The organism is Aminobacter ciceronei (assembly GCF_014138625.1).
Lineage (GTDB): Bacteria > Pseudomonadota > Alphaproteobacteria > Rhizobiales > Rhizobiaceae > Aminobacter > Aminobacter ciceronei.
In genome coordinates this window covers 112,227-157,074 of sequence record NZ_JACJHY010000015.1, presented here as the reverse complement: position 1 = coordinate 157,074, position 44,848 = coordinate 112,227, and the positions used below count along the sequence as shown (strand labels likewise).

Below are 44,848 nucleotides of genomic sequence, written 5' to 3'. Positions count from 1 at the left end.
TGATCTCGTCCATCTTCTTCAACTGCCGAAACTCGTCGAGCAGGAAGTAGACCGGCAGCGAGTTCGGATCGTGCTCAAGGGTAAGAATGTCCATTATCTGTTGCACGAACAGCGTCAGGAGCGGCTTGAGCAGCGTGATATCCGTGATGTTGGGCGCGAGGTAGACGGAGATCGGCCGACGCTTCATCGCACGGAGACCCATGTCGGTGACGTTCGTCGCGGCGACGACACGCTCGTTCTTGAATGGCCGCATCGCCTTCTGAATATCGAGCAAGGCTGAAGCGGCCGCGCGCTCGGAAAGGGCTAGGTAGGCGTTGAAGCTTTCCAACGTGAATTTGGACAGGTACGGCTCTTTTGCCTTGATGAATTTCATCAACGCCTGCAGGTCGACGCCGCTGTTGAAGAACGAGTTGACCTCACCGAGATTGCGCCGGCCGTTATAAAACGGGCTTTCCAGCACATAGCTGATAGCGCCCGCCATGACCTGTTGAGCGGTCGCCTGCCACACCGAGTTTTCGGATTCGGTGTTTTCGGGAACGAGAATACTCGCCGTGTTCTGGATATCGGTCGTGCGATTTCCGCGTTCCTGGCGAATGAAGTCGAGAGGGTTGTAGCGGTTCGTCCGCTCCGCGCCTGGCGCGAAAAGGAAGACCTGGCTGCCGTTGCGCCGGCGATAGCCGGCCGTCGCCTTGAAAACCTCTCCCTTGAGGTCGGTAACAATCATCGACCCCTCATGCAGCAACGCATTCGGAATGACATAGCCTGCGCCTTTGCCCGATCTTGTCGGCCCGATGATCAGATGGTGACGATCATCCTTGGTGCGCAGGATTTTGTGGCCGACGCGACCGAAGACATGGCCGGCTTTGCGAAACCACTTGCCGCGGCGCAGAGAGGTGATGTCCTGAAAGGCCGCGTCACCGAGTGGGCTGCCTTGCGGCTGAAGGCCGATGTAAGCGACGAAGCCGCCGGCGAGGAGGGCCGGGACGAGCGCCCCGATCGCGACCATCTGCAATGTGGTGTTGCTCTTGTAGAGCCAGAATTGTTGCAAGGGGGCGAATGGATTGGTGGTGATCGTCGCTTCGAGAATGCGGCCATCACGGAAAAAAATCTGGAGGGCGAGGCCATAGCCGAGAATCCAGACTGCAAAGACGATTCCGGTGCAGAAGAGCAGGTAGAAGGCCTTATAGCCCTGGCTCATGATTCATCCCGGGCAAAGAAGATTTCCGACACGCCGCGCTTGCCGCCGTCGCGGCGGAGCTGGATGACGATCGGGATGACCATCTGAATGTAGGACATCAGATCGGCCTTGGAATAACCTGACGACATGCCAGCCTGTTGCATCATCATTGCCAGTTGCTCGTAGGCACCCATCGGCGTGTCGGCATGGACAGTAGACATGCTGCCGGGGTGGCCGGTGTTGATTGCGCGGAGGAACGAGAAAGCTTCGGCGCCGCGGATTTCGCCGACAAACAGGCGGTCGGGACGCATGCGAAGCGATGCTTCGAGCAGGCTTTGAATCGTCACGTCAGCAGTGCCCTGATCGCCCTTTGAGGCGACGAGGTGCACCTTGTTGGCCTGGGGCGGGAACAGTTCGCGTGTATCTTCCAACGTCAGAATGCGCTCATGGGCATCGATGCTTTTCAAGCATGCGTTGAGAAACGTCGTTTTGCCGGAGGAAGTGCCGCCGCTGATCAGGATCGATACCCGTTTCGTGATGGCCGTATGGATGAAGTCATAGATTCGGCCGGTGCGCAGATGGGCAATCAAGTCGCGATCGATGTCACTTAGGCCGCCGACGGCGACCGATACTCTGTCTAGCGAGCCGCTGTCGCGATACTCCTCGAGCGTGAAGTTGTTGACCACCTGCTTGCGGATCGAGATTGAGCCGCCTTCAGGAGCGGCCGGCGGCAGGACGACCTGAATGCGTTCGCCTGTCGGCAGCGCGGCGCTGAGAATGGGCTTGGAGCAGCTGATAAACTGACTTGTCGCGCCGGCGACGCGCTCACCGATGTTCTGGATTTCGGCGGCAGTCAGCTCATGAATCTCGTGGTACTCCATATGATCGGAGCCGAGACGTTCGACATAGACGTGGCCCGGCTTGTTGATCGAAATTTCGACGACGCTCGGGTCTTCCAGGAATGGTTTCAGCGGAGCCAGCGCGCGATCAAGAAAGTGATAAGGGTTCGGGACTCTACCTATGGCGACGTTCACGTTGAATTTCCTTCATCGCTTCGATGACGGGATCGTCGTACATGGCGCTGAAATCGAGATCCTGTCGGACATAAACAAAGATGCGCTCGCCTTGGGCGACGCTGATCGTCGGGGGGATGCGGAGATTTTCGCTTAAAGCCTGGTTGGCCATGTCGCTGAAGGTTTGAGCGATCGTGTCGCGCGCCAGCTCCTCGCCGCGTTTGGCATCGTCGTTGTTTTTGCCGGACGCTTGGTCGCTTCCGAAGCCGGTCAGGTAGCTGGCGCCGGCGCCGACGATGGAAAGGACGATGGCCGACCCGAAACGTTCGCGCCATTTGTTGTCGACATGACCGGTGAGACCGGAACGGCCGAGACTGTCGCTTCCGATCGAGTTCAGGCGGACACTCACGCCATCGTCACGGATAAGCCGCGTCCAGATGACGAAGATGCGTTTTTGTCCCCTGGTCACATCGGACTGATACTCACCGATCAGTCGCGTTCCCGTCGGGATGAGGATACGGCGGCCATCGAACGAATAAACATCCTGAGACGTGATCGCCCGAATCTGCCCCGGTAAGTCGCTGTTGATCGCCGTTTCCAGGATGCCGGGAATGAGAGTGCCTTCCGGGATCAAAGCATCAATGCGCTTGAGTTGGGTGGCTTTTGCACCACGGTCGGCCAGGCTCGATGCGGCAGCAAGGTACTTGCTGTTGCGGTCTTCGCCAGCGACTGTAGGGCCGCTGCCATTGGCGCCGCCGAGCCCGCCGGCGCCGTCCTCAGCCTTGGCCTGGTCAAGCGAGATCAGCCCTGATTTGTAGCGTTGCGGAAATTCTTCTGGTGGCGGTTCGTTCGCGGTGGGTGGCGCGACGGCCGGCTCAGCAACCGGGGGAGGCGGCGGTGGTACGTTGAATCCCGTCGTGTCGACCTTTGGTTCAACCGGTTCGGGCGGTGGCGGAATATTGATGATCGCCGGGTCGGGTTGCGGCTCCGGCTTATCCTGCTCGCGCACGAATGACGGGGGACGGAACGTTGTGGTCCGAAACTCCTCGTCGCCCTGGGTGATGTCATGAGAGGTTTCCTTGGCGGGCGAGAGGACGAAATAGGCGGCGACAACGCCACCGACTAGCAGCGCAGCACCGCCGAGCAGCTGATTGCGTTTGGCATTCTTGTTGGCGATGGCCGTATCGTCGCCGGCAAGCATGGCCTCTAGTTCTGGAGATTGCTTCATCAGTTACCGCTCCTCCAGCGCTTCTTAGCCTGGCGATCGGGAGCCGGGCCGAGGATGTCGGGGTCTGGGGTCCCGAAGTCGGGCTTTCGAAGGTTGAAAATGCACGTCCACCGATCGCCGTCGCGCAGCGTGTATTGAGTGGCGACGCCATCGACGATGAGATATTCGCCCTCCTTGCGGAAATTGCGCAGCGTCTCGGAAAAATCCGATTGAACGGCAAAGATCGCCGGCACGCGGCCGTTGAATTTGAAGAAGGTCTTCTTGCCGTCATCGAAGACCATCGACGGTTTCAGGGTCGCGTCGCCCGAAAATGAGTAGTCAATGTTGACGTTGGCCTTGTCGATGTTCGAAACGTTGGGGTTTGCCGCCCTATATTCCGCCTCCTTGCGCAAGGCGGCGTTCAGATCCTTCTCCGGATAGACGAAGCGCACGCCGAAGACCTTGTGGCCTGCCTCTGGCGCATAGTCGTGCAGTTCGATGAAATAGATTCGTTTCGTCGTCACCACGTTCATATTGGTGGTGACGTTCTTGGCGACCGGTTTGACGAACAGGATGTTGCCCTTCTCGGAAGGCGCAACCTGCCAGCTTTCCGTGTCGCCGAGCGAGATCGTTTCGAATTTCTCGTCTTCGTCGAAAATGATCATGGTCGAAATGCCATAGGTGGCATTGACCGTGACCACGTTGTTCGGCTGATAGACGACACTGGTAACGCGCCCGTCGAGGTTGCCCGGACGAGGCGTTTGCGCACCATGGGCGTGAGTGAGGACGGCGACGGAAAACGCCGTCGAAAACAGCAGGCGTTTCATCATCCCTCATCCCCCGGCGTGACCGTTTCCTGGTCGCGGCGGTAGTTGTAGACTTGGAATCCGAGGGGGTTTTCAAACCGCCATTCATTCGTTTCCGGCGTCTCCGTATACCGGTAGCGCACAACCGAAATGTAGTGCCGGACGATCGAATCCGTGTCGGTCTTTTCCGTTGTCGAGAACCGGACCAGTGCTGTGCTGGCATTCGAGAACGTCACGGACTTGACGTCGACCAGCACGCGCTTGTTTTTGCCGTAGGCTTTGGTCGGATTGTTCGGGTTGGCTGCGCTGTACTGCTCTGCCAACTCGCGTGCCGCATCCCCGGTCGATAGAAGAGCGGCAACGCCGAAAGTTTCTTCGATGGCGAAAGGGTCATAGCCCTCGCGGTGGCGGATATAGCGCACCACGTTGGCTTGCGTGATGGCTTGCGTCTCTGTCAGGGTCAACGGCTTGGTCAGGCCTGTCTTGACCTCGATATAGCCGGTGTTCTTGTCGACCTCGACGATATATGGCTCGAAGCTTTTCAGCGGGACCAAGAGAACGAGGGCTGCGAGCGCCAGCAATGTGATCGCGCCGAAAAGCAGCGCCACGAACCATGCAAGCGACCGGGAGCGCTTCGCCTTCTTGACGATCTCGTTTTCCCATCGATCGCCGTCCTGAAAATAGCTCCTCATCGCACCTTCGTTGTCTGCCATATTGATCCAGCCCTTACTTTGCCTGCCAGCGAGCCGCCTCAGCGAGGCATGCTGTTGTTGGAGATTCTGTCCTGCATGGCAGTGCGCTCATTGGCCGTGCGAATGTTGGCAATCATGCCGGAATGGATACGATCGCGTGCGCGCATACCGGCATTGCCGACCACCCCTGCCGCACCGCGCGTAACGTCGAGTGCCTTCGTTGGAGCCGTCATGCCGGAGTATTGCGCGACAGCTCTGGCGACGTTGCCGATGCCCGCTGAGACGCCGCCGACAATGCTTTGCGCCAACACCTGGATATGGAAAAGAACGAACGCCCCTGCGCAACACAGCAGCAGGAAAGCCGACACGTCGCTGAGCTGCAACCGGCGTTGGTTCGCTGCATTCGTCACCTTGGTTAGTTCGGGGTCCATGGCGGCGATGAGGAAGGCGGCAACCACATAGATGAACAGCGGTATCAGCGCGTAGAGAAGAACCTGTTGGAACCACGACACGCCGAGGCGTCGCGTCTGCTCGAACAGCATGCAGGCTATGAAGATCGGGGCCGTTCCGATCAGCACCCACATCATCACCTTCGCCAGCAACAGGATCGCCAGCGCGACGGCGATAAACACTGCCACGCTAAGCATGATGAGAAAGCCGATCATCGACGGCAGAATGGCGAAGTAGCCCGACTGTTCCGCAAACGCCGCCGCCGCTTCATTGGCGGTCTTCCAGATCATCGACAGACCGTTAGTCGGTTCGGTTATGCCGGTTCCCGTGGCCGTCAGGATCGCCCGCCCGACATCCTCTGGCGTGTTGTTCAGCCAGCTGTAAAACAGCGTATCGAAATTGCTCCATTCTCTGACGATCAGTAAAATGACCACCATCCGGGCAACACGGCCGATCACTTCGGCAACGCTGATCCTGGACGTTCCCATGAAGAGTTGCAGGCCGTAATAGGCGACATAGGCCAGGAAAAGGACATTGAGCAGCGGCGTGATTTCGCTGCCGACAATCCCATATGCCCTTTCCGAGAAGGTTCTGCCTGTGTCTTCAATCCGGTCGAGGAGGTCGCCTAAGAAATCTTCCATTGCCGCCGATCGCCCTTACTGAGTTGCCATCGCCTTTATCGCCGCCATGGCCGTGGCCGGGTCACCGTTGACGTACGACATCGGGCCGCATTCCTGGCGAGGATCGGCAGCGTAGGACGTCAGATTTGCGGGTCGCTTGCAGGGGGCCGTTTTCTCTTTGACCGTACCGCAGCCGGCAACGCCGGCCGCGATCACGACCACGAACAAGGCCTTGACTATGTGAGCAGGCTTAGTTGCCACCGTAGGTCAATGCCTTCTTCGAGTTGGAAATGTCGGTGAGCCGGCGCTGGTTATCGGCCTGCAGGGAGCCGACAGCACCATTCATCACGCCGATCAGCTCGTTGATGGTGAGGCCGGCCTGGACTTGCAATTGGGTGTTTTGATCGATCGACCCCTTGATGTCCTGAGCCTGGCCGATGCTCTGTCCCGCTTGCTCAAGGGCGCTCCGGCGCGTTGTCACGGCCTGCTGCGATCCGGTCACAAGGGCCGAGACGCCAAGGACCGTGTTCATCAGCTCTTCATAGGACTTGTCGCTGGAAAAGCCGCTGTTTGACTTGCCAGAAAGGCTTTTTACGAGCTGCAGACCATTGATGAAGGTGGTAGCGATCTTGCTGATGTCGCCACCCATGCCACCGAAGTTTGGCACACCGCCTGACATGATGCTGTCGAAGGACGGCATAGAGGACACGCTGAAACCGTTGCCAACAGCCAGATTCTGCATCTGGTTGGCATCACTGCCGCGATCGCCGGTGACGGCCTTCAACGTGTCTTCGACAGTCGACAGGATGTCTTTGTTCGTGTTCAGGATCTTGTCGGTGGTCATGGCCGTTTCCTTGGCCACCTTGAGATTGGCGCCGTCGATGACCGGCACGCCTGATGCCCATGCCGCGGAAGCAAAGAGAGCCGAGCACGCAGTGAGAATAGAGCGCTTCATGGAAGGTCTCCTTATTGAAGCTTGAGTTGCAGGTTGAGGGTGGATTCACGCTCGCGCTTCTGGACACAGGCCTTGTCCGCCGGGCTCCATTCGAACCCTTCGCGCGGGTCGCACAGACCAGTGGTTTCGCGCGGCATTTCGCCTTTGTTTTTGTATCCGGACGACTGCGATGAGCCGGACGTCTCGGTCAGCTGCATCGTGTTTCTTGAATTGAACAGGCCTGCCATTGTCGACCCGAGCAGGATGACCTGGTTCATCATTTCGAGATTGGCGTTTCGCGCACCGGAATTGTGGTCCCAACTGTCCTGAATAGTTCCAGTGGTCAGGCCGCCGAGTTGCTGCAGCCATGAGGCGACGTTGGCGCCGCTCTCCTGCGTGGCTTGCGACGTCGCCATGGCGTTGATAGTCGAATCCCGCATGCCAGTGTACGATGTGCTGCCGCCGCCATAATTGATCGGGATGTTCGCCCCATTCGCCCCACCGAGTGCTGGCAGCCACTGTTGCGTGATCTTTTTGACGTAACCCTGTGTTTCCTTGAACGGCGGGATGCCGCCGTATTTCTGGACGTTGCCGTGACCAGAATTGTAGGCGGCAAGTGCCAGATTCATGTTGCCGCCGAACCGCCTGAGCTGCTGTTTCAGATAGCGGGCGCCGCCACGCAAATTGGACTCGATATTGTAGCGATTGACCCCGAGATCGCTTGCGGTCCCCGGCATCAGCTGTGTGAGGCCATATGCGCCGGCGCCGGATTGGGCGCATGGATTGAAACGGCTTTCCTGGTAGACGAGAGCCATAAAAAGGTTCTCGTCGACGCCTTCTTCCCTCGCGACCCTTTTGACCAGGCCGACGATTTCAGGGTTGGCTTGCGCGGCCGCGACCGGATCGTCCTTGCGACCTCCCCTGTAGACAGAGCAGGTCACGCCCTTGTTGATCGAAAACCGGTCCTTGTCGGTCTCTTCGATTTCGCCGTTCTTGTCCTTCCGATCCGTTTTTGTACCGAGGTTCGCTCCGTCGATGACGGGAACACCGGACGCCATCGCCGGAACGGGGGTGGCGAGTGTTGTCACCAGCAAGCCAAGGGCCAGACGATTTCTCATTGAGCCTTCTCCCATCCGCAAAATTCAGCCAGCCACTTTTCCGGCTCGTCGCCGTATTGTTCCCGAAGTGCTGCGCACTCCTCGATCGTCTTCTTTCGGCCCGACAGGACCTTGACCATGTCGGGCATCGACGACAGATCGAGCCGGGCAATGACCGAGTCATTCCCGTGCTTGACGAGAAAGGTGCGCTTCTCAGGCGGGGTGTTTTTGATGAAGTTGAATTCTTTGACCGTCAGGCCAAAGCGGGTGATGTAGCTTTCCTCGTCCGCGCGCGGATTAGGGAAGTGGATGTTCGTTGCCGACTGCTCGATCAGCGTGTGTGATGCGCGGGCCTTGGCGATGTCGGCCGCCGACTGCGTTCCGAAACCGACAATGCCGTTGAGCTTGCGGATGGTTTTCATCTTGTCGACGATGAACGCCGAAAAGGTCTCGTCCTGGAGCAGCTGCCAGCCTTCATCCATGAAGAACATGACAGGATCGCCGTTCAGCAGCTCATCCAGCCGATGGTAGAGGTACATCAGCGCCGGTGTGCGCAGCTCCTCATTTGCGAGGATGTTGGTCATGTCGAAGCCAAAGACACGATGTCCTGAGAACGACAGAACGTCGTGCTGAGCGTTGAACAGCCATGCCTTTTCGCCGTCGATCCATGGCCGCAGCCGCGCATGAAGGTCGTTGGCGTCTGCGCGAGAGCGACCGACGAGCAGGGTCGAAAGGTTCACCAAGTTACGCTCAGCCGCGGGCTCTTGCATGAGCCGAGCCAAGGCCTTTTCGAGTGTATCTTCGTCTTCCTGGCTAAAGTCGCGACGATCGTTGGCGCGAAGCATTGCCTTTAGCAGCCGCAGGAGAAATTCCCGGTTCGATCCGGTGTTCTCGAGCTGCAGAGGGTTGAAGCCGGTGGGTGTTTCCGGGGACAGTACCTCGTAGGTGCCGCCAACCGCCCGAATGAAGATCTCCGCACCGCGATCTTTGTCAAAGAAAACTGCCTTGGGCGCGGGATTGATACGCATAGCCTGGGCAAGCAAGAACGTCAGGCCGACGGTTTTGCCCGAGCCGGTTGGACCGGTGACGAGGAAATGGCCAATGTCGCGTTGATGAAAGTTGAACCAGTACGGCGTTTGCGACGTCGTTTCGAGGATCGTGATCGGCAAGCCCCAATGCGCGCCGTCAGATTGTCCCGTCGCGAAATTGTGCATTGACGACAAACCGGCGAAATTGCCGCTCGACAGCAACGCCTTGCGGGCGATGTAACTGTGATTTCCCGGCAATTGCGCCCAAAAGGCTGCTTCGAGGTTCATATCCTCGCGCAGCCAGTTGATGTTCATGTCGGTGAGGCATGCCCCAAGCTCGGAGACCGCCTTGCTCACGCCCTCCAGATCGCGCGACAGGCACAACAGTGTCAGATGGTGGAAGCCGAAAACGGCTTCCTGGTTCATCAGGCTGTCAACTGCGAAATCGATGTCGTGTTCGACCGAGCTGCCCGCTTCATCCGAGGCCTGGATTTGACGCTGCAGGCGCGTAATTCGCTCTTGAGCAATAGGCTTGTCCGCAATCGTGAACGATTGCGTCAGAATGAACTCGTGATTGACTTGCAAAAGGCCGTCGAGCATTCCCGGCCCTGTGAAGGGGGGATATTCCTTTACCGACAGAAGCGCGCCGAAACGGCTGTCCTCGTCGACAGCGGCTTGTGCCTGCATGGTCCGCTTGCTGAAATGTAGGCGAGACGTGCCGACATAGTTGCTGATCCCCATGCGCGGGAGCCGCATCTTGCGTGGCACGCCGCAGGTCAGGATTGTGTTGAAGAACTCGCAGGGTTCGGAATATGGCTCGCCGTCGCGGCGAGCGATGCCGAGCGCGCGCGCGCCGTATTTCTCGAGCTCGCGCGTGATGTTGGTGACAAGCTCCTCCAGTTCCGTCACGTCCTCGCGAGACTGCTGAGAGCGGCCGTCGCGGCTGGCGTTGTTGAGTATCCGCTTAAGGGTGTCACCGATGCCGAGCGCACCCCTCATGCCTGACCTGACGATGGTCAGGTAGATCTCGTTCGTGAACATGCGCTTGTGGCGTAACTGTTCCATGTAACGCTTGTTGAGCAGGTCGCAGAACGGATCATCAAAAGCGCCTCCGATCTCGGTCTCAACCGCGCGGCGAATGACCGTCGACCACAGCGAAAACCGGCTGGAACCGAGCGCACGGATCATCGTGTTCTGCACGACGGAGCGCATGTTTAGCGTGGCCTGATCCTCAGTCTGGAAGAACAGGCCATCGAGCTTGATGACGCTGATCAAGGCGCCGTTTTCCAAGCCGATCACTGTATCGGAGACATGGCGCAAATACGGGATATGAGTCGACATAGGCCGCTCGTTTTGAGCGACCTTCCCAAACCCAAGCTCTTCTGTGACGACTTTCAGCATCGGCTATGGTCCGTATGAATTGGCGCCCCAAAAGCTCTTGTTGCGCGTGCGGGGCGTCTTGCGCGACGCAACCTGCATCACGTCGAGGATCTTGCTGTCCCAGGTGCACAGCGTGAAAAGGACGAGGTAGGCGACTGGTGCGGTCAGCAGCGCCCACAGGGAGTTGGAGCCCAGCCACCCTATGATCGTACAACCGACGACGATAACGACGGCCATGTACGGCACGCCCCAGAGCGTCGGTGAACGGGTCAAGCCGATCACCAACGGCGTGAGCGCAGGCTTTTCGTCCTCGAACTCAGCCATCGCTATTTGCCGACAGCCGCAATCATTTCATCAACAATGGTCGGTGCGCCGAAGACCAGGCCAATGCCGACGATGACGGCGCCTGCCGTGAACCACGACAGCCGACCGGCGAAGGCGAGGAAACCGAGGCCGATCACTGCAATGATCGCTAGCAGCCGGCCGAACGGGCCGGTGATGAAATCCACGATCATTTGAACGGCCGTCTGCAGTGGCGCGAAGGCGCCGCCGCCACCACCACTTTGCGCCAAGGCTAGATCGACGCCGGCCATGTGCATGGCCGCAGCCAATCCAAGAACGGCTGCCAGCTTCCATGCGCCGACCTTCGGTCCCTCAATTGCATTGCACTTCATGCGTTCTCTCCTTCAAAAGTGCATCACTCCACCGACAAACTTGCCGGTCTTCTTCACGGCGATGACACCGACGTTGCCGTCCTCATCACCGCCTGCGATTGTTGTGGTCCCGGATGCATTGGGCTTTGCCCTCGCCGCCGGCATGGGCAAACCGAGCTGGTAATTGACCACCTTGGCGACGTAGCCGACGGTCTCCCGGAACGGCGGGATGCCGCCGTACGCGTAGATCCGTTGCTCGCCGCTGTTGTAGGCAGCGGCGACAAGCAGAGGATTTTGGAACTCGTCGAGCAGGACCCGCAGGTACTTCATGCCGCCTTCTATGTTCTGCTGCGGATCGCAGATGTCCTCGACCTGGAACCGTTCGGCGATGGCAGGCATGAGCTGCATGGGGCCGCGCGCGCCCTTGTCCGAATTGCGAGTTTGATCGAAGCCGCTTTCCGCCCAGGCAATCGCCGTGGCGAAAACCTCGTCGACCTTGTGACGCCGCGCCGCATCGACAACTAATTTCTTGATTTCCGAAGGGCTTAGCGGTGACGGACCGCAAGCCTGCACGCCTGCCGTGCTGTCTTGAGCCGGGTTTTCTAAGCCATTTTGGGTAATCTGTCCTGTCGGTATCTTACCCACAATGGTATTTTCCGGAGTGTCGTCTTCCGTCGTGTAAGCCCCCTTCAGTGTACCAATATGGGTGTCTGTCTGGCGGCCCTTTTTGGCTGTCTTCTCTGGCGTTACAACGCCGTCCTCGCTGACGACGTAATGACCGCCGCTCAGGCTCCATCTAGAATCGAAAATTCTACTGATCGCAGCGTCATTGACGCTTTCAGTTTGCGCGAAAATATTCACAAAGTTGGCGGATTTCTGCACTTCCTGGGCCGTTGCGGCGCCAGTGGCGAGCACATTCAGCAGGGTCGAGCAAATCAGAGCCCCGCTGCCTGCAATGCTGCTCGTTCCAGCCCTTTTTGTCATCGCGGCCCGCCCCATTTGCGGTGTTGAGATTGTGGTGAAAACCGATTAAGTTCGCCATTGTATGAACCGATTTGGTGTAGCGATACAAGTTTTTGCGCCACACTTAAACCCCAAAAGTGGGATTCGGCATGAACCAATATGGTAAAGGGCTGGAAATGAAACGGACCATCCTTGCTGCATTCGCAGGTTGCGTTATGGCAACGCCGGCCTGGTCGGTGGACAACGTCAACAAGGACTACATCAAGTCGCTGGCGGCACCGGGCAAGACGGTGCTGGTCGTCGAATACTATGATGGCAGCGGCAAAGCCGTGGACCGAAAGGGCTACGCGTCAGCATCCGGATATGCGGCGGTATCGCCCACGGATTTCCGGGTCGATGGCAAGACCAATCTTCACCTTTACGGTCTCCAGCCGTGCCAAGGTGAAATGGTCAACCGGAAGGAAGGCTTTGTCGGCGCTTGCGCCGACTTCGCGCAGCAGCAGCTGCAAATCATGCTGAAAGGCCCGAAGGTCATCTTCTGCCGGGCCTTCGTCAGCGAGCAGTCGTCACCGACGCAGAATGCCACCTGCTACGGCTACTACAATTATCCCGGCAGCCTCGATTCCGTTGATATGTTCGAGGAGCAGCTTTTGTCCCTTGGCGCGTTGCGCCTGACAAAAAAGCCCGATGGCTCCTATGACCGGCCGGACCTCGCGCAGGCCGAAGATGTCGGCAAAGAAGGGTCCTACGGCATGTGGGCCGATCCGCGAGTGAAGGCCCAATGAGGTGTTCACTCGCCCTTACGCTCACCGTGGCCAGTGTTGCAACGGCGCTTAGTGCGCCTGACGGCTATTTTGACCTGGAGCCGGGCATAACACTGGAAACCGGCGACACCTGGGTTGCAGAGGGGCAACGCTATCGCCTGTTTGGGGTTCAATCCTGCCTTCGCGGCACCAACTACACCGACTTGAAGGGGCAAAAGCGCGATTGTGGCGATGCGTCCCTGGCAATGTTTGCTGCCTATATCAAGGACACCAAGCCGGTTTGCGCGCCGGTCGCCAAGACCGCGGACCTAACCTACGTCATCTGCTATGCCACCGTTGGCAAGGATCGCCTCGACCTCGCCACCATGATGATTTCGAGCGGCTACGCCTTCGCTTCGCTCGATGATCAGGGCATGCCACTTCATCCGCCGTACTCCGTGGCCGAGCTGGACGCCCGCGAACGCAAGGCCGGTCTCTGGCAGTTCCCCGATGTTGTGCACCCGGCAGTCCTGTTGGCCAAGACAGCCAACGAGCGCGCCAAGAAGGAGGCGAAGCAATGAAAGCCCGACTCCTCTTGTCGGCAGCAATGCTTGCCCTCACCGCTGAGGCCGTCGAAGCGGCGGATGTCATCAGGAATGAGCCTGTCCGCAAGGTCTACCGGCCAGCCGTAGAACCATCCGCCGCCCAGGTGACCCGGGTGCATCCTGTTCTAAGGGGGCGGGTCGCGGTCATGGACGGGCGGACGCTCTGGTACCCTCAGTACGCACAGAGCGTCCAATTGGCCGACATCGACGCTTGCGAGCTGCCGCAATGGGCACTCGATCCCAAGTGGGAAGACCGTGAGAGAGTGAAGGCTCCTCCACCCGTCCCGTGCGGACCATTTGCCAAGGCATGGCTTAAACGGACGGTCGGCAACAAGTCGGTGACCTGCAATGTCGTCTCCTACAGAGTCGACGGTACGGCGATCGCGCGTTGCACCACCGGCGCTCGAGATCTTGCCCTGGAAATGCTTCGTGTTGGCTGGGCGCGAGTTGCCTCGCCCTATCTCGTCAATGGCCAATATGCCGCCTATCAGCGTTACGCCATGGCCGCGCGCTACGGCATGTGGGCAACCTACGTGCTCGACATGAATGAATGGCGCCGCAAGGCGGTCGACAAGACGCCAGATCGCCGGCCGATCGCTGATTTCAATCTGCTGGCCGAACGCGAGAGTGAAATATCCCCGCCATTTGCCGATGCCCGCAAGCGACCGTTGAGGACAGATCGATAGTTGCCGGACTTCGTCTACGTGGCAGACGCTTCGAAGCGAACCACTCCACCCAACGACACACCGTCTGTCGCCTGGGCGACGCCCGCAATAATCAGAGGACCGCCTGACATGAGACACCTGATTTATGCCGCCGGCATCGCCGGCGCCGCGCTCCTTCCAGCCACAGCGGCCAAGGCACAAGACGCATCCTGGGGCTGCCAAGTCCTGCTTTGCGCAGCCTCGCAAAACCCTTCCTGGCATGGCGTGGAATACTGCGTCCCGCCGATGATCAAACTTATTGCTGCCATGTCGAAGCCTGGCTTCTCGTGGCCCATCTGCAACGAAGCAAAGGCCGGTGCACCGGGTCGTGAGGAATATGCCGATTGCCCCGAAGGGACCAAGATCGGCTATAGCCAATATGGCCGGGACGGAAATCGCAGCGCACCGGATCGTTGCGTCAAGACCCTCAACACCTGTCAAACGCACCCCGGTCTAAACGGTCCCGCCCATCAAGCCGGCGTGATCTTGAACCGCCGTGCCCGTGACGGAGAAAACTCTTGCATCAAGGAGATTTCCTCGCAGCGGCCGAGGCGCGCTGATCCCTGGTACTTCGACATTCCGAATGATCAGGGCGTCAAGCAACGCCACTGGTTCAATCTGAATCTCTAGTGGGTCAGAGCGATGAACAATGCCGTCCTACTCGCCATAACAGCCGGCGTCGGCCTTGCGGCCGGCGCCGGCGGAACCTGGCTGGTAATTCCACACCCGACTGTCGAGGCAAGGACCATTACCAAGGCCGAGCTCACGGCGGCGATAGCCGCTGATCCCTCACTGTGTCCTCTACCAGTCGTGGAAAAACCGTCAGAGGGTGAGGCCCTGGCCGCCTTTCAGAACGCGCAATCCAGCTCACCGTTGGTCTGGGATCGCAACGACATGCCGAAGATCTCACTTGCCCTTGGCCAGTGCGACAAAAACAACAACGGCCCCGGCGTTTCGTGCGTGACCACGGTCAAGATGTCGCCTGAGGCACAGCCTCTCAATCGTGTTGTCGGCTTCGCAAAGGCGGCCAACGGCGAATGGGTTGCCACAATCTTCTAGGCCGATACGGAAAGGTGTTCGTTATGGAAGATCAATTTCTCGACTACGTGACGGTCTTTGCAACAGCGGTGGTTTGCTTCGTAATCTCACTCTGCTTTGGCTGGGACTTGCTGGCTGCGTTGCTTTTTGGAATCGTCACCGGCGCGGTACAGGCTGGGCTCATCCGCCTGGTGCATGGAAGGCCTGACCTACTGTGACAGGCCATCAAGGAAACGTCTGCGCTACAAAAGAGCCCGCCTGGGCGGTGGGCCTTTTCCCTTCATGGTCAGACGCTCACCCGACGGGCGCAGCCATTTCCAGAATGGTCGCCAATTCCTCTTCGTCAAGACGCTTGCTCCGCGCGATGAGATACGCAGCGATGTACACGAGCTTGCCGATCGAGTCCCTGTGGTCGGCCGGCCGATACATGATCACCTCGCGCAGCGCCATCGCCTCTTCGGACACCTGTCGCCCTCCCCCGTCGGTGACGACATCAGATGCCTTTTGCGTCGCCGCCATGTGTCGCCCGGTCACGTCAGCCAGCTTCAAGCCAATGGCAGAACCCTCTGCTGCCGCTTCTGCCGAGAAGCCCCCGGCCAGTCGAGATGGCCAATCGATCAGGTCATCAGCGGATGGATCAAGCGTAGATATTCCTAGGCTCAGCATAGCTTTGTTCCTAGTAAATCGACCACCGCCCCGCCGCGACCATTCGACTGATACCCACCAAGGGCCGAAAAAAAAGGGGTGACAGCCCCCCTATTTTTCAACCATAGAGGGTGTAAACCCGCCCCAAGAAATAGGCAGCGAGGTTCTGGAGACATGTTTCGAGCGTTGGTCGTCGAGGACCAAAACTTGATGCGACTGGCCCTGATGGAGCAAATTCGCTCGAGCCTGGGCGATTGCATGGTGCTTGGCGCCGAGACGTTGGAGATCGCCACCCGAGAGCTCCAGCGAGACGATTTCGATCTTGTCGTTATCGATCCTGGCCTCCCTGGCTTTGATCCCACTGCTCCGGCCGATCGCGTCTCAGTTGTGGATAAGATCATCGAAGCGTCACCGAGTGCCATCCACGTTGTCGTGACTGGTTCTGACAGCAGCGTGGAAGCCGAGGAATTTCGGCAGATCGGCGCAGCCGGATATCTCGGCAAGACCGGTCTGGAGCCCGGCGTGTTTTCGGATGTGCTGGAAGACATCTCGACCAAAGGCTTTTCCATCCGGCTTTCGCGTGTCGGAATGACCATTCCCGACTATCGATATTCCGGCCTCACTCCGCGTGAACAAGAAATCATCGACATGATGACCCGTCGAGAACGGGGCATGAAGCGGAAGCAAATTTACGAGCTGATGTCGCAACGCCTAGGCATTGACGTTGGCACTGTTGAAAAATACTACAAGCAGGCGCGGGCTAAACTCATGAGGCAGGGTCATAAGCTGCCTAAGGGATTATAGACCGCATGGTATCACTGACAATTCATGGCATAAAACTTCCCCTCCTTCCTGGCGATGTATCGCCGATCATCTGGCAAGCCCTCGCCAATGGCAGTTACGAGGCCAAGGAAGCCCGTTGGGTTCACAAAGCAGTCAAGCGCAAGGATCGGGTGCTTGAACTCGGTACCGGCATCGGCGTCATCACCTCAGTCATCGCGAAAATTCCCGGTGTCCAGGTGTGGGCGTTCGAGGCCAATCCGACGACTGCAGCGCTGGCGAAGCGCGTCATTGATGCCAACGGCATCGGCAACGTGGTGTTGTCGCCAGGCATTCTTGCCGCGGGAGAACCTCGCAGTTTCCGCTTCTACGTGCGCAAGGATCTCTGGATGTCATCTATGGACCCCAACCAAGGTCCCTACGAGCACGAGATCTCCATCAGCTCCACCAACATCGACGAGTTTCTGACCAGTCACAATATCAATGCCTTGGTCATGGACATTGAGGGTGCAGAGCGCGACTTGCTGAAGCAAGCCGCTCTACCAGGCGTTGAACGCATCTTTCTTGAACTGCACGATCATCTCTATGGTCTGGAGGGCATTCTGGACATCACCCAGGCGTTAGCTGCCAAGGGGTTCGCCTACGATCCGAGAGGATCGCGTGGACCATGCGTGTTGTTCTCCAAGGACGACGGCCCGAGGGAATATGAAGCGGAGGCAGCCGATGCGGCTTAACATTCTCACCCTGACGCTCTCGTCAGTTTTCACCATCGCCTCTTTGTCGGCATCGGAGGCGAGTTACGACAACCCGAACATGATCTCCGTTGAGAATGCTTCCGGCCAGGCGCTAAAGACCTTCTCGACCGAGCAGCTGAAGGCCGAGTTCCCTCAGCAAACCTACGACACTCGCACTCCCTGGACGAAGGAAAACGAAACAATCGTCTACCGGGGACCCAAGTTGAAGGACGTGCTTGCAAAGGGCGGCATTTCCGACAATCCAGGCATCAAGATCGTCGCCTACGACAATTTCGTTTCGGAGATCCGAGGCGACGAAATTGAGCAGTTCGAACCTATCCTTGCGGTTGAACGGAAATGCACGGACGAAGACCGTGCCAAAAGCCTGTGCAAGGGCGGCCAGGAGTTTCGCCCCATAAACATGCTGGAGAAAGGCCCGATCTTTGTTGTCTGGCCCTACGACCGCTTGCCGAGTGATTACGTCCCTGCCCGCAATTCGATTTGGGTGTTCTTCCCAGTAGCCCTTCGATCGGTTCAATGACGTTCAGGACCAGCAGCGTCTTTGCTATCCTTCCCTATGTGGGGCTGTGCGTCGCGCTGGTCCTGAGCACCTGGGCGTTTCTGCGGTCGGAGCAATATCGACACGATACCGACGAGATTCTTAGCCAGACCTATGAAATCCAATGGCGCGCCACCCAGGTCAGGGAGCGGCTTTTGCGAGTCAACGGCTATGTCCGCCTTGCCAGCGAAGCGGGCAAGCTTGAGCCCGACATCAGCCGACAAATCGCTCTCGTCAGCGTCAACATCGAACAATTGCTGGCGCTCTCCTATGTAGACCGGTTCCTGCCGAAGAAGGATGCCAAACTGCTGCAGGATGTTCGCCAGATCATCGAGCAAAAAGTCACGCCGATCATCGTTGCGGGGTCGAACTACGCCCAAGCCCTCCCCTACATGGATCGGCTCGAGCAGGATATGTTCGAAGTGTCCAGCGCTACGGTTAATCATAGTGCCACCCTGCAGGAGACGGCTCAGATCGACATTGCTGCATCGCGCAACTGGTTTCTATTCGCGATCGCCCTTGGCCTAGTCGCGATCTTCTACCTCATTATCCATCAGCGCTACGCCTTCATCAGCCGCCGCGATCAGCATTTACGCTCATTTGCTTCGTTGTTTGCTCATATGACGCGATCGCGCGTCACCGCCCTCCGCCTCTTTCTGGACAACACAGGCCTAGGCCAACCACTCAGCGAAGAAATGTTGAAGGCCGCCCGCGGCGCGGCAAACGAACTCGAATCCATCAACAATGGCCTGCTTAAAATCGCCTATAACGAGCGGGATCCTCGATCCGAAGACCTTGGCAAGATTCTTCGAAACGTCGCCGAGCGGCGAAACGGTCTCGTCAAGCTGGATATCGACATCGACACGATCCATCTCCCCGTCCCCGCGACACAATTTCAGTTGCTCGTCGACGAACTGATCCAGAATGCCGAAACCGCTGTTAACGGCAGGCAGAACCCCAAGATCACCGTTCGCACGGCGCTCAGACGGCTCCGGTTTCTCGGCCGTACGAACGTCATCCTGGAGGTATCGGACAACGGCGTGGGCATGACACCCGAAATTGCCGAAAAGGCCACAGTGCCTTTCTTTTCGACAAAGGCGGGAAATCATGTCGGACTTGGCCTCACGGGATGCGCCCAAATGGCCGCAACCCTACGCGGTAACCTCACTATCAACAGCAATCCGGACAAAGGCACTGTTGTGCAAGTGCGAATTCCAGCCCAGCCTTTGCAAGCCACCGCCAAAGGCTAGTCTCTACCCCGCGCACCATTCTCATCAGCGTCATGCACGCCAACAACGAGGTCGGCACGATCCAGCCGATCGAAGAGATCGGTGCCATCGCGCGGGAACACGGGGTTCGGTTTCACACGGACGCGGCGCAATCGGTCGGCAAGATTCCAACCAAGGTCGACGCACTTAGCGTCGATCTGCTCACCATCGCTGGCCACAAGCTCTACGCGCCCAAGGGTGTGGGGGCGCTCTACGTCCGCGGTGGCGTTCACGCTTGAGCCCCTGATCCATGGCGCGGGGCATGAACATGGCCGGCGAGCCGGCACCGAGAGTGCATTGCTCGCAGTCGGCCTCGGCGCGGCCTGTGCGCTCGCCACGGACCTGAAGCCGATGACTAGCATCCGCGCGCTGCGCGATCACTTGTGGGAGGCGCTGCAGCACCGTTTCGGCGGGCGTATTGTGGTGAACGGCCATCCAGAGCGTCGCCTTCCAAATACGCTCAATGTCTCATTCGTCGGCAAAGTCGGCGCCGAGGTGCTTGCCAGCTTGGATGGTGTTGCAGCATCGACCGGTTCTGCGTGTCACGCCGGCCTGGTCGAGCTCTCGCCCGAGCTCGCCGCCATGGGCGTGCCGGAGGCGATTGGAATGGGGGCCATCCGCTTCAGTCTCGGCCGCACCACCGAGGCCGAGATCGACGCCGTTGTCGACCAATTGCGGGCCCCCCTACCTCCTGCTGAGTCGCCCGGCGGTTCCTGACCTGCGGCTGAACTGCTGGAGGCGTTGCCGAACTACTCTCCGCCGTGACGTGGGCGAAGACAACTCCGTTCGGGTGATCATCAACGTGCCCGAACCACCGCGCGACATGTGTTCTTGCGGCTTCGGTTGGAGAGTTTAGCTTAGTGGGCGGCCATCCCCTCCCGGATCAGCGTTTCGATCAGCGGCTTCCGGCAACGTGCGCCAGTGGCCGCAGCACAGCACCGCAAGGTGTCGCCGGCGAACTGCTGCTGGCGCTGAACGTCGGCTTTGTCATTGATCCGGTTGCCACCGGCACTGCGCGGCGGGTCGCTCAGGGGCCGATCTTCTCACAGTTGGTTTCCAAACAGCAGCCCGAAGGCGGGCCAGTTCGGCGCGCTGCAGTCCTTTCGCGGAAAGTTGATCTTCCGTGACGAAAATTCCCTCTTGAGTTTGTACTGACTACAGGGTGCAGCCTGCCGTTCCATCAGAAGTCGAGCTACGCAACGACCGTCACCGGGCAGCCGGACAATTCGTGCACCCGAATGAGTCAGGCGCGATACAGGTCCGCGCCATTGGCTTGAGCGGTTTTCGAGGCAGACGAGACGATATGAAAGAGATGATCGGGCAAATGTCAAAGCAGTTTGCGAGCCTGTTTGGCGCAGCCATAGCAGCCGCGTGCTGTCTGGGCGTTCCCGCAATATTGGCTGCCATGGGCGCTGTGGGGCTAGGAGTCTTGATCAACGACGCCTATTTGTTCCCGCTCTTTGCCGGCTTCGTGGCCATAAGCCTTTGGTTCCTGTTCCACTCGGCGCGGGGGCATAGCAACTTGATGCCTTTCTGGGGCGGCTTGGCCGGCGGCGCTGTTGCGACGGGCGGCCTATGGCTGCTCGTGACCGGCTTCTATCCGGTGCCCATCTCTGTTTACGCCGGGCTGGTCGTGCTCGTCGCTAGCAGCGTATGGGACGTGTTGATAGGCCGCAGAATTGCGGCGTGCGCGACCGAGCCCGTATGGGAACCCGAGACCCCCGGCCAAGAAGTGGACGTCGCCAAACGGCTGGTGACAGGCACCGCTCTCAGCGGCGCAGCGGCGGCCGCGCTGTATGGCGCTTACAAGTCGGTCCAAGCGTTTTCACCAGCGACACAAGTGGCCGGCGCGACCGAGAATTGCTTCGGTATCGCCAAGGCCGGCACGAACGACTGCTCAACCGCCAAGCACGCTTGCAACGGCCAGTCCTTGGTCGATTTCGATCCGACGGACTTCAAGCTGGTACCCAAGGGAACCTGCGAAAAAATAGGCGGTAAGCTGAGTTAGCCCGTGCTCGCCCAAATGTGCGATCTCGCGATGCAGGCTCCGGCGAGTGTCCGCGATCCGCGGTCTCCTGATGAGCATGTTACCCGACTATGTACCGTTCGGCCGGAATTGGAAGCAGGCGTCATTCGCGAGATTCCAAAAGGCGAGGCGTTCGACGTCGGTTTCGACGGCGTCCCCCAGAGTCGGCGACGCGGCCAGGCTGGGCTCGGTCCCGGTTAGCGGCGAAATGACACCCACTGACGATGCCTGGGGCGATCCACCAAATCATCTTGTCCAATTTCAGCCAGGTCGAGAAAGCAAAACAGCCGCGATCTCGGCAAGAGCAGCGGCCACTAGTCTGTCATGGTTATGCGGCGAGCGCGTCAAGGATCGGGCACTCCGGCACTTCTTCGCCGGAGCACTGCGAGATCATCGTGACGAGCACCGCTTCGACGCGCTGGAGGTCGGCAATCTTGGCACGGACCTCGGCGAGATGCGGTTCGGTCCGGCGCTGCACCTCCGCGCAGGTCTGGCTTCTGCAATCGACAAGGTGAAGCAGGCTGCGAATCTCGTCGATGCCAAAACCGAGTTCCCGCGCCCTTAGAATGAAGTGCAGGCGGCGGACGTCGGTTTCGTCATAAATGCGATAGCCGCTGGAGCTGCGCGGCGGGTCGGGCAGCAAGCCGATCTTTTCGTAATAGCGGATGGTCTCCAGGTGGCAGCCGGTCGCGCGGGCCAATTGGTGGCGCTGCAGTCCCTTGGCGGAAAGAAGAGAATTCATGGTGAAAATACCTCTTGAGCCTGTACTGGCTACAGAGTTTATCTTGTTTTCATTCAGAAATCGAGGATGGTTGCGATGAACGAAATCGGTAGCGAGACATTGAATTCTTCGGAAGAGGCCGCCGACATGGTTCGGCGCGAGGGCGGGCTCGCGGCACTGAGCGTTATCGGCGCCTTCCTGGCATCGGCCTGTTGCGTCGTTCCGCTGCTCCTGGTGACACTCGGTGTGTCGGGCGCGTGGATCGGCAACCTGACGATGCTGGAGCCGTATAAGCCCTACATTACGGCGGCGACACTCGTGCCGCTCGGGTTTGGCTTCTGGCAGGTCTATTTCAAGCCCAAAACCATCTGCGAACCGGATTCCTACTGCGCCCGTCCGCGCTCCGCCATCGTTACCAAAACCGCGCTTTGGATCGCAACGATCCTCATTGTGCTTGCCAGTACGATCGGCTGGTGGGCCCCGCTGTTCTACTGAAACGAGGAGATAACAAAGTGAAACATTTTTCGAAACATCTGGTCGCGGCGGCTGTGCTCGGCCTGAGCGGTACTATTATGCTGCCGCTTGCCGTTCCGGCGTTTACCCTATCCGCGTCGCAAGCGATCGTCGTCAAGGAACAAACGCGGACCTTCGCGATCGAGAACATGTATTGTGCTGCATGTCCGATCACCGTGCGCAAGGCCATGGAAGGCGTTGCGGGGGTGAAGTCGGTCAAGGTGAATTTCGAGGCCAAGACGGCGACGGTTGTTTATGACCCGTCGGCTGTGACGGTCGCGGCCATTGCCGCCGCTTCCACCAATGCCGGCTATCCGGCCAAGGCGATCGGGAGTTGAGCCCGTGCACGACCGGTCCATGCTTGGCTTTGGACTGGCTGGCGCCCTGATCGTGGCGTTGTGCTGTCTGGCGCCGATCCTGCTGGTGGCGGCAGGCGTGATCGGCGTGGGCGCGCTCACAACCGCGGTCTACGGTCTGGTGCCAATGTTCATCATCATCGCTGCAGCCGGTTACCTGCTGTGGCGACATCGGCCACGCGTCGATACCAGAAAACATTAGGAGATTTTTCATGTCCGACTGCTGCGCGCCAAAAAGCAATGGCCGCTACGATCTTGCGGTGATCGGTGCTGGATCGGCCGGGTTCTCGGCCGCAATCACGGCCGCTGAGCAGGGGGCGAACGTCGCCCTGATCGGCCACGGCACGATCGGCGGCACCTGCGTAAATGTCGGCTGCGTGCCGTCGAAAACGATGATCCGAGCTGCCGAGGCGCTGCATGGCGTACGCGCCGCGCACCGCTTTCCAGGTCTTACAGGGGAAGCCAACGTCGCTGACTGGGGCCGTTTGGTCGCCGCCAAGGACGACCTGGTGACCACGCTCAGGCAGAAGAAATATGTCGATCTGCTGCCGCAATACAACGGCATCGCTTATCTGGAAGGGAAAGCGCGCCTGAATGGCCAGGGAGTAGCGGTGAATGGCGACATCCTGCCGGCAGCAAAAATCATCATCGCGACCGGGTCATCGCCAGCATTGCCGAACATTCCCGGCATTGGGGATGTGCCTCACCTCACCAGTACGACCGCGCTTGGGCTTTCCGCTCTGCCGCGTTCGCTGCTGGTGATCGGCGGTGGCTATATCGGGTGTGAACTGGCGCAGATGTTCGCCCGTGCCGGGACGGAGGTGACGCTTGTCACCCGCCGCCGCCTGCTGCCGGAGGCCGAGCCAGAAATCTCCAAGGCATTGACCGGTCATCTTCGCAACGATGGCATTACCATCCTGACCGAGCTTTCCTATCGCAGGATCGCGCGCACGGACCGCGGTGTCGAACTGACGGTCGCCATCGACGGAGCGGACGAGGTGATCACGGTCGAGCAGGTGCTTTTGACCACCGGGCGGTCCCCAAACACCGATGGTCTTGGCCTTGCCGAGGCGGGGATCAGGCTATCCGGCAATGGGGGTGTCGTGGTCGATGACCGGATGCGCACGTCGAAGCCCGATGTTTACGCAGCGGGCGACGTCACCGGCCGCGACCAGTTCGTCTATATGGCGGCCTATGGTGCCAAGCTCGCCGCCCAAAACGCGATGAACGGCGACAGCTTGGTCTATGACAACGCCACCATGCCCTGGGTGACGTTCACCGATCCGCAGGTTGCCGGTGTCGGCTTGACCGAGCAGGCGGCTCGGGACGCCGGCTTCGAGACCAAGACCTCGATCGTGTCTCTTGACCAGGTCCCGAGGGCGCTGGCTGCGCGCGATACACGCGGGCTCATCAAATTGGTGGCCGATCGAAAAACCGACCGTCTGCTCGGCGGACAGATCCTTGCGCCAGAGGGCGCCGACAGCATCCAGACGGTAGTGCTGGCCATCAAGCACGGCATGACGGCGAAGGCGCTCGGCGAGACGATCTTTCCCTATCTCACCACCGTCGAAGGGTTGAAACTCGCAGCGCAGGGCTTCGGCAAGGACGTGGCGAAGCTGTCATGCTGCGCCGGATAGGAGGCGATGATGGAACGTTTGAACGGTTACGGCCTTGTGGGGCTGCTGGCGGCCAAGATCGTCTGCTGCGGCGCGTTGGTGCTGGCAGTAACTGGCGCCATCAGCTTTGCCGGTCTCGCCAGTTGGCTGGTCGGCGGCGGCTACCTCTGGCTGGCCGCGGCCGTCCTGGCCATTGTCGGAATTTATTTGTGGCGGCGTCGATCAGCCTATGTACGGTCGGCGCAAGTAGTCTTTCGCTAAGGGCGTTGTCGAATATCACCTCGAGAGTGATTGCAGACATTGCGCTGTGAATCCTGCGACGTTGTTAGGGCTCTTGTCGGGGATATGGAAAGCAGCCTTAACAGGAGAATTGCATGAACGAGGATGGCGGTTTCGACCTGATCGTGATTGGTGCCGGAACGGGCGGCAATGGTGTCGCCCGCATGGCGGCGGCGGCAGGCTGGAAGGTAGCGGTTGTCGACAGCTTGCCTTATGGTGGCACTTGCGCCCTGCGCGGATGCGACCCCAAAAAGATGTTGATCGCCGTGACCGAGGGCGTTGACTGGGCCCGCAACTTGAGCGGCAAGGGACTTGAGGCGCAGACCTCCGTCGATTGGCCCGACATGATTGCCTTCAAGCGCAGCTTTACCGACATCATGCCGGGCCGCATCGAAGCCGGGTTGGAAAAAGCAGGCATCGTCACTCTGCATGGCCAGGCGCGCTTTACCGGGCGAGAGACGATCGAGGTGAATGGCGAAACCCTAGCGGCGCGGCATTTTCACATCGCCACCGGCGCGCGGCCGATGACCTTGAATATTCCGGGTGAGGAGATGCTGATCACCAGCACCGACTTTCTCAAACTGCCTGACAGGCCGGACGGGGTCGTGTTCGTCGGCGGAGGGTTCATTGCGATGGAATTCGCCCATATCTCCAAACGTGCGGGGGCGCGGGAAGTCACGGTTCTGGAGATGATGGAGCGCCCGCTGGGCAATTTCGACCCCGACCTGGTCGGCATCCTTTCCGAGGCGACCGAAGATCTGGGGATTAACCTGCGGACCGAGGCCAAGGTTCTGAAGATCGAGAAAGACGGGCCGAATTTCGCCGTTACCTATGAGACGCCGGATGGGAAGCAGACAATCAATTGCGATCTGGTGGTTCATGCCACTGGGCGCGTGCCAAACGTCGAGCATCTCAACCTGGAGGCCGTGGGCGTGGAATATGGCGGCAAAGGCATCAAGGTCAGCCCCTACATGCGTACCACCAATCCCGCCATTTTCGCTGCGGGCGATTGTGCGGACAGCGGCCCGAATCTGACGCCCGTCTCAGCCTATGAAGGTCGGATCGCGGGCAAGAACCTGCTTGCCGGTAAGGATGAGCGTGAGGTGAGGTATCCGCCGACCCCAAGCGTCGTCTTCACGCTGCCGCAACTGGCGTCTGTCGGGCTTTCCGAAGCCGTCGCGCGCGACAGGGGATTGGATTTCGACATCCATTTCGAAAAGACGGCGGGCTGGTACTCGTCGCTGCGCGTCGGCGCCAGGCACAGCGCCTACAAGGTCCTGGTCGAAAAGAGGACCGGCGCAATCCTGGGCGCGCATCTCCTCGGCCCCGGCGCCGAGGAACAGATCAACCTCTTCGCAATGGCGATGGGCGCAAGCCTCACGGCGGACAGGATCAAGGGCATCATCTTCGCCTACCCCAGCTTTGCATCGGACGTCGGTTCGATGGTCTAGCTGATGCGGCAAGGCTGAAAAACGCGGTCGGCACCGTAACCATTGCGATCATCTGAGCGAATCTTTTGTCGGGCGAGCGCGTCCCATCGACGGCTCGCCGGGAGGAGAAAATGATGATCGGTCTTTTTCGGCTGGCCGCTTTCGCCGCTGCGGTGCTCCTGATGGCGCCCGATCTGCATGCACAAAACTCGCTCGCGCAGCAATGGAAGCATGAATGGCCACAAACGGATTTCTCGCACGCAATTGTCGATCTTTCGGAAATCAGTTCGGGTGGACCGCCGAAAGACGGCATCCCTTCGATCGACCAACCGAGATTCGTTTCGGTCGGCGAAATGAACGGTCTCGCGCCAACGGAACCTGTTCTTTCCCTGATCATCGACAACGACGCCCGTGCCTATCCGCTGCGCGTGATGATCTGGCATGAAATCGTCAATGACGTGGTCGGCGGCATTCCGGTGCTCATAACCTATTGCCCGCTGTGCAATACGGGGATCGTCTTCGTCCGGCGCCTGGAGGACGACCGTGTCCTTGATTTCGGCACGACCGGCAAGCTGCGCAACTCCGATCTCGTCATGTACGATCGCCAGACGGAAAGCTGGTGGCAGCAGTTCGGCGGCGAAGCGATCGTCGGCGACCTTGTTGGCCGCAAGCTTAAAATGCTGCCATCTCGCCTGGAATCCTGGGCAAGCTTTCGCGAGCGGGCGCCAGACGGCCGTGTCCTTGTGCCGAACGACCCTGCTCTTCGCTCCTATGGAACCAATCCCTATGTCGGCTATGACCAGACGACACGGCCGTTCCTGTTCTCCGGCAGGCTGCCAGACAAAGTGCCCGCGATGATGCGTGTTGTGGCCGTGGGAAAGGAGGCTTGGACGTTGCCGCTCCTACGCATCAAGGGCCCGATCGTGTCGGGCGACCTCACTATACGCTGGCGCGCCGGGCAGGTGTCCGCGCTCAATGCTGCAGACATCACCCAAGGCGCCGACGTTGGCAATGTCATCGTCCAGAGACAAGGCAAAGACGTTCCGCACACCATCCCCTTTGCTTTTGCCTTCTTCGCCTTCGAGCCAGACGGCGTCCTTTACACAGAGAACGGACCAGTCCGGCAATAGAATGATTTCGGGAAGGGCTGAAGCCTGGCTTTCACCTGGATCACCGCGTCGGACCGGCGCGAACAGGCACCCGATCAACCGGGATGCCGCGTGAACGCGATGAGGTCGATGGGATCAGCCACACCCGCGATGAGGCGGCCGGGCAATTGCTTGACGGCGCCCAGTGGCGTGAAGCCTTGTGCGATCGCGAGATCGTAAGTCTGGCGTGTTACGAGTGCCGGCACACCGTTCTGCTTGGTGGCTTTCTCAAGCTTTGTCACAAGATTCACCACCTCGCCGATAACGGTGTACTCAAGCCGCGTCTCGTGACCGATCACGCCGAACACGACCTCTCCGGCGGCTCCGGCCATGCCGATTGCAAGCGCCGGAAGCCCGCTTTCCCGCCGCTCGGCCTGCCAGGCTTGCGTAACGGCAATGAGCGCCTCGATTGCGCAGCAAAGATCGGAAGCATGATTTGTGCTCGGCGCGACGGCACCGAAGCTCGCAAGGATCCCATCGCCGAGATATTTGTCGATGCTCCCGTGATATCGTTCGATTACCGGCACGAGCCGCGAATGATATTCGCCAAGGAGCCCCATGAGCTCGCCCGGCGACAGATCGTGCGAGAGTTGTGTGAAGCCGCGCAAATCGATAGCCAGGATAGCCGCATCGCACCGCACGCCCTGACCTTTGACGGGCTCGAACTGAGCGTGGCGGAGCTGGTCGGCTAGTTCGGACGGGAAGAAGCGTGCAAGGTCAGCCGCCGCCAGTTCCTCTTCTATAGAATTGACGAGCAGCTTGCGCGCACGCACAAGCGCCAGCGCAAGGATCGCAGTCACCATCAGGATAGACAGTATCTTGTCGATCTCGGCTCCGCCCAGTATCCTATAGGAAGTGATGTAATCGACATAGCTGTGTGTGAAGGCAGGCGCCGCTTCGCCCGGTCGCAACACCGCATAGACGAAGAGCGCAAGCCAACCCAAGGCGCTGCAACTGCCTGCAATGAGCACGTAAAGCGGTTCGAAACGGAGCGTTCGGAGGGCGATAAGGATGAAGACGTACATCAGTGTCGGCGCCTTGAGGTAAAGTGCAGGCGGCGCCTGATATTGCAGGTGAAAGCTCCAAATGGTGATCATCAGAACGGCGATGTCGACGACTGTCGAGACGGTGAGAAATCCGCGGGTCAAGTGCCGCCTGTAGGCAAGGGCAATTCGCACGGCGGTGAATACGGCGTAGATGCCCAGTGTCCACGGCACAGGTTCGAAGGGTGTATCGGGAGGAAAAGCCTTCGGCGAAATCGTATAGACGATGGCGAAGAAGGAGATGGCGCAGGCCTGAATCCATCCAATGATGATTTCACTTGTCGCTTGATGCTCCTCTATTCGACGACGTACGCGCGACGAGAGCCCCCTTTGGGCTTTCGCCCCGAAAATGAAGTCAGCGGCTCTCGCAGCGACTTGATCGAGCCGCATTCCTTTTGGACCGCCGACGACAGGGTGCTTGGTGAAAGACGCGAAAATGGCGATCTCTTTTGCTTCGTCATTCGGGCGGCACTGCCACCCCTGATCTGTAATTCGCCATCCTGGTTCGAAAGGTTACTCAGGCAGCGAATTATCCGCCGGTATCGCGCCCGAATCGGATCAGTCTCGCCTGCATTGCCGGTCGACGCCGATCGACAACCAGCAGGATGTGAAAATGATGAACCGGTACAGCAAGAGGTTCGTAGCCATGATGACGTCTCCAATGGCTCAACCATCCGGCTGCCGACCGCAGTCGCCCGTCGCCTCGTCCCTCGGGTCCGGCCGTTGAAGACCTCGTCGAATTGCTGATCGGTGGATTGTTCGACCGCCCGCGCCAAATCCAAGTACTGACGCCAGTCCGCTTCGCGACTTGGCCGGGTTCGTTCTCACGAAGCTGTGATAGCATTCTTTCTACTTGGCCGAACCCTTTTGGCTTTTTGGAGCCTCTATCAGCAAAGGCCGACATTGTGGGTCTTGGATCGTCCTGATCCTTAGCTATGGAGCCCGCAATGGCCAACGACACCGCTTTGGCGCAGCATTTATGCATGAGGCGACCCATGGAAGAACGCTCAACTCTGATCGATGCTGCCCGGCAGGGCGACCGACTGGCATTGGAGCGTCTGCTAGCGATCAGTCAACCTGACATTCGGCGTTACGCGCGCTCGCAATGTGCCGGGACGAGCGACGCTGATGATGCCGTCCAGGAAACGCTCTGGCTGGTTTATCAGCGGATCGGCGCACTGCGAACGGTCACTTCGTTTTCAGGGTGGGTGTTCTCGATCGTCCGGCGCGAATGTCGTCGCATGTGGCGGCGCATGAATGGCCGGGCCGAGATGCCGCCAGACGATCATCCGGCCTTCGTGCACCGGCCGGAGTTGGAACTACGCGCGGACCTGATCGCCGCGATCCACTCTCTGCCGGACAAATACCGCGACGTGATCGTGCTGCGGGACATACAGGAATACTCGATCGGCGAGATCGCGATCGAGTTGCGCCTCGCACGCGAGGCCGTCAAGAGCCGCATTCACCGGGCCCGGCTGATGATCCGCGAATATCTGGAGGATTAGAATGACCGCGAGCTGGAGAACCCCCTCCGCAGCGGCCGGTCATTCATCAGTGACGGGATGAACCAAAAGCAGGGATATCGCCATGAATATCTACGTTCGTTCGATGATCGCCGGCTTTGCGGCGACTGTTGTTTTGTCCCTGCTCATGATCATGAAAACCGCGATGGGGATAATGCCCCAGCTCGACGTTATTTCGATGTTGAGTGGGATGTCGCAAAATATGATGGGCGTTGGTGGCGCCGGCATCGGTTGGCTGGCCCATTTCCTGATCGGCACGGTGCTGTGGGGCGTCTTGTTCGCGCTGCTTCACGATCGGCTGCCGGGTTCCGAGCCAATTATGAAGGGAATCTCCTTTGGGATCCTCGCCTGGCTCCTGATGATGATCCTGCCGATGCCGATGGTAGGCGCCGGCTTCTTTGGCTTGGCGCTTGGCATGATGGCGCCGGTTATGGCCCTCATCCTGCACATCATCTGGGGTGCCGTGCTCGGCATCGTGTTCCGCATGCTGCCGGCCGAGGCCGTGGTGCAGGCCTGACGCCAGGATTCCGGCTGACGGGAGGGATCGGAATGAATCGCCTGTCGCGTGCAGTGGGCGCTCTGCTGGCCCGCTATCTGAATGCCCGGGCCGGCGGTCCTTACTCACACCCCGCGGCAGATCTCAACGCAATGCGCGAGCTCCTGCAGCCCGCGGACGTGGTGCTGGTCGAAGGCGATCGGCGCATCAGCGGCGCGATCAAGTACCTCACCCAGTCGACTTGGTCGCATGCGGCGCTCTATGTGGGCGAGCGCGGTGGCGTCGATGCAGAAGGGCGCGCCCACGTACTTGTTGAGGCCGACACCGAGCGCGGCGTGCGCGCGTTCCCCCTCGAGGAGCTTGAAGGCTATCACCTGCGCATCTGCCGGCCAGTGGGACTGTCCCCCGAAGATGCCCGCCGCGTAATCGAGTATGTATTGGCCAGGCTGGGCGACCGCTACGATCTGAAGAACGTATTCGATCTCGCCCGCTACCTGTTGCCGACGCCTCCCGTACCCATGCCATGGCGCCGCCGCATGCTGGCGCTCGGTAGCAGCGATCCGACGCGAGCGATCTGTTCGACGCTGATTGCGCAGGCGTTCCAGTCCGTCGAGTTTCCGATCTTGCCCATCATCAGCGCCGAGGCTGCCTCCATGCCGGATTGCCAGGATTGCTTGCGCGAGATCTACCACATCCGCCACCACAGCCTGTTCGTGCCACGCGATTTCGATGTGTCGCCGTACTTCCTGGTCATCAAGCCAAGTTTGAGCCACGTTTTCGACTACCACGCGCTCGCCTGGGCCGAATCCGATCGATCGCAGGTTCAAGATGCCACCAATCTGTCCACTTAGCGCCCGCCGCTACCGCTTCGGAGGCGGTTTGCTGGCGGCCGCAACTTGTAAGCACTTGCCGTCTCGACGCAACGCAAAGGCGGGACGTCGATGAATCAGACAACCGGAAACGACAGATACCTCGCTGAACTCATGCGGTCCGCTCAGGACGGCGACGGAAACGCCTATGTTGTGTTGCTTCACACCATCACGCCGATGTTGCGCAAAGCAGTGTCCCGGCAACTTGCTTTCTACCAGCGCCAGGACGTGGAAGACGTCGTGCAAGACACCCTTCTGTCGATGCATGCCGCTAGGGCGAGTTATGACCCCGAACGGCCCTTCCTCCCCTGGCTGTGGGGCATCGCACGCAACCGTGCCGCCGACGCAGGCCGGCGCCACGCACGACGGGCCGCCCGCGAGATGACTGTCGCCGAGGTGCCCGAAACCTTTCCCGATCCCGGAGCGAATATATCTGTAGACGACTATCGTGACCCCGAGGCATTGCGGCAGGCCATTGATGGCCTTCCTCTCAGACAACGGACGGCAATGGAGTTGCTGAAGCTGCACGAAATGTCACTGAAAGAGGCTGCGTCGGTCAGCAGCATGAGTGTCGGCGCTCTCAAGATCGCCGTGCACAGAGCCGTGGCGACGCTGCGGGATGTGTTGGGGTGACGAGGCTTGATGTGGAAACGAACGATCTGATCCAACGCCTGGCAAGGGACGCCCGTCCGATCAGGCTACTCCCGCCCCCTCGGAAGCGGGCCGTGAATTGGCTCGCGATTTCCGCGCCTGCCGTCGCCATCGTCGTTGTACTGGCATCGCCGCGATTGGATCTTTCCGAGCGATTGACCGACGTGCGGTTTCTCTTCGAGCAAGCAGCCGCCCTGGCAACCGCGACGGCGGCTGCTGTTGCGGCCTTCGCCGTGGTCATTCCAGGTCACGATCGGAGGCTTGCGCTATTGCCGCTCGCTCCACTCACGATCTGGCTGGGAGGCCTCGTACAAGGCAGCCTCGAGGCTTGGCTGCGCGCCAGCGCCGCTTTGAACCTGACCAATGGCTGGCCGTGCCTTCCGGGAATCGCGATGGTAGGTGCCGTACCTGCGCTCACCATGGTGGTGATGTTGCGCCGCGGCGTACCGATAGCGCCACGGCTGACCGTGATGTTGGGCGCGCTTGCCGCCGCAGCTCTCGGCAATGTCGGACTTCGGCTAGTTCATTCACAGGATGCCAGCCTCATGATTCTGGTTTGGCAATTCGGGAGCGTGGCACTTCTCTCCTTACTTGCGGGCTGGGGCGGCCGCTCCATTATGGGCGACACCCCTCAGGCATGTGCCCACAATTCTCCGAGCCGACAGCAGAAGAATGGGCTTCAGGCACAACAACCGACGCAGGTTGGTCGCCACTACCACTGAAAACCCGCCCGAGGGGCGAATTCCGGGCCATGGCCACCTGCTCTCCGCCGCCGCGTAACCTTTGGCCGTGAAGAAGCGAAGTAATTGGAAGCAGGTCTTGGTGACTTGCTCACAGGCGGCCATCGAGGCCGCGTCCAACCGATCGGAGGAACAAATGTCCAACCGCATGTTGTCTGCCGTCGTTGCCACCGCCTTTGCCGCTGCCGTCGGCTCGCTCGCTGCTGCGCCTGCCAGCGCTGCCAGCAAAGCCGAGATGGAAAAAATGATGAAGGAGAACCAGGCAAAGACGATGACGGCCATGAAGACCGGCAAATTCGAGCAATGCTACGGCGTTGCCCTGAAGGGCCAGAATGACTGTTTCGCGGGAGCAGGAACGTCCTGCGCGGGAACCAGCACGGTCGATTACCAAGGGAACTCCTTCAAGCTCGTGGCGAAGGGCACCTGCACCGCGATGGAGGTACCGGGCGGCCACGGCAGCCTCACCCCGAAAGCCTGACCTGACCACAGCAATTCCGTCAGGCAGTCGGCTTTGCGTCGTCTTTGACCGAGGCGAGATGCGCCCCGCTCGCCTCGGTCTCTGGGCACTAATTCCGGCACGAGGAAGACAGCGGCCGATACAATGTGCCCCTTCGGGTAGCATTCGATGACGCAGTCTGAAGATAGGTCGTCTATCGTTCCAATTCTTCACGATCCGTTGTCGGCAAGAATTCCCTTACTGGACTTCCAGGACGGACATTCTACCAACTGATAAGAGCGCCAGGGGGAGTGATGGGGAAGGCCGACGCCGATGAAACGGAGCTAGTACAATTGCTCGTGGCCGGAGATCGGCCTGCTTTCGAGCGAATCTACCGCAAGCACAACGCAGCTCTGATCCGTGTCGCAACGGGTATCGTGGCAAGTCGCGCCACGGCTGAAGAAGTCGCTCAGGATACTTGGATCGCGGTTCTCAAGAACGTCGCGAGCTTTGAAGGGCGCTCTTCTCTGGCGGGCTGGATATTCTCGATCCTGATCAACAAGGCGCGCAGCCGCGCGGCCCGCGAGGGAAGGTTCGTTTCCTTCGACGGTGAGGGCGAGGATGACAATTTGGCCGCGGCCTTTGACGGGCGTGGCCGTTGGAAAGACATGCCCGATCTTTGGGAGGAAGTGACGCCTGAGCGTATCCTGGCCGGGCGCAGCGTGATGGACCACGTTGCCGCCGCCATCGAGACACTTCCGGCAGCTCAGCGGTCTGTCATCATCCTGCGCGCCCAGCAGGGCCTGGAGGCCGAGGAGGTGTGTGAAATCCTTGGCATCAGTGAAGGAAATATGCGGGTTCTCCTGCACAGGGCAAGGCTTGCTATCCGGACTGCTCTTGACGGTTTGATGTGAGCCGGCAGGTCGAATGAAGGGCAATATGAATTATTTTTCAAAAAGTGTAACGCAGAGGGACTTTGGGGGTCCTGTCTGTGAAGCACGTGAAAGGACACCGCCCGATGCTAAGCTGCAAGGAAGTCGCCACTCGTGCCAGCGCCCTGATTGATGGGGAGCTGAGCACATGGGAGGCTCTCCAGATACGTCTGCATCTTGCGATGTGTAAGGGGTGCGATCGGTTCGTCGGTCAGATACGGACGACCCGCGATCTGACCGAGACCATCGCCGCACCTGAACCGCTGGACGAAGCCGACAACGGCCGCATCAGCGCAATCCTTTCCCAGCTTGACGAAGGAAAGCAACAGGGCGGCTGAGGCCCCCGGGAAAGGATATATACCATGCAGAAGATCGTAGCCGGCCTAGTCGCCGGGTTCATAGCGACTGTCGTTTTGTCGGTCATGATGGTCGCCAAGAGTATGATGGGCATCATGCCCGAGCTAGATGTCATCGCCATGCTGAGTGCGATGATGGGTGCGCCTGCCACGATGGGGTGGCTGGGTCACTTCATGATCGGCACGCTGGCCTGGGGCGGCGGCTTTGCGCTGTTTTACGGGCTGATTCCTGGTGGTGTTGCCCTGACAAAGGGCATTGTGTTCGGCATCGCAGCTTGGCTTGGCATGATGGTGATGGTGATGCCGATGGCTGGTGCCGGGTTCTTCGGAATGGGCTTCGGGATCATGGCGCCGATGATGACACTGGTCCTGCACATCATCTTCGGCGCGGTTCTTGGCACCGTCTTCCACATGCTTGCCGCACCCACCGGCGGCGACATGGTGTTCACCTCCGATCACCTGGCCAACTGAGCCTGCCTGCGCCGGGACCACGGGCCACCACTCATGATCTTGCCCTTGTCCATGCTCATGGGGCTGATCCTGGGGGTCTCGGCGCATCGGGCAGGTCTCTGCACCGTCAAGGCCGTGGCCGAGGTGATGACTTCGCGCCGCGGCTGGTTTCTCTGGTCTTTTCTGAAGGCCGCATTGTGGGTGGCGGGCCTGATTGGCCTTTACGGGCTGATGGGTGGCGGCATTGCATTGCGTCAATGGCCCTTGGACTGGATCGCCCTTCTTGGCGGTCTGATCTTTGGTCTTGGGGCCGGCGCGAACGGGGCGTGCGTCTTTTCCACACTGGCACGTCTGGCCGAGGGGTATGGCGTCATGCTGTTCACCTTGGCCGGGTGGGTCATCGGGATCGCAGCAGTGCATCTGATATTGCCTGATCTGCATCGCCAGTCGAATCTGGCAAATCAGTTGCCCGCCTGGGTGCTCTGGGTCCTGATTCCCTGGATGGTCTGGGAGGGGGCGCGGATATTGCGGCGACTGATGCGCGAAGGCTGGGGGCAGATCGGCGCCCCTCATTGGCCGCTCTCCTTGTCTGTTGCTCTTGTGGCGGCGGCGAATTTCGGTCTGCTGTCGCTCGATGGGGCGTGGTCGTTCACCTCGACATTGATCTGTGCGGTGAAGGCGGCACCGTTGCCGGGCTGTGCCAATCACGCGAGTCCTTGGCTTGTCTCATCGGCGGCGATTTTGGGCATGGCTGGGTCGGCATTCTGGCGCGGCTCGTTCCGCTTGCGCCGAGTTCGGACCGGGGCTGCGCTGCGCCATGGCCTGTCGGGCCTGGCGATGGGGGCCGGCGCCGCGCTGATCCCCGGGGGCAATGACGGGCTGATCCTGTTCGGCCTTCCCGCGCTTTCACCGCATGCCTTGCCCGCATGGGCGTCAATTGTGGCAGGCACCGCCCTGTCGCTGGCAACCATGCGCGCTTTTGGCCGGCCGATGTCCGCCATTCGCTGCGAAGCCGACATCTGCCTCGCCGCGCTGTAACGAAGCGGACGGCCAAGTGTCTCTTCATTGTCCCTCCGAATCCCTGCTCGACGTCGTCGCGGCCGCCTTTATGTCCTTTGATAGGAAGCCGCACTTCATTTGGTGTGAGAACCCAGGGTGCAGCACTTAGAGAGCGTTGATCCCGCGGACAGGCGTTGTTCCAACCTTATCGCGCTGCAGGGTTGGATAGGGCCGTCCCCTGCCACGTTCAGCAGGCGGCGCATGTACGGCGACAAAGTCCGATTTGAGGGAGATGGCGATGGAGATTGTTTGAAATTCGCGGCGGAACGTAACCTTTTGCCTTGTTCTGGCGAACAAATACCGACGACCATAAACGAGCATCGCGGGACGGCCGTTCTTCTGTGAAATGGCCAAATGAGCCGTCGATTGTTCCTCTGAGGAATTGCAAATGATCAACACGAAGCCACCGCTACGGCCGGAGTCTTACGATAAGAACGTTGGCCTCGTCTTGCAGGGCGGCGGGGCGCTCGGCAGCTACCAGGCCGGAGTATATGAGGCGCTGGCATCTTCCGAATATCTCCCGGACTGGGTGGCCGGCATCTCAATCGGCGCGATCAATGCTGCGATCATCGCTGGCAATGCTCCCGAAAACCGGGTTGAGCGTCTCCGCAGCTTCTGGGAGGAGGTTACCGCGCCGACCGCCTGGTGGCCCTCCGGCCTGACTGGACCATTGGCGACCTGGCAACAAAAGCTTAGCGCGCAGTCGGCCCTGATATTCGGCCAGCCCGGGTTTTTCGCTCCGCGCAGTGCGCTGGATTGGTTCTCGATGGAAAAACCCACCAGCTACTACGACACAAGAGCGCTCAAGAACACGCTGGAGCGGCTGGTGGACTTCGACCGCATCAACAGTCGCAAGGAAATTCGCTTCAGCGTGGGGGCGGTGAATGTGCGCTCCGGGAGCTTTACCTACTTCGACAGCGAAGAAATCAGCATTCGCCCGGAGCATGTGATGGCAAGCGGCGCGCTACCGCCCGGCTTTCCTCCGATCGAGATCGATGACGAGCACTATTGGGACGGGGGGCTCGTCTCAAACACGCCGCTGCAATATGTGCTCGACTATTATCCGCGCCGAAGCCGTCTCACCTTTCAGGTCGACGTGTTCCAGGGCTTCGGACAGCTCCCGACAAATCTTGAAGAGGTTAGCGAACGGCAAAATGACATCCGCTATTCGAGCCGGACACGGGTCAATACCGATGCGTTCCAACAAAAGCATGATGTTCGTCATGCGATCAACGAGCTGGAGAAATTGTTGCCCGCCGAGATTCTCGACACCGAGCAGGCCAAACGGCTGCACGCGTTCGGCTGCGTCACGGAAATGGATATCGTTCAACTGATCTATCGCCCCTTCGCGCCTCAGGGCGCAGCCAAGGACTATGAGTTCAGCCGGCACACGATGAACGCTCGCTGGCAGCAAGGACTTTCAGACGCCGCCACCACTTTGCAGGCCGGGCCATGGCTCGCCCCGAAGGTCGATGAGGTTGGCGTGCGTGTCTTCGATGTCATGCACGCCATTTTGCTCGACCGGAACCCGGCGACGGCCAACGCCAGGGCCGAGGACGCCGATCGCCCCGCCGTTCAGCCGGTCAAGCGAACTCCGTCAGGCGATCCCCGGGCCACGAAATTGGCGTGATCGGAGTCAAAATGTTGGAAGCCTCGGAAGTGAAGGCGCGCGCGTTTGCGATGCCACTCAGCAGCCCGTCTTATCCGCGAGGGCCGTATCGCTTCACCGATCGCGAGCATTTGATCGTCACCTATCGCACCGATCCCACTGCGCTGGATCTGGCCGTGCCGGAACCCCTTGAGGTGGGCGATCCGCTTGTGAGCCTCGAATTCATGCGCATGGAGGGCAGCACCGGGTTCGGACGCTACTCCGGGGCCGCGCAACATATCTCGGTACGCTTCGGCGCGCAGACGGGCGCCTATACCCACAACATGTTCCTCGACGTTCATGCGCCTATTTCTGGAGGGCGCGAACTGTGGGGGTTCCCGCAGAAGCTTGCCGCGCCGCGACTGGTAGTCGCACATGACGTCCTGCTTGGGACACTCGACTATGGGCCGGAACGCGTTGCTACCGCAACGATGGGTTACAAGCATATACCGATTGCCGACGATGTGGCGCTGGAAATGCTGAACGAGCCCGGCTTCCTGCTCAAGATTATCCCACACGTCGATGGTTCGCCGCGCGTGTGCGAACTGGTGCGCTACTTCCGGCGCGACATTGTGCTGAAGGGCGCCTGGACCGGGCCTGCGGCGCTTGAGTTGCACCCGCACGCCCTGGCCCCCCTGAACGGCCTGACGGTTCTTGATGTCGTCTCAGGCGTTCATATCGTCGCCGACTTCACCCTCGCCCTGGGGGAGGTTGTTCGTGACTATCTCGCTTGAGGCCATCTTGAGGACGTTCAGCTTATGAAAGCCGACGACGTCCGCAAGCGCGCCTTTTCGATGCCGCTCCACAGCCCGGCCTATCCGCACGGCCCCTACCGGTTCGTCAATCGCGAATATCTGATCATCACCTATCGCACGGACACCGCCGCGCTCGAGAAGGTCGTCCCCAAGCCGCTGGAGATTGTGGACCCAATTGTCAAATACGAGTTCATCCGCATGCCCGACAGCACCGGATTTGGCGACTATACCGAATCCGGCCAGGTCATTCCGGTACGGTTCAACGGCGAGACGGGCGGCTACACCCATGCCATGTTCCTTGATGACGACCCGCCCATTGCTGGCGGTCGCGAACTGTGGGGGTTTCCGAAGAAGCTCGCGTCGCCAACATTGCGCGTCGAACACGATACGCTGCTTGGCACACTCGACTACGGCGCGGTGCGCATCGCCACCGGCTCCATGGGCTTTAAGCATCAGCCGATGGAGCATGATGTCGCGCTGCGCGCACTCGGCGAGCCAGGCTTCCTGCTGAAGATCGTTCCGCATGTCGATGGAACGTCGCGGATCTGCGAGCTAGTTCGTTACAAATTGGGTGACGTCGAATTGAAGGGCGCGTGGACCGGGCCGGCGGCCCTGGCTCTTCATCCCCATGCGCTGGCGCCGGTCAGCGATCTTCCGGTGCTGGAAGTGATCTCAGCCGTTCATTTGATCGCCGACCTGACGCTCAATCTCGGGGAAGTCGTTCATGACTATCTCGCCACCTGAAACCACGCAAAGGAGAGAACCTACATGAGCCGCTTTCAAGACAAGGTCGTTATCGTCACCGGAGCAGCAAGCGGGATCGGCAAGGAGATCGCACATGCCTTCGCCCGGGAGGGCGCCAAGGTCGTCATCGCCGATCTGAAGCAAGACGCCGCCACGGCCGCCGCGGCCGAAATCGTTGCCAGCGGCGGGATCGCCATGGGCGTGGCGATGGATGTGAGCAACGAGGATGCTGTCAATGTCGGTATAGACGGTGCTCATGACGCTTATGGTCGGATCGACATCCTGGTCAGCAACGCCGGCATTCAGATCGTCCATCCCGTTGAATCGTTCCCATTCGCCGACTGGAAGATGATGCTCGCCGTCCATCTTGACGGCGCATTCCTGACGACAAAAGCCTGCCTCAAGCACATGTACGCGGATAAGAGTGGATCGATCGTCTACATCGGTTCGGTTCATTCGAAGGAAGCATCGCCGCTCAAGGCAGCCTATGTGACCGTCAAGCATGGCCTTCTCGGCCTTTCCCGCGTGGTCGCCAAGGAAGGCGCGAAGCATAACGTCCGCGCCAACGTCGTCTGCCCGGGCTTTGTGCGCACGCCACTGGTCGAGAAGCAAATCCCAGAGCAGGCTAAGGAACTCGGGATCAGCGAGGCGGACGTCGTCAAGACCGTCATGTTGAAAGAGACGGTCGACGGCGAATTCACGACGGTGGAGGATGTCGCCGAGGCGGTGCTCTATTTTGCAGGAGCGAAGAGCAATGCGTTGACCGGGCAGTCGCTGGTGGTCAGCCATGGCTGGTTCATGGAATAGGACGATCGCGCATGAGTGACGTTCAACGGTCGCTGCCAGGAATAGTTCGAAGCTGGCGTTCACGGATATACCACCCCGACAATACCGATTCAGGAGGCAGTGGCATGATGAGGGCCATATGGAACGGAACGGTCATCGCCGAGTCGGCGAAAACAGAGATTGCCGAAGGCAATATCAGTTTTCCGCCAGAGGTGTTGTGCAAGGAATTCTTCCGGCAGACTGACCAGAAAGGCCGCGATCGCCGGCACGCCGGTCAGGAGGCCCCCCCAATCGACGTCCGGGATCGCCGGTCTTCTATGCCCATCGTCGCGGGCGGCGGTCATGCGACTATGCGCGACTTTCGCGGTCGGCAGATAGAGCGACGGATGCTCAATCCGAGGACGTCGCATGTGGAATAAGCGTCGTCCGATGGCCGATGTGCCGATTGGTCCGAAAAATCCGAAGCGGACCGTGCTATCATGATGGCTATCGGTTGGATGACTGATTTTCTTCTCTGGCGAAGAACTTTGAATGCGATTGGGGAAGCAAAGCCGAACGGAAAATTCAGGGTACGTCGTGCAATAATGGTGACTGCGGCACTGTTCCTTTCGGTGCTTATCCAGTCCTGCGCCTCGCGCGTTTGGAACAATGAAATAGGCGGAGCAGATCCGAACGAAGACTACGTTTTCGCAAACCGTCTGCCGCGCAACAATGCCCAGGACATGTTCGTGGTGCTGGCCTTTTCCGGCGGCGGCACCCGGTCTGCCGCATTCGCTTACGGCGTTTTGAAAAAGCTGCGTGATACGAGTGTCACGGTGCATGGACGTAAGCGTCGGCTGCTCGACGAGGTTGATGTGATCAGTTCGGTGTCCGGAGGAAGCTATCCGGCCGCCTACTACGGATTGTTCGGCGATCGAATCTTCACGGACTTCGAAAGCCGTTTCCTCAAACGCAATGTGCAGCACGACCTCCTCGCGCTGCTTGCCAATCCTGTCAACCTCGCCGCAATGACTTCCGGCGACTATAACCGCGGTGATCTGGCCGCGCGCTGGCTTGGTGATCATGTGTTTGAAAACCGCACCTACCGCGATATGAGCCTTGGCGATTTGCCTTATATCATCGTCAATGCGAGCGACCTGACGAACGGAGCGACTTTTTCTTTTATCCAACAGCAGTTCGATTTTCTTTGCTCTAGTTTGTCGAATTATCCCGTTGCCAACGCTGTCATGGCCTCCTCTGCAGTGCCGGTAGTGTTCGGGCCGATTTCGCTGCGCAACTACGCTGACAACTGCCCTCAACGGCACAATTCTTGGGTTCCGCAGGCCCTTGAGCAGCGTGACCTTCTGAGCCGCCGCTATCAGGTGGCGCGTGCGCTTGAGCGATATCTCAACCCGGCAGACACTCCCGTCTTGCGGCTCGTCGATGGTGGTGTGACGGACAATCTGGGCGTGCGTGGTTCCATGATGAGTCCGGTTGCCCAATATGGCGATGTGGAGCGAATGGCGGCGCATTCGACCGACGCAGACTGGCGCTTGTCACAAAGGTTCTGGTCATCGTTGTTAACGCACAAGTCTATTCAGAGTATCCCTGGGCTAAGGATGGTCGTGAACCTCGGATTATCGACACAACGATGGCGTCTTTCGATGCGGCGCTCGGCATTCTCAATACCGAGACCGTAGGCCTGGCTAAGAGTGGCTTTGAAAAGTGGGAGAATGGCATCAACGCGAGCCGAAAGCCCGGTCAACCCAAGGTCACCGTCGACTTCGCCTCCTTGACCTTTGAACAGATCAAGGATCCGTCCCGCCGCGCCTACTTCAACAAAATTCCTACCACACTGTCCCTGCCCGACAAGCAAGTAGATGAATTGAGCGCGTTATCCGGAGATATGCTTGAGGAGTCGCCGGAATATCAAAGCTTCGTGCGGTCACTGCGCTAGGCCGAAGGCACAAACATCATTGACTATGTGAATGCCGCAATCGAGGCCTTGCGGCCTGCAGAAGAGGCGGTTCTGATCCTGCGCGGCCAGCAAGGGATTGAGGCGGATGAGGTCTGCCCGATGCTGGAGATCAGCGAAGGCAACATGCGGTTCCTGCTGCACCGTGCCCGCTTTGCCCTTCGGCTCGCACTGGACCGGCTTTTGGCATGAGATGCTGTTTATTTTGAATTGCGCTGTAACGCGGGCGGGTCTGCGAAGTCCTGTTGGCGTGAAGCAAACAAACAGGAGTACTTAAAATGACCAAGATCGCTCTTACCGCCGCCGCCTTTCTCGTTGCCACGGGCACGGCTTTCGCCGGCAGCGACAGCTACGGCTCGAACAACGCCAACCAGCAGGTAGCCGACATCGACAACTCGTTCACAGCTTCCATCCAGAAGTCGGATACGGCTCAGGTTGCCAACACCAAGCTGACGACCCAGTCCGGCCAGGGCATCTGGGGCCGCTGATTTTTCAGACCCGGGAACACACAGAGCGGCGGGCCAGAGCCGCCGCTCTTTGTGTTTGCGTATCAAGATAGAGCCTCTAGCCAGAATCCTCCGGCCTGAGACAGTGCCTTCAAAGAGTGGCGATCCTCCGCACCCCTCTGTCCTGCCTGACATTTAGCACGCCATGAGGTGGCGCTGGCCTTCTGCTTTGCCCATGCCGGCGCAAGTTCGTGGAGGTCCACAAGACGACCGCGCGCATTGCCGCGGACGTGGTCGAGACGCTCGCCAGGTTCTACGCCATCGAAGCGCGCATCCGCGGCAGCAGCGCCAAACTGTTCGCCGAGCGGAGACGAAGCCGATCCTGGACCAACTATAAAGGAATGGAAATCTCGGCACCCCTCCTTCCGGCACCGAAGCACAGAGCGACGCAATATTCTATCTGATGCGCGCCGGCTGCCAATGGCGGCAACTGCCGAGAGAGTTTCCGACCTGGCACTTCAGGAAATGGCATTGCACCGGTGTTTGGGTTCGCTGCAACGTGAGCTTTATAGGCTCACACGCATCCGTTCCGGTCGGACGGAATGCCGACCGTCGTGATCATGGATGGCGCGGCCATAAGAATGGACCATTCAAGGTCGCGCGCCGTGGCCGGTGTAGCACGTGGACCGCGCTGGTTGCGGCCCGCAGCATCGTCGGTGGCCGTGGGACCTTGGATAAACGGCCAGCGGCGGCACATGGCTAAGCGGATCAGGCATGCGTGCGGCTTCCTCGTCCAGGAACTGGCCGAAATCTCATCGATCGTTCATTGTAGCGCTGGCAACAAACTGCGCTAGGCATGAGGACACGGGAGAATATTTCGCGTCGCCCATAACTTTTCGCATTCCGAGAACGAAGTATTGTCCGACAGTGCAAGAGCGCCCGGCGCAAGGACCGGGACTCCGCGCAATGTTCCGTCGAACCTGTGGTGCACGCGAGCGCCCTCACAACGGATCGTTCGATCCCGACGGATCGTTTCCGTCGGCCGGAATCGGCCTTGATGTAGTTTTTGCCAAGAGGGGATGAAGGATGAGATCGGCTTCACGCATGAATTGGAAACGGTGGCTTGCCATCCCAGCACTGCTCATTGTCCTATTTGGGATCGGCGGGCTTGTCGCGAGTAATGTCCAAACGGCTGTCCTCGAGGTGTCGGACAACCCGCCGCTGCACCATCGCATCGTCTTTCAGGTCAACGCCGATGATCAGGTTCCCATGAAGCATGCAGTCTCTAATTCGATCAACCTCGTGAGGCACTACAGGGAGCTGGGTGAAGCTGCGCGCGTGGAAATTGTCGCGTATGGCGACGGTATCAGCATGTTTCGAGCCGATGCATCGCCGGTGCGCGACATCCTGGAGTACATGCGCGTGAATTTCCCGGAGATCGCCTTCTCGGTCTGTGGGAATACCAAGACGATTATCGAGCAGCGCGAGGGGCACATCATGCCATTGATCGAAGGGACAAGGGTCGTGCCTTTTGGCATTGTGCGGCTAGTTGAATTGCAGGAAGCTGGCTGGTCCTATATTCGCCCCTGAGCCGTTCCCTCGCCTAGCGCTCACCATCCCGAAGTCGCGGCCGTTAGTCATGCTTCACTGAGATAGGTAGTATTTTCAGGGCGCAGGGCGAACTTGAAGGCAGGGACTCGCTTGGCTTCAACACGTCCGCGGTGATCGCAGCGCATGATGCGGTTAGTCCCAATGCCTTCGCCAAGAGCTACGACAATTGTAGCCAACCACCGGTGAATCCCGCCTTGCACAGCCCCTCGACAATGAGTGGGCATTTCTTCATCAACTCCCAAAGAAATCTCGTGCGGTGGTTCTCGATCATCAACACGATCGGTCCCTGATCGAGTCCGTAATAGCCTTTTGAGATCCAACCCGGCTTGCTTTGATGCCCTGAGTCGAAGGTTGGATTAAAGCTGCACTTGAAGCCGTACTCGCTGGTCACTTCGGGGTATACTTCATTGAAATGCCGCAGCGCTGGTAAGACGATCTCGGGCGCGAAAGGTAGCGATGCAACCGCGGCCCAGGGCGCGATAGTGCCATCGTCCGGTCCATACGGGATGCCGCGCGCCGTATAGTCGAAAAAATAGCGCTCAACGCCCTCGATCTTTATACAGGTTGGGCCAGGCCCATCACTAGCGGTAATGCCCCAGCAATGCTCGCTGTACCCTTTGTGGCCCAATGGATTACGGATCGCGTATTGCTGCTGTGCATAAGTCGCACGGCGGCTATTCTCGAAATAATCAATGCCCTTCCCGCGCATGAATTCGTCCTGAATGCCGCGAAAGTCGATCCACATGTGCGAGAGCTGATGAATGAATAGTGGGCCAGCATAGAGAAATTCTAGGTCGTAGAGATGCTTCCAGCAGTAAGTCCGCGTTTGGGCCTTGTAGCTCTCGGCTGGAATTGGATGGGTAGGCGAGGCCAGTGCCAACACGTAAAGGATCAAGGCTTCGTTATAGCCCTCCCACCGATACGGCAGAAACCCACACTCCGGTTTCCAACCCATCGAAACGGTTTCTCCGGCGTTAAGCGCCCACTGCCAATCAGCCCGGGCGTAGAGCTCTTCGGCCAGCGAACGAATTTCGCGCTCGTCGGGTGCATCTCCATCAAAGTACGCAGCGGAGGCCAAGATGCCAGCCAGTAGAAATGTCGAATCAATCGTCGACAACTCCGACTCCCAAGCGCGACGGCCGGTGTCCATGTATAGAAAGTGGT

The 44,848-nt window shown here is 59.4% G+C and carries 60 protein-coding genes (1 of these 60 running past the window's edge); 43 read left to right on the top strand and 17 right to left on the bottom strand.

All coding sequences use genetic code 11. The annotated features are described in order from the left end of the window. From HNQ95_RS16855 to HNQ95_RS16795, 13 genes are all read right to left on the bottom strand, one after another. A partial coding sequence (locus tag HNQ95_RS16855; RefSeq protein WP_182585814.1) for a type IV secretory system conjugative DNA transfer family protein occupies nt 1–1,198 on the bottom strand: 1,198 nt, incomplete at its 3' end. Next, nucleotides 1,195–2,211 (bottom strand): P-type DNA transfer ATPase VirB11, encoded by a 1,017-nt coding sequence (gene virB11, locus HNQ95_RS16850; RefSeq protein ID WP_182574558.1) that lies wholly within the window; start codon nt 2,209–2,211, stop codon nt 1,195–1,197. The genes virB11 and HNQ95_RS16855, both read right to left, overlap by 4 nt. Further along, complete coding sequence (virB10, locus tag HNQ95_RS16845) at nt 2,192–3,418, bottom strand: type IV secretion system protein VirB10 (RefSeq protein ID WP_182574559.1); 1,227 nt, start codon at nt 3,416–3,418, stop codon at nt 2,192–2,194. The genes virB11 and virB10 overlap by 20 nt, the downstream gene beginning before the upstream one ends. Further along, a complete protein-coding gene (locus tag HNQ95_RS16840; RefSeq protein WP_182574560.1) occupies nt 3,418–4,227 on the bottom strand; it encodes a TrbG/VirB9 family P-type conjugative transfer protein in 810 nt (269 codons plus the stop codon). Before HNQ95_RS16840 ends, virB10 begins: the two co-directional genes overlap by 1 nt. Further along, nucleotides 4,224–4,916 (bottom strand): VirB8 family type IV secretion system protein, encoded by a 693-nt coding sequence (locus HNQ95_RS16835; RefSeq protein WP_182574561.1) that lies wholly within the window; start codon nt 4,914–4,916, stop codon nt 4,224–4,226. Before HNQ95_RS16835 ends, HNQ95_RS16840 begins: the two co-directional genes overlap by 4 nt. A 38-nt stretch (nt 4,917–4,954) precedes the next feature. After that, entirely contained in the window at nt 4,955–5,986 is a 1,032-nt protein-coding gene (locus HNQ95_RS16830) for a TrbL/VirB6 family protein (protein ID WP_182574562.1), read from the bottom strand. Nucleotides 5,987–6,001: 15 nt separating this feature from the next. Continuing rightward, nucleotides 6,002–6,226, bottom strand: a complete 225-nt coding sequence (locus HNQ95_RS33685) for a hypothetical protein (RefSeq protein ID WP_376769258.1) — start codon at nt 6,224–6,226, stop codon at nt 6,002–6,004. Then, a complete protein-coding gene (locus HNQ95_RS16820) occupies nt 6,216–6,920 on the bottom strand; it encodes a type IV secretion system protein (RefSeq protein ID WP_182574563.1) in 705 nt (234 codons plus the stop codon). Before HNQ95_RS16820 ends, HNQ95_RS33685 begins: the two co-directional genes overlap by 11 nt. Before the next feature lie 11 nt (nt 6,921–6,931). Next, nucleotides 6,932–7,957: a lytic transglycosylase domain-containing protein gene (locus HNQ95_RS16815; protein WP_246340801.1), complete on the bottom strand. Its 1,026-nt coding sequence runs from the start codon at nt 7,955–7,957 to the stop codon at nt 6,932–6,934. Between the two features lie 56 nt (nt 7,958–8,013). Beyond that, nucleotides 8,014–10,425, bottom strand: coding sequence for a VirB4 family type IV secretion/conjugal transfer ATPase (locus HNQ95_RS16810; protein ID WP_182574565.1), 2,412 nt, complete (start codon nt 10,423–10,425; stop codon nt 8,014–8,016). 3 nt (nt 10,426–10,428) lie between these two features. Then, a complete protein-coding gene (locus HNQ95_RS16805; protein ID WP_182574566.1) occupies nt 10,429–10,728 on the bottom strand; it encodes a VirB3 family type IV secretion system protein in 300 nt (99 codons plus the stop codon). A gap of 2 nt (nt 10,729–10,730) precedes the next feature. Then, the gene (locus HNQ95_RS16800; RefSeq protein ID WP_182574567.1) at nt 10,731–11,078 is read right to left on the bottom strand and encodes a TrbC/VirB2 family type IV secretion system protein; all 348 of its coding nucleotides are present in this window, start codon (nt 11,076–11,078) and stop codon (nt 10,731–10,733) included. 12 nt (nt 11,079–11,090) lie between these two features. Next, a complete protein-coding gene (locus HNQ95_RS16795) occupies nt 11,091–12,041 on the bottom strand; it encodes a lytic transglycosylase domain-containing protein (protein ID WP_182574568.1) in 951 nt (316 codons plus the stop codon). Between the two features lie 155 nt (nt 12,042–12,196). Here HNQ95_RS16795 and HNQ95_RS16790 point away from each other — a divergent pair, with 155 nt between their 5' ends. The 6 genes from HNQ95_RS16790 to HNQ95_RS16765 all read left to right on the top strand — a co-directional run bounded on the left by HNQ95_RS16790 (nt 12,197) and on the right by HNQ95_RS16765 (nt 15,328). After that, nucleotides 12,197–12,805, top strand: coding sequence for a hypothetical protein (locus HNQ95_RS16790; protein WP_182574659.1), 609 nt, complete (start codon nt 12,197–12,199; stop codon nt 12,803–12,805). Further along, nucleotides 12,802–13,344, top strand: a complete 543-nt coding sequence (locus tag HNQ95_RS16785) for a thermonuclease family protein (protein ID WP_182574569.1) — start codon at nt 12,802–12,804, stop codon at nt 13,342–13,344. Before HNQ95_RS16790 ends, HNQ95_RS16785 begins: the two co-directional genes overlap by 4 nt. Beyond that, complete coding sequence (locus HNQ95_RS16780; protein WP_182574570.1) at nt 13,341–14,054, top strand: thermonuclease family protein; 714 nt, start codon at nt 13,341–13,343, stop codon at nt 14,052–14,054. The genes HNQ95_RS16785 and HNQ95_RS16780 overlap by 4 nt, the downstream gene beginning before the upstream one ends. Before the next feature lie 108 nt (nt 14,055–14,162). Continuing rightward, nucleotides 14,163–14,702 (top strand): hypothetical protein, encoded by a 540-nt coding sequence (locus HNQ95_RS16775; protein WP_182574571.1) that lies wholly within the window; start codon nt 14,163–14,165, stop codon nt 14,700–14,702. 12 nt (nt 14,703–14,714) lie between these two features. Further along, entirely contained in the window at nt 14,715–15,131 is a 417-nt protein-coding gene (locus HNQ95_RS16770; RefSeq protein WP_182574572.1) for a hypothetical protein, read from the top strand. A gap of 23 nt (nt 15,132–15,154) precedes the next feature. Next, nucleotides 15,155–15,328 (top strand): hypothetical protein, encoded by a 174-nt coding sequence (locus HNQ95_RS16765; protein WP_182574573.1) that lies wholly within the window; start codon nt 15,155–15,157, stop codon nt 15,326–15,328. 76 nt (nt 15,329–15,404) lie between these two features. Here the strand turns inward: HNQ95_RS16765 and HNQ95_RS16760 are convergent, their stop codons facing one another. Beyond that, a complete protein-coding gene (locus HNQ95_RS16760) occupies nt 15,405–15,776 on the bottom strand; it encodes a hypothetical protein (protein ID WP_182574574.1) in 372 nt (123 codons plus the stop codon). 153 nt (nt 15,777–15,929) lie between these two features. Between HNQ95_RS16760 and HNQ95_RS16755 the strand changes: the two genes are divergently transcribed. The 8 genes from HNQ95_RS16755 (at nt 15,930) to bufA1 (ending at nt 21,104) form a co-directional block, all read left to right on the top strand. After that, a complete protein-coding gene (locus HNQ95_RS16755) occupies nt 15,930–16,559 on the top strand; it encodes a response regulator (RefSeq protein WP_182574575.1) in 630 nt (209 codons plus the stop codon). A gap of 5 nt (nt 16,560–16,564) precedes the next feature. Then, nucleotides 16,565–17,269, top strand: coding sequence for an FkbM family methyltransferase (locus tag HNQ95_RS16750; protein ID WP_182574576.1), 705 nt, complete (start codon nt 16,565–16,567; stop codon nt 17,267–17,269). Continuing rightward, entirely contained in the window at nt 17,259–17,810 is a 552-nt protein-coding gene (locus tag HNQ95_RS16745) for a hypothetical protein (protein WP_182574577.1), read from the top strand. Before HNQ95_RS16750 ends, HNQ95_RS16745 begins: the two co-directional genes overlap by 11 nt. Continuing rightward, a complete protein-coding gene (locus HNQ95_RS16740; RefSeq protein ID WP_182574578.1) occupies nt 17,807–19,078 on the top strand; it encodes an ATP-binding protein in 1,272 nt (423 codons plus the stop codon). Before HNQ95_RS16745 ends, HNQ95_RS16740 begins: the two co-directional genes overlap by 4 nt. 32 nt (nt 19,079–19,110) lie before the next feature. After that, complete coding sequence (locus HNQ95_RS33980) at nt 19,111–19,335, top strand: aminotransferase class V-fold PLP-dependent enzyme (protein WP_281381243.1); 225 nt, start codon at nt 19,111–19,113, stop codon at nt 19,333–19,335. Between the two features lie 58 nt (nt 19,336–19,393). Then, the gene (locus HNQ95_RS33975; protein WP_281381244.1) at nt 19,394–19,813 is read left to right on the top strand and encodes a hypothetical protein; all 420 of its coding nucleotides are present in this window, start codon (nt 19,394–19,396) and stop codon (nt 19,811–19,813) included. 143 nt (nt 19,814–19,956) lie between these two features. Further along, nucleotides 19,957–20,223, top strand: a complete 267-nt coding sequence (locus HNQ95_RS16730) for a hypothetical protein (protein ID WP_182574579.1) — start codon at nt 19,957–19,959, stop codon at nt 20,221–20,223. A 176-nt stretch (nt 20,224–20,399) separates the two neighbouring features. Next, a complete protein-coding gene (bufA1, locus tag HNQ95_RS16725; RefSeq protein ID WP_246340789.1) occupies nt 20,400–21,104 on the top strand; it encodes a BufA1 family periplasmic bufferin-type metallophore in 705 nt (234 codons plus the stop codon). Nucleotides 21,105–21,450: 346 nt separating this feature from the next. Here the strand turns inward: bufA1 and HNQ95_RS16720 are convergent, their stop codons facing one another. After that, nucleotides 21,451–21,864 (bottom strand): MerR family transcriptional regulator, encoded by a 414-nt coding sequence (locus tag HNQ95_RS16720; protein WP_182574580.1) that lies wholly within the window; start codon nt 21,862–21,864, stop codon nt 21,451–21,453. A 75-nt stretch (nt 21,865–21,939) separates the two neighbouring features. On the opposite strand from HNQ95_RS16720, the gene HNQ95_RS16715 reads away from it, so the two are divergent. From HNQ95_RS16715 to HNQ95_RS16685, 7 genes are all read left to right on the top strand, one after another. Beyond that, nucleotides 21,940–22,338, top strand: coding sequence for a mercuric transporter MerT family protein (locus HNQ95_RS16715; RefSeq protein WP_182574581.1), 399 nt, complete (start codon nt 21,940–21,942; stop codon nt 22,336–22,338). Between the two features lie 17 nt (nt 22,339–22,355). Beyond that, nucleotides 22,356–22,694, top strand: coding sequence for a heavy-metal-associated domain-containing protein (locus HNQ95_RS16710; protein ID WP_312870936.1), 339 nt, complete (start codon nt 22,356–22,358; stop codon nt 22,692–22,694). A gap of 19 nt (nt 22,695–22,713) precedes the next feature. After that, a complete protein-coding gene (locus HNQ95_RS16705; protein WP_182574582.1) occupies nt 22,714–22,914 on the top strand; it encodes a hypothetical protein in 201 nt (66 codons plus the stop codon). Nucleotides 22,915–22,924: 10 nt separating this feature from the next. Beyond that, nucleotides 22,925–24,349, top strand: a complete 1,425-nt coding sequence (gene merA, locus HNQ95_RS16700; RefSeq protein ID WP_182574583.1) for a mercury(II) reductase — start codon at nt 22,925–22,927, stop codon at nt 24,347–24,349. A 9-nt stretch (nt 24,350–24,358) separates the two neighbouring features. Continuing rightward, complete coding sequence (locus tag HNQ95_RS16695) at nt 24,359–24,589, top strand: hypothetical protein (protein ID WP_182585813.1); 231 nt, start codon at nt 24,359–24,361, stop codon at nt 24,587–24,589. 113 nt (nt 24,590–24,702) lie between these two features. Then, nucleotides 24,703–26,058 (top strand): dihydrolipoyl dehydrogenase family protein, encoded by a 1,356-nt coding sequence (locus HNQ95_RS16690; RefSeq protein WP_182574585.1) that lies wholly within the window; start codon nt 24,703–24,705, stop codon nt 26,056–26,058. Between the two features lie 110 nt (nt 26,059–26,168). Further along, nucleotides 26,169–27,167: a DUF3179 domain-containing protein gene (locus HNQ95_RS16685; protein WP_210283790.1), complete on the top strand. Its 999-nt coding sequence runs from the start codon at nt 26,169–26,171 to the stop codon at nt 27,165–27,167. A 74-nt stretch (nt 27,168–27,241) separates the two neighbouring features. On the opposite strand, the gene HNQ95_RS16680 is transcribed toward HNQ95_RS16685, so the two are convergent. Next, nucleotides 27,242–28,618 carry an adenylate/guanylate cyclase domain-containing protein gene (locus HNQ95_RS16680; RefSeq protein ID WP_182574586.1) on the bottom strand — a complete coding sequence of 459 codons (1,377 nt, stop codon included), beginning with the start codon at nt 28,616–28,618 and terminating at the stop codon, nt 27,242–27,244. Nucleotides 28,619–29,175: 557 nt separating this feature from the next. Between HNQ95_RS16680 and HNQ95_RS16675 the strand changes: the two genes are divergently transcribed. From HNQ95_RS16675 to HNQ95_RS16575, 22 genes are all read left to right on the top strand, one after another. After that, nucleotides 29,176–29,733: an RNA polymerase sigma factor gene (locus tag HNQ95_RS16675; protein ID WP_246340791.1), complete on the top strand. Its 558-nt coding sequence runs from the start codon at nt 29,176–29,178 to the stop codon at nt 29,731–29,733. 82 nt (nt 29,734–29,815) lie between these two features. Continuing rightward, entirely contained in the window at nt 29,816–30,268 is a 453-nt protein-coding gene (locus tag HNQ95_RS16670; RefSeq protein WP_182574587.1) for a DUF6789 family protein, read from the top strand. 32 nt (nt 30,269–30,300) lie between these two features. Continuing rightward, the gene (locus HNQ95_RS16665) at nt 30,301–31,098 is read left to right on the top strand and encodes a YiiX/YebB-like N1pC/P60 family cysteine hydrolase (RefSeq protein WP_182574588.1); all 798 of its coding nucleotides are present in this window, start codon (nt 30,301–30,303) and stop codon (nt 31,096–31,098) included. 90 nt (nt 31,099–31,188) lie between these two features. After that, entirely contained in the window at nt 31,189–31,749 is a 561-nt protein-coding gene (locus HNQ95_RS16660) for a sigma-70 family RNA polymerase sigma factor (protein WP_182574589.1), read from the top strand. Continuing rightward, on the top strand, nt 31,746–32,489 hold the full coding sequence (locus HNQ95_RS16655; RefSeq protein ID WP_182574590.1) for an NrsF family protein: 744 nt from the start codon (nt 31,746–31,748) through the stop codon (nt 32,487–32,489). The genes HNQ95_RS16660 and HNQ95_RS16655 overlap by 4 nt, the downstream gene beginning before the upstream one ends. 154 nt (nt 32,490–32,643) lie before the next feature. Next, nucleotides 32,644–32,985, top strand: a complete 342-nt coding sequence (locus HNQ95_RS16650; protein WP_182574664.1) for a BufA1 family periplasmic bufferin-type metallophore — start codon at nt 32,644–32,646, stop codon at nt 32,983–32,985. Nucleotides 32,986–33,257: 272 nt separating this feature from the next. Next, a complete protein-coding gene (locus HNQ95_RS16645) occupies nt 33,258–33,857 on the top strand; it encodes an RNA polymerase sigma factor (RefSeq protein WP_182574591.1) in 600 nt (199 codons plus the stop codon). Between the two features lie 104 nt (nt 33,858–33,961). Further along, nucleotides 33,962–34,213: a zf-HC2 domain-containing protein gene (locus HNQ95_RS16640; protein WP_182574592.1), complete on the top strand. Its 252-nt coding sequence runs from the start codon at nt 33,962–33,964 to the stop codon at nt 34,211–34,213. Nucleotides 34,214–34,237: 24 nt separating this feature from the next. Then, nucleotides 34,238–34,702: a DUF6789 family protein gene (locus HNQ95_RS16635; RefSeq protein ID WP_182574593.1), complete on the top strand. Its 465-nt coding sequence runs from the start codon at nt 34,238–34,240 to the stop codon at nt 34,700–34,702. Nucleotides 34,703–34,735: 33 nt separating this feature from the next. After that, nucleotides 34,736–35,719 (top strand): YeeE/YedE thiosulfate transporter family protein, encoded by a 984-nt coding sequence (locus tag HNQ95_RS16630; protein WP_210289164.1) that lies wholly within the window; start codon nt 34,736–34,738, stop codon nt 35,717–35,719. Between the two features lie 409 nt (nt 35,720–36,128). Continuing rightward, nucleotides 36,129–37,370 carry a DUF3734 domain-containing protein gene (locus HNQ95_RS16625; protein ID WP_210283791.1) on the top strand — a complete coding sequence of 414 codons (1,242 nt, stop codon included), beginning with the start codon at nt 36,129–36,131 and terminating at the stop codon, nt 37,368–37,370. A gap of 14 nt (nt 37,371–37,384) precedes the next feature. Then, the gene (locus HNQ95_RS16620; protein WP_182574666.1) at nt 37,385–38,122 is read left to right on the top strand and encodes an acetoacetate decarboxylase; all 738 of its coding nucleotides are present in this window, start codon (nt 37,385–37,387) and stop codon (nt 38,120–38,122) included. Between the two features lie 24 nt (nt 38,123–38,146). Further along, nucleotides 38,147–38,887 carry an acetoacetate decarboxylase gene (locus tag HNQ95_RS16615; RefSeq protein ID WP_182574595.1) on the top strand — a complete coding sequence of 247 codons (741 nt, stop codon included), beginning with the start codon at nt 38,147–38,149 and terminating at the stop codon, nt 38,885–38,887. Between the two features lie 24 nt (nt 38,888–38,911). Beyond that, nucleotides 38,912–39,694 (top strand): 3-hydroxybutyrate dehydrogenase, encoded by a 783-nt coding sequence (locus HNQ95_RS16610; protein WP_182574596.1) that lies wholly within the window; start codon nt 38,912–38,914, stop codon nt 39,692–39,694. 104 nt (nt 39,695–39,798) lie between these two features. Continuing rightward, on the top strand, nt 39,799–40,092 hold the full coding sequence (locus HNQ95_RS33445; protein WP_182574597.1) for a DUF427 domain-containing protein: 294 nt from the start codon (nt 39,799–39,801) through the stop codon (nt 40,090–40,092). A gap of 78 nt (nt 40,093–40,170) precedes the next feature. Then, complete coding sequence (locus HNQ95_RS16600) at nt 40,171–41,352, top strand: patatin-like phospholipase family protein (protein WP_210289163.1); 1,182 nt, start codon at nt 40,171–40,173, stop codon at nt 41,350–41,352. Next, a complete protein-coding gene (locus HNQ95_RS33440) occupies nt 41,304–41,609 on the top strand; it encodes a hypothetical protein (protein WP_210283794.1) in 306 nt (101 codons plus the stop codon). The genes HNQ95_RS16600 and HNQ95_RS33440 overlap by 49 nt, the downstream gene beginning before the upstream one ends. A 27-nt stretch (nt 41,610–41,636) precedes the next feature. Continuing rightward, nucleotides 41,637–41,819, top strand: a complete 183-nt coding sequence (locus HNQ95_RS16595; RefSeq protein WP_182574598.1) for a sigma factor-like helix-turn-helix DNA-binding protein — start codon at nt 41,637–41,639, stop codon at nt 41,817–41,819. 86 nt (nt 41,820–41,905) lie between these two features. Continuing rightward, entirely contained in the window at nt 41,906–42,115 is a 210-nt protein-coding gene (locus tag HNQ95_RS16590; protein WP_182574599.1) for a DUF680 domain-containing protein, read from the top strand. A 182-nt stretch (nt 42,116–42,297) separates the two neighbouring features. Further along, nucleotides 42,298–42,537: an IS66 family transposase gene (locus HNQ95_RS16585; protein ID WP_376769260.1), complete on the top strand. Its 240-nt coding sequence runs from the start codon at nt 42,298–42,300 to the stop codon at nt 42,535–42,537. Continuing rightward, the gene (locus HNQ95_RS34200; protein ID WP_182574601.1) at nt 42,537–42,836 is read left to right on the top strand and encodes a hypothetical protein; all 300 of its coding nucleotides are present in this window, start codon (nt 42,537–42,539) and stop codon (nt 42,834–42,836) included. The genes HNQ95_RS16585 and HNQ95_RS34200 overlap by 1 nt, the downstream gene beginning before the upstream one ends. Before the next feature lie 341 nt (nt 42,837–43,177). Beyond that, complete coding sequence (locus tag HNQ95_RS16575) at nt 43,178–43,663, top strand: DsrE family protein (RefSeq protein ID WP_182585811.1); 486 nt, start codon at nt 43,178–43,180, stop codon at nt 43,661–43,663. Nucleotides 43,664–43,841: 178 nt separating this feature from the next. Here HNQ95_RS16575 and HNQ95_RS16570 read toward each other — a convergent pair whose 3' ends face one another. Next, a protein-coding gene (locus HNQ95_RS16570; protein WP_182574603.1) for a glucoamylase family protein crosses the window boundary here: on the bottom strand, nt 43,842–44,848 show its 3' portion. The gene runs 286 nt beyond the window's last position; only the last 1,007 of its 1,293 coding nucleotides appear in the window; its start codon lies beyond the right edge, outside the window; its stop codon occupies nt 43,842–43,844.

Bases quoted from the DNA above. Each gene is read 5' to 3' on its own strand.
- HNQ95_RS16680 (WP_182574586.1), bottom strand. From the start codon at position 28,618: ATGCGGCTCGATCAAGTCGCTGCGAGAGCCGCTGACTTCATTTTCGGG.
- HNQ95_RS16600 (WP_210289163.1), top strand. From the start codon at position 40,171: ATGACTGATTTTCTTCTCTGGCGAAGAACTTTGAATGCGATTGGGGAA.
- HNQ95_RS16750 (WP_182574576.1), top strand. From the start codon at position 16,565: ATGGTATCACTGACAATTCATGGCATAAAACTTCCCCTCCTTCCTGGC.
- HNQ95_RS33440 (WP_210283794.1), top strand. From the start codon at position 41,304: ATGGCGTCTTTCGATGCGGCGCTCGGCATTCTCAATACCGAGACCGTA.
- HNQ95_RS16800 (WP_182574567.1), bottom strand. From the start codon at position 11,078: ATGAAGTGCAATGCAATTGAGGGACCGAAGGTCGGCGCATGGAAGCTG.
- HNQ95_RS16625 (WP_210283791.1), top strand. From the start codon at position 36,129: ATGATCAACACGAAGCCACCGCTACGGCCGGAGTCTTACGATAAGAAC.
- HNQ95_RS16635 (WP_182574593.1), top strand. From the start codon at position 34,238: ATGCAGAAGATCGTAGCCGGCCTAGTCGCCGGGTTCATAGCGACTGTC.
- HNQ95_RS16805 (WP_182574566.1), bottom strand. From the start codon at position 10,728: ATGGCTGAGTTCGAGGACGAAAAGCCTGCGCTCACGCCGTTGGTGATC.
- HNQ95_RS16755 (WP_182574575.1), top strand. From the start codon at position 15,930: ATGTTTCGAGCGTTGGTCGTCGAGGACCAAAACTTGATGCGACTGGCC.
- HNQ95_RS16810 (WP_182574565.1), bottom strand. From the start codon at position 10,425: ATGCTGAAAGTCGTCACAGAAGAGCTTGGGTTTGGGAAGGTCGCTCAA.
- HNQ95_RS16840 (WP_182574560.1), bottom strand. From the start codon at position 4,227: ATGATGAAACGCCTGCTGTTTTCGACGGCGTTTTCCGTCGCCGTCCTC.
- HNQ95_RS16835 (WP_182574561.1), bottom strand. From the start codon at position 4,916: ATGGCAGACAACGAAGGTGCGATGAGGAGCTATTTTCAGGACGGCGAT.
- HNQ95_RS33445 (WP_182574597.1), top strand. From the start codon at position 39,799: ATGATGAGGGCCATATGGAACGGAACGGTCATCGCCGAGTCGGCGAAA.
- HNQ95_RS16820 (WP_182574563.1), bottom strand. From the start codon at position 6,920: ATGAAGCGCTCTATTCTCACTGCGTGCTCGGCTCTCTTTGCTTCCGCG.
- HNQ95_RS16770 (WP_182574572.1), top strand. From the start codon at position 14,715: ATGAACAATGCCGTCCTACTCGCCATAACAGCCGGCGTCGGCCTTGCG.
- HNQ95_RS16590 (WP_182574599.1), top strand. From the start codon at position 41,906: ATGACCAAGATCGCTCTTACCGCCGCCGCCTTTCTCGTTGCCACGGGC.
- HNQ95_RS16645 (WP_182574591.1), top strand. From the start codon at position 33,258: ATGGGGAAGGCCGACGCCGATGAAACGGAGCTAGTACAATTGCTCGTG.
- HNQ95_RS16705 (WP_182574582.1), top strand. From the start codon at position 22,714: ATGCTTGGCTTTGGACTGGCTGGCGCCCTGATCGTGGCGTTGTGCTGT.
- HNQ95_RS16715 (WP_182574581.1), top strand. From the start codon at position 21,940: ATGAACGAAATCGGTAGCGAGACATTGAATTCTTCGGAAGAGGCCGCC.
- HNQ95_RS16615 (WP_182574595.1), top strand. From the start codon at position 38,147: ATGAAAGCCGACGACGTCCGCAAGCGCGCCTTTTCGATGCCGCTCCAC.
- HNQ95_RS16740 (WP_182574578.1), top strand. From the start codon at position 17,807: ATGACGTTCAGGACCAGCAGCGTCTTTGCTATCCTTCCCTATGTGGGG.
- HNQ95_RS16795 (WP_182574568.1), bottom strand. From the start codon at position 12,041: ATGACAAAAAGGGCTGGAACGAGCAGCATTGCAGGCAGCGGGGCTCTG.
- HNQ95_RS16690 (WP_182574585.1), top strand. From the start codon at position 24,703: ATGAACGAGGATGGCGGTTTCGACCTGATCGTGATTGGTGCCGGAACG.
- HNQ95_RS16695 (WP_182585813.1), top strand. From the start codon at position 24,359: ATGGAACGTTTGAACGGTTACGGCCTTGTGGGGCTGCTGGCGGCCAAG.
- HNQ95_RS16610 (WP_182574596.1), top strand. From the start codon at position 38,912: ATGAGCCGCTTTCAAGACAAGGTCGTTATCGTCACCGGAGCAGCAAGC.
- HNQ95_RS16815 (WP_246340801.1), bottom strand. From the start codon at position 7,957: ATGGCGTCCGGTGTTCCCGTCATCGACGGAGCGAACCTCGGTACAAAA.
- HNQ95_RS16650 (WP_182574664.1), top strand. From the start codon at position 32,644: ATGTCCAACCGCATGTTGTCTGCCGTCGTTGCCACCGCCTTTGCCGCT.
- HNQ95_RS16765 (WP_182574573.1), top strand. From the start codon at position 15,155: ATGGAAGATCAATTTCTCGACTACGTGACGGTCTTTGCAACAGCGGTG.
- HNQ95_RS16660 (WP_182574589.1), top strand. From the start codon at position 31,189: ATGAATCAGACAACCGGAAACGACAGATACCTCGCTGAACTCATGCGG.
- merA (WP_182574583.1), top strand. From the start codon at position 22,925: ATGTCCGACTGCTGCGCGCCAAAAAGCAATGGCCGCTACGATCTTGCG.
- HNQ95_RS16780 (WP_182574570.1), top strand. From the start codon at position 13,341: ATGAAAGCCCGACTCCTCTTGTCGGCAGCAATGCTTGCCCTCACCGCT.
- HNQ95_RS16685 (WP_210283790.1), top strand. From the start codon at position 26,169: ATGATGATCGGTCTTTTTCGGCTGGCCGCTTTCGCCGCTGCGGTGCTC.
- HNQ95_RS16720 (WP_182574580.1), bottom strand. From the start codon at position 21,864: ATGAATTCTCTTCTTTCCGCCAAGGGACTGCAGCGCCACCAATTGGCC.
- HNQ95_RS16640 (WP_182574592.1), top strand. From the start codon at position 33,962: ATGCTAAGCTGCAAGGAAGTCGCCACTCGTGCCAGCGCCCTGATTGAT.
- HNQ95_RS16675 (WP_246340791.1), top strand. From the start codon at position 29,176: ATGGCCAACGACACCGCTTTGGCGCAGCATTTATGCATGAGGCGACCC.
- HNQ95_RS16785 (WP_182574569.1), top strand. From the start codon at position 12,802: ATGAGGTGTTCACTCGCCCTTACGCTCACCGTGGCCAGTGTTGCAACG.
- HNQ95_RS16760 (WP_182574574.1), bottom strand. From the start codon at position 15,776: ATGCTGAGCCTAGGAATATCTACGCTTGATCCATCCGCTGATGACCTG.
- HNQ95_RS34200 (WP_182574601.1), top strand. From the start codon at position 42,537: ATGCGCGCCGGCTGCCAATGGCGGCAACTGCCGAGAGAGTTTCCGACC.
- HNQ95_RS16745 (WP_182574577.1), top strand. From the start codon at position 17,259: ATGCGGCTTAACATTCTCACCCTGACGCTCTCGTCAGTTTTCACCATC.
- HNQ95_RS16790 (WP_182574659.1), top strand. From the start codon at position 12,197: ATGAAACGGACCATCCTTGCTGCATTCGCAGGTTGCGTTATGGCAACG.
- HNQ95_RS16630 (WP_210289164.1), top strand. From the start codon at position 34,736: ATGATCTTGCCCTTGTCCATGCTCATGGGGCTGATCCTGGGGGTCTCG.
- HNQ95_RS33980 (WP_281381243.1), top strand. From the start codon at position 19,111: ATGCACGCCAACAACGAGGTCGGCACGATCCAGCCGATCGAAGAGATC.
- HNQ95_RS16775 (WP_182574571.1), top strand. From the start codon at position 14,163: ATGAGACACCTGATTTATGCCGCCGGCATCGCCGGCGCCGCGCTCCTT.
- bufA1 (WP_246340789.1), top strand. From the start codon at position 20,400: ATGAAAGAGATGATCGGGCAAATGTCAAAGCAGTTTGCGAGCCTGTTT.
- HNQ95_RS16665 (WP_182574588.1), top strand. From the start codon at position 30,301: ATGAATCGCCTGTCGCGTGCAGTGGGCGCTCTGCTGGCCCGCTATCTG.
- HNQ95_RS16670 (WP_182574587.1), top strand. From the start codon at position 29,816: ATGAATATCTACGTTCGTTCGATGATCGCCGGCTTTGCGGCGACTGTT.
- HNQ95_RS16830 (WP_182574562.1), bottom strand. From the start codon at position 5,986: ATGGAAGATTTCTTAGGCGACCTCCTCGACCGGATTGAAGACACAGGC.
- HNQ95_RS16575 (WP_182585811.1), top strand. From the start codon at position 43,178: ATGAATTGGAAACGGTGGCTTGCCATCCCAGCACTGCTCATTGTCCTA.
- virB10 (WP_182574559.1), bottom strand. From the start codon at position 3,418: ATGAAGCAATCTCCAGAACTAGAGGCCATGCTTGCCGGCGACGATACG.